General features: G+C 61.8%; 52 protein-coding genes and 1 pseudogene (1 of these 53 cut by a window edge). 35 read left to right on the forward strand and 18 right to left on the reverse strand.

Annotation, left to right across the window (positions count from 1 at the left end; genetic code table 11):
- Window positions 1-181: 181 nt before the first annotated feature.
- Together AAEZ05_RS09175 and aptA are read right to left on the reverse strand one after the other, a co-directional pair.
- Window positions 182-1,675: a CoA-acylating methylmalonate-semialdehyde dehydrogenase gene (locus AAEZ05_RS09175; RefSeq protein ID WP_122841669.1), complete on the reverse strand. Its 1,494-nt coding sequence runs from the start codon at window positions 1,673-1,675 to the stop codon at window positions 182-184.
- 209 nt (window positions 1,676-1,884) lie between these two features.
- On the reverse strand, window positions 1,885-3,234 hold the full coding sequence (gene aptA, locus AAEZ05_RS09180) for an omega-aminotransferase AptA (protein WP_045058196.1): 1,350 nt from the start codon (window positions 3,232-3,234) through the stop codon (window positions 1,885-1,887).
- Window positions 3,235-3,373: 139 nt separating this feature from the next.
- Here aptA and AAEZ05_RS09185 point away from each other — a divergent pair, with 139 nt between their 5' ends.
- From AAEZ05_RS09185 to AAEZ05_RS09230, 10 genes and pseudogenes are all read left to right on the forward strand, one after another.
- On the forward strand, window positions 3,374-4,294 hold the full coding sequence (locus tag AAEZ05_RS09185; RefSeq protein WP_045058195.1) for a LysR family transcriptional regulator: 921 nt from the start codon (window positions 3,374-3,376) through the stop codon (window positions 4,292-4,294).
- A gap of 120 nt (window positions 4,295-4,414) precedes the next feature.
- Window positions 4,415-5,809 carry a uracil-xanthine permease family protein gene (locus tag AAEZ05_RS09190; protein ID WP_350646984.1) on the forward strand — a complete coding sequence of 465 codons (1,395 nt, stop codon included), beginning with the start codon at window positions 4,415-4,417 and terminating at the stop codon, window positions 5,807-5,809.
- An 87-nt stretch (window positions 5,810-5,896) separates the two neighbouring features.
- Window positions 5,897-6,547 carry a TetR/AcrR family transcriptional regulator gene (locus tag AAEZ05_RS09195; RefSeq protein ID WP_045058193.1) on the forward strand — a complete coding sequence of 217 codons (651 nt, stop codon included), beginning with the start codon at window positions 5,897-5,899 and terminating at the stop codon, window positions 6,545-6,547.
- Window positions 6,548-6,568: 21 nt separating this feature from the next.
- The gene (locus tag AAEZ05_RS09200; RefSeq protein WP_350646986.1) at window positions 6,569-7,150 is read left to right on the forward strand and encodes an IMPACT family protein; all 582 of its coding nucleotides are present in this window, start codon (window positions 6,569-6,571) and stop codon (window positions 7,148-7,150) included.
- Window positions 7,151-7,816: 666 nt separating this feature from the next.
- Window positions 7,817-9,382 carry an ABC transporter ATP-binding protein gene (locus tag AAEZ05_RS09205; protein ID WP_350646988.1) on the forward strand — a complete coding sequence of 522 codons (1,566 nt, stop codon included), beginning with the start codon at window positions 7,817-7,819 and terminating at the stop codon, window positions 9,380-9,382.
- A gap of 11 nt (window positions 9,383-9,393) precedes the next feature.
- Complete coding sequence (locus AAEZ05_RS09210) at window positions 9,394-10,500, forward strand: ABC transporter permease (protein WP_350646990.1); 1,107 nt, start codon at window positions 9,394-9,396, stop codon at window positions 10,498-10,500.
- Window positions 10,500-11,426: an ABC transporter permease gene (locus tag AAEZ05_RS09215; protein WP_205894206.1), complete on the forward strand. Its 927-nt coding sequence runs from the start codon at window positions 10,500-10,502 to the stop codon at window positions 11,424-11,426. The genes AAEZ05_RS09210 and AAEZ05_RS09215 overlap by 1 nt, the downstream gene beginning before the upstream one ends.
- A 241-nt stretch (window positions 11,427-11,667) precedes the next feature.
- A pseudogene (locus AAEZ05_RS09220) lies at window positions 11,668-11,799 on the forward strand (MerR family transcriptional regulator); the annotation flags it as partial.
- Between the two features lie 24 nt (window positions 11,800-11,823).
- A complete protein-coding gene (locus AAEZ05_RS09225; protein ID WP_045058187.1) occupies window positions 11,824-12,510 on the forward strand; it encodes an SDR family oxidoreductase in 687 nt (228 codons plus the stop codon).
- 290 nt (window positions 12,511-12,800) lie between these two features.
- On the forward strand, window positions 12,801-14,159 hold the full coding sequence (locus tag AAEZ05_RS09230; RefSeq protein ID WP_350646992.1) for an 8-oxoguanine deaminase: 1,359 nt from the start codon (window positions 12,801-12,803) through the stop codon (window positions 14,157-14,159).
- 127 nt (window positions 14,160-14,286) lie between these two features.
- Here the strand turns inward: AAEZ05_RS09230 and AAEZ05_RS09235 are convergent, their stop codons facing one another.
- Window positions 14,287-15,378 (reverse strand): calcium:cation antiporter, encoded by a 1,092-nt coding sequence (locus AAEZ05_RS09235; RefSeq protein ID WP_045058185.1) that lies wholly within the window; start codon window positions 15,376-15,378, stop codon window positions 14,287-14,289.
- A gap of 287 nt (window positions 15,379-15,665) precedes the next feature.
- Here AAEZ05_RS09235 and AAEZ05_RS09240 point away from each other — a divergent pair, with 287 nt between their 5' ends.
- From AAEZ05_RS09240 to AAEZ05_RS09250, 3 genes are all read left to right on the forward strand, one after another.
- The gene (locus tag AAEZ05_RS09240; RefSeq protein WP_350646993.1) at window positions 15,666-16,748 is read left to right on the forward strand and encodes a BMP family ABC transporter substrate-binding protein; all 1,083 of its coding nucleotides are present in this window, start codon (window positions 15,666-15,668) and stop codon (window positions 16,746-16,748) included.
- A 165-nt stretch (window positions 16,749-16,913) separates the two neighbouring features.
- Window positions 16,914-17,879, forward strand: a complete 966-nt coding sequence (locus tag AAEZ05_RS09245; protein WP_045058183.1) for an isopenicillin N synthase family dioxygenase — start codon at window positions 16,914-16,916, stop codon at window positions 17,877-17,879.
- Between the two features lie 82 nt (window positions 17,880-17,961).
- Window positions 17,962-18,915 (forward strand): adenosine deaminase, encoded by a 954-nt coding sequence (locus AAEZ05_RS09250; protein WP_350646994.1) that lies wholly within the window; start codon window positions 17,962-17,964, stop codon window positions 18,913-18,915.
- Window positions 18,916-19,038: 123 nt separating this feature from the next.
- On the opposite strand, the gene vimR is transcribed toward AAEZ05_RS09250, so the two are convergent.
- Window positions 19,039-19,968 (reverse strand): transcription regulator VimR, encoded by a 930-nt coding sequence (vimR, locus tag AAEZ05_RS09255; RefSeq protein ID WP_350646995.1) that lies wholly within the window; start codon window positions 19,966-19,968, stop codon window positions 19,039-19,041.
- A 115-nt stretch (window positions 19,969-20,083) separates the two neighbouring features.
- On the opposite strand from vimR, the gene AAEZ05_RS09260 reads away from it, so the two are divergent.
- Window positions 20,084-21,097, forward strand: a complete 1,014-nt coding sequence (locus tag AAEZ05_RS09260) for a zinc-binding alcohol dehydrogenase family protein (protein ID WP_350646996.1) — start codon at window positions 20,084-20,086, stop codon at window positions 21,095-21,097.
- Window positions 21,098-21,233: 136 nt separating this feature from the next.
- Window positions 21,234-21,401, forward strand: a complete 168-nt coding sequence (locus AAEZ05_RS09265) for a hypothetical protein (RefSeq protein ID WP_177328532.1) — start codon at window positions 21,234-21,236, stop codon at window positions 21,399-21,401.
- Window positions 21,402-21,408: 7 nt separating this feature from the next.
- Here the strand turns inward: AAEZ05_RS09265 and AAEZ05_RS09270 are convergent, their stop codons facing one another.
- Both AAEZ05_RS09270 and AAEZ05_RS09275 read right to left on the reverse strand, forming a co-directional pair.
- Window positions 21,409-22,605 (reverse strand): multidrug effflux MFS transporter, encoded by a 1,197-nt coding sequence (locus tag AAEZ05_RS09270; protein WP_045058179.1) that lies wholly within the window; start codon window positions 22,603-22,605, stop codon window positions 21,409-21,411.
- Window positions 22,606-22,698: 93 nt separating this feature from the next.
- Window positions 22,699-22,896: a heavy-metal-associated domain-containing protein gene (locus tag AAEZ05_RS09275; RefSeq protein ID WP_350600528.1), complete on the reverse strand. Its 198-nt coding sequence runs from the start codon at window positions 22,894-22,896 to the stop codon at window positions 22,699-22,701.
- Window positions 22,897-23,045: 149 nt separating this feature from the next.
- Between AAEZ05_RS09275 and AAEZ05_RS09280 the strand changes: the two genes are divergently transcribed.
- The 3 genes from AAEZ05_RS09280 (at window position 23,046) to cueR (ending at window position 26,349) form a co-directional block, all read left to right on the forward strand.
- Entirely contained in the window at window positions 23,046-23,429 is a 384-nt protein-coding gene (locus AAEZ05_RS09280; protein WP_045058177.1) for a hypothetical protein, read from the forward strand.
- A gap of 92 nt (window positions 23,430-23,521) precedes the next feature.
- Window positions 23,522-25,915 (forward strand): heavy metal translocating P-type ATPase, encoded by a 2,394-nt coding sequence (locus tag AAEZ05_RS09285; protein WP_350646997.1) that lies wholly within the window; start codon window positions 23,522-23,524, stop codon window positions 25,913-25,915.
- On the forward strand, window positions 25,912-26,349 hold the full coding sequence (cueR, locus tag AAEZ05_RS09290) for a Cu(I)-responsive transcriptional regulator (RefSeq protein WP_350646998.1): 438 nt from the start codon (window positions 25,912-25,914) through the stop codon (window positions 26,347-26,349). The genes AAEZ05_RS09285 and cueR overlap by 4 nt, the downstream gene beginning before the upstream one ends.
- Window positions 26,350-26,495: 146 nt before the next feature.
- On the opposite strand, the gene AAEZ05_RS09295 is transcribed toward cueR, so the two are convergent.
- A complete protein-coding gene (locus AAEZ05_RS09295) occupies window positions 26,496-27,389 on the reverse strand; it encodes a PA4780 family RIO1-like protein kinase (RefSeq protein ID WP_045058174.1) in 894 nt (297 codons plus the stop codon).
- 188 nt (window positions 27,390-27,577) lie between these two features.
- The gene (locus AAEZ05_RS09300; protein WP_045058173.1) at window positions 27,578-28,855 is read right to left on the reverse strand and encodes an acetyl-CoA C-acetyltransferase; all 1,278 of its coding nucleotides are present in this window, start codon (window positions 28,853-28,855) and stop codon (window positions 27,578-27,580) included.
- A gap of 159 nt (window positions 28,856-29,014) precedes the next feature.
- On the opposite strand from AAEZ05_RS09300, the gene AAEZ05_RS09305 reads away from it, so the two are divergent.
- From AAEZ05_RS09305 to AAEZ05_RS09325, 5 genes are all read left to right on the forward strand, one after another.
- Window positions 29,015-30,367: a 3-oxoacyl-ACP reductase gene (locus tag AAEZ05_RS09305; protein ID WP_350647000.1), complete on the forward strand. Its 1,353-nt coding sequence runs from the start codon at window positions 29,015-29,017 to the stop codon at window positions 30,365-30,367.
- Window positions 30,368-30,369: 2 nt separating this feature from the next.
- Window positions 30,370-31,224 (forward strand): MaoC family dehydratase, encoded by an 855-nt coding sequence (locus tag AAEZ05_RS09310; RefSeq protein ID WP_350647002.1) that lies wholly within the window; start codon window positions 30,370-30,372, stop codon window positions 31,222-31,224.
- A 303-nt stretch (window positions 31,225-31,527) separates the two neighbouring features.
- Window positions 31,528-33,177: a collagen-like triple helix repeat-containing protein gene (locus AAEZ05_RS09315; RefSeq protein ID WP_350647004.1), complete on the forward strand. Its 1,650-nt coding sequence runs from the start codon at window positions 31,528-31,530 to the stop codon at window positions 33,175-33,177.
- Window positions 33,178-33,316: 139 nt separating this feature from the next.
- Complete coding sequence (locus tag AAEZ05_RS09320) at window positions 33,317-34,987, forward strand: ShlB/FhaC/HecB family hemolysin secretion/activation protein (protein WP_205891959.1); 1,671 nt, start codon at window positions 33,317-33,319, stop codon at window positions 34,985-34,987.
- 529 nt (window positions 34,988-35,516) lie between these two features.
- On the forward strand, window positions 35,517-35,837 hold the full coding sequence (locus AAEZ05_RS09325) for a DUF6124 family protein (protein ID WP_350647007.1): 321 nt from the start codon (window positions 35,517-35,519) through the stop codon (window positions 35,835-35,837).
- 193 nt (window positions 35,838-36,030) lie between these two features.
- Here the strand turns inward: AAEZ05_RS09325 and AAEZ05_RS09330 are convergent, their stop codons facing one another.
- Together AAEZ05_RS09330 and AAEZ05_RS09335 are read right to left on the reverse strand one after the other, a co-directional pair.
- On the reverse strand, window positions 36,031-36,444 hold the full coding sequence (locus AAEZ05_RS09330; RefSeq protein ID WP_350647009.1) for a response regulator: 414 nt from the start codon (window positions 36,442-36,444) through the stop codon (window positions 36,031-36,033).
- A 70-nt stretch (window positions 36,445-36,514) separates the two neighbouring features.
- Entirely contained in the window at window positions 36,515-36,715 is a 201-nt protein-coding gene (locus AAEZ05_RS09335; RefSeq protein WP_350647011.1) for a Flp family type IVb pilin, read from the reverse strand.
- Window positions 36,716-37,046: 331 nt separating this feature from the next.
- On the opposite strand from AAEZ05_RS09335, the gene cpaB reads away from it, so the two are divergent.
- Genes cpaB through AAEZ05_RS09375 form a run of 8 tightly spaced genes read left to right on the forward strand, consistent with a single transcriptional unit; the run spans window position 37,047 to window position 44,481 of the window.
- Window positions 37,047-37,991, forward strand: coding sequence for a Flp pilus assembly protein CpaB (cpaB, locus tag AAEZ05_RS09340; protein WP_350647013.1), 945 nt, complete (start codon window positions 37,047-37,049; stop codon window positions 37,989-37,991).
- 35 nt (window positions 37,992-38,026) lie between these two features.
- On the forward strand, window positions 38,027-39,226 hold the full coding sequence (locus tag AAEZ05_RS09345) for a type II and III secretion system protein family protein (RefSeq protein ID WP_350647259.1): 1,200 nt from the start codon (window positions 38,027-38,029) through the stop codon (window positions 39,224-39,226).
- On the forward strand, window positions 39,223-40,413 hold the full coding sequence (locus tag AAEZ05_RS09350; protein WP_350647015.1) for a CpaE/TadZ family protein: 1,191 nt from the start codon (window positions 39,223-39,225) through the stop codon (window positions 40,411-40,413). The genes AAEZ05_RS09345 and AAEZ05_RS09350 overlap by 4 nt, the downstream gene beginning before the upstream one ends.
- Window positions 40,410-41,684 (forward strand): TadA family conjugal transfer-associated ATPase, encoded by a 1,275-nt coding sequence (locus AAEZ05_RS09355; protein WP_045060307.1) that lies wholly within the window; start codon window positions 40,410-40,412, stop codon window positions 41,682-41,684. The genes AAEZ05_RS09350 and AAEZ05_RS09355 overlap by 4 nt, the downstream gene beginning before the upstream one ends.
- A gap of 13 nt (window positions 41,685-41,697) precedes the next feature.
- Window positions 41,698-42,582 carry a type II secretion system F family protein gene (locus tag AAEZ05_RS09360; RefSeq protein WP_350647017.1) on the forward strand — a complete coding sequence of 295 codons (885 nt, stop codon included), beginning with the start codon at window positions 41,698-41,700 and terminating at the stop codon, window positions 42,580-42,582.
- Window position 42,583: 1 nt separating this feature from the next.
- The gene (locus AAEZ05_RS09365; protein ID WP_045060309.1) at window positions 42,584-43,474 is read left to right on the forward strand and encodes a type II secretion system F family protein; all 891 of its coding nucleotides are present in this window, start codon (window positions 42,584-42,586) and stop codon (window positions 43,472-43,474) included.
- A gap of 24 nt (window positions 43,475-43,498) precedes the next feature.
- Window positions 43,499-44,209 (forward strand): tetratricopeptide repeat protein, encoded by a 711-nt coding sequence (locus AAEZ05_RS09370; RefSeq protein ID WP_045060310.1) that lies wholly within the window; start codon window positions 43,499-43,501, stop codon window positions 44,207-44,209.
- 11 nt (window positions 44,210-44,220) lie between these two features.
- The gene (locus AAEZ05_RS09375; protein WP_350600536.1) at window positions 44,221-44,481 is read left to right on the forward strand and encodes a DUF3613 domain-containing protein; all 261 of its coding nucleotides are present in this window, start codon (window positions 44,221-44,223) and stop codon (window positions 44,479-44,481) included.
- A gap of 133 nt (window positions 44,482-44,614) precedes the next feature.
- Here the strand turns inward: AAEZ05_RS09375 and AAEZ05_RS09380 are convergent, their stop codons facing one another.
- The gene (locus AAEZ05_RS09380; protein WP_350600538.1) at window positions 44,615-45,406 is read right to left on the reverse strand and encodes a response regulator transcription factor; all 792 of its coding nucleotides are present in this window, start codon (window positions 45,404-45,406) and stop codon (window positions 44,615-44,617) included.
- Window positions 45,407-45,524: 118 nt separating this feature from the next.
- Window positions 45,525-45,995 (reverse strand): prepilin peptidase, encoded by a 471-nt coding sequence (locus AAEZ05_RS09385; protein WP_350600539.1) that lies wholly within the window; start codon window positions 45,993-45,995, stop codon window positions 45,525-45,527.
- 75 nt (window positions 45,996-46,070) lie between these two features.
- Between AAEZ05_RS09385 and AAEZ05_RS09390 the strand changes: the two genes are divergently transcribed.
- Window positions 46,071-46,511, forward strand: coding sequence for a TadE/TadG family type IV pilus assembly protein (locus AAEZ05_RS09390; RefSeq protein WP_350647019.1), 441 nt, complete (start codon window positions 46,071-46,073; stop codon window positions 46,509-46,511).
- A complete protein-coding gene (locus AAEZ05_RS09395; RefSeq protein WP_350647021.1) occupies window positions 46,508-49,249 on the forward strand; it encodes an ATP-binding protein in 2,742 nt (913 codons plus the stop codon). The genes AAEZ05_RS09390 and AAEZ05_RS09395 overlap by 4 nt, the downstream gene beginning before the upstream one ends.
- Here AAEZ05_RS09395 and AAEZ05_RS09400 read toward each other — a convergent pair.
- The 5 genes from AAEZ05_RS09400 to AAEZ05_RS09420 all read right to left on the reverse strand — a co-directional run bounded on the left by AAEZ05_RS09400 (window position 49,246) and on the right by AAEZ05_RS09420 (window position 53,761).
- Window positions 49,246-51,237, reverse strand: a complete 1,992-nt coding sequence (locus AAEZ05_RS09400; RefSeq protein ID WP_350600542.1) for a pilus assembly protein TadG-related protein — start codon at window positions 51,235-51,237, stop codon at window positions 49,246-49,248. The two genes, AAEZ05_RS09395 and AAEZ05_RS09400, sit on opposite strands and share 4 nt — an antisense overlap.
- A gap of 222 nt (window positions 51,238-51,459) precedes the next feature.
- The gene (locus tag AAEZ05_RS09405) at window positions 51,460-52,017 is read right to left on the reverse strand and encodes a DUF4136 domain-containing protein (protein ID WP_350600544.1); all 558 of its coding nucleotides are present in this window, start codon (window positions 52,015-52,017) and stop codon (window positions 51,460-51,462) included.
- Between the two features lie 53 nt (window positions 52,018-52,070).
- The gene (locus tag AAEZ05_RS09410; protein WP_122841627.1) at window positions 52,071-52,697 is read right to left on the reverse strand and encodes a DUF4136 domain-containing protein; all 627 of its coding nucleotides are present in this window, start codon (window positions 52,695-52,697) and stop codon (window positions 52,071-52,073) included.
- A gap of 12 nt (window positions 52,698-52,709) precedes the next feature.
- Entirely contained in the window at window positions 52,710-53,459 is a 750-nt protein-coding gene (locus tag AAEZ05_RS09415) for a methyltransferase (protein WP_045060319.1), read from the reverse strand.
- Window positions 53,459-53,761, reverse strand: coding sequence for a MazG-like family protein (locus tag AAEZ05_RS09420; protein WP_045060320.1), 303 nt, complete (start codon window positions 53,759-53,761; stop codon window positions 53,459-53,461). The genes AAEZ05_RS09415 and AAEZ05_RS09420 overlap by 1 nt, the downstream gene beginning before the upstream one ends.
- A gap of 224 nt (window positions 53,762-53,985) precedes the next feature.
- On the opposite strand from AAEZ05_RS09420, the gene AAEZ05_RS09425 reads away from it, so the two are divergent.
- Window positions 53,986-54,279 carry a hypothetical protein gene (locus tag AAEZ05_RS09425; RefSeq protein WP_045060321.1) on the forward strand — a complete coding sequence of 98 codons (294 nt, stop codon included), beginning with the start codon at window positions 53,986-53,988 and terminating at the stop codon, window positions 54,277-54,279.
- Window positions 54,280-54,307: 28 nt separating this feature from the next.
- The gene (locus tag AAEZ05_RS09430) at window positions 54,308-55,657 is read left to right on the forward strand and encodes an MATE family efflux transporter (RefSeq protein WP_350600547.1); all 1,350 of its coding nucleotides are present in this window, start codon (window positions 54,308-54,310) and stop codon (window positions 55,655-55,657) included.
- On the opposite strand, the gene AAEZ05_RS09435 is transcribed toward AAEZ05_RS09430, so the two are convergent.
- Window positions 55,651-56,350: the 3' portion of an alpha/beta hydrolase gene (locus tag AAEZ05_RS09435; RefSeq protein WP_045060323.1), read on the reverse strand. 176 nt of this gene lie beyond the right edge of the window; the window shows 700 of its 876 coding nt (coding positions 177-876); the start codon falls outside the window, past its right edge; the stop codon is at window positions 55,651-55,653. The genes AAEZ05_RS09430 and AAEZ05_RS09435 overlap by 7 nt on opposite strands.

Below are 56,350 nucleotides of genomic sequence, written 5' to 3' on the forward strand. Positions count from 1 at the left end.
GTCAAAACTGCGTAACTCATTGTTTACCAAGGAGTTTTCCGTTTCGACTGCGCCGGAAGTGGGGCGAATTATAGACATCTGAAATCTGCCGTCAAGCGCTGTTTTCACAAATCTGTCATATCAGTCAAAAAAGCCCCGAAAACACAAAGGCCGGCCCAATGGGCCGGCCTTTGTCCCCTGCTTACAAGCTAGGGAATGCGAACTGCGATGCCTCATGGCTCGCCCGTTGTGGCCAGCGCTGGGTAATCGCCTTGCGGCGAGTATAGAAGCGCACACCATCCGGACCGTAGGCATGCAGGTCGCCGAACAGCGAACGCTTCCAGCCGCCAAAGCTGTGATACGCCACGGGTACCGGCAGCGGCACGTTAACCCCAACCATGCCGACTTCGATCTCGTCGCAGAATAACCGCGCCGCTTCGCCATCACGGGTGAAGATGCAAGTACCGTTGCCATACTCGTGATCGTTGATCAGCTGCATGGCTTCTTCCAGGCTGTTGACGCGGACTACGCACAACACCGGCCCGAAGATCTCTTCTTTATAGATGCGCATCTCTGGGGTGACGTGATCGAACAGGCAACCGCCCAGGAAGAAGCCTTCTTCATGACCGGATACGCTGAGGCCACGACCATCCACCACCAGCTTCGCGCCCGCAGCAACGCCGTCATCGACATAACCGCTGACCTTGTCCCGTGCCTGACCGGTCACCAGTGGCCCCATGTCCAGGCCGCAGGAAGTGCCCGCGCCAATCTTCAGCGCCTTGATCTGCGGCACCAGCTTGTCCACCAGCGCATCGGCAACCTGGTCGCCCACGCAGACGGCCACCGAAATCGCCATGCAACGCTCGCCACAGGAACCATAGGCCGCGCCCATCAGTGCGCTGACCGCATTGTCCAGGTCGGCATCGGGCATCAATACCGCATGGTTCTTGGCGCCGCCCAGTGCCTGCACGCGCTTGCCACGCTTGGTGCCTTCGGCATAGATGTACTCGGCAATCGGCGTCGAGCCGACAAAACTCAGGGCCTTGACCTCAGGCGCCTCGATCAGCGCGTCCACTGCGGACTTGTCGCCATGCACCACGCTCATCACGCCTTTGGGCAGACCGGCTTCGAGCAACAGCTGAGCAATCAGCAGCGTGGAACTCGGATCACGCTCGGACGGCTTGAGGATGAAGCAGTTACCGCAGACGATCGCCAGCGGGTACATCCACAACGGCACCATTGCCGGGAAGTTGAACGGAGTGATACCCGCCACTACGCCCAGCGGCTGGAAGTCCGACCAGGCATCGATGTTCGGGCCGACGTTACGGCTGTACTCGCCCTTGAGGATTTCCGGAGCGGCACAGGCGAATTCCACGTTCTCGATGCCACGCTTCAGTTCGCCCGCGGCGTCTTCCAGGGTCTTGCCATGCTCTTCGCTGATCAGCTGGGAGATGCGCGCTTCGTTCTGTTCCAGCAGTTGCTTGAAGCGGAACATCACCTGGGCACGTTTGGCCGGTGGCGTATTGCGCCAGGCCGGGAACGCAGCCTTGGCCGCGTCGATGGCTTGTTGAATGGTTTCGCGGCTGGCCAATGGAACCTTGTGGATGGGCTGACCGGTAGACGGGTTGAACACGTCGGCAGTGCGACCGTTATCGGTCACCAGCTCACCATTGATCAAATGCGGGATAAGGCTCATGCGGGGCTCCAGAAAATGTGTTCGCGGGCGTCTTGGGAACGCCTGCTTATATATGTAGGAGCTAGCTTGCCAGCGATGGAGGCTAACGATGACGTGGGCTGCCTGGATGACCGCGGCGCCCTCTGGTTCATCGCGAGCAAGCTCGCTCCTACAAGTGTTCGGTCAATCAGTCCCAAGTAGTGGGCCAATCAATTCAGGTACAGAGTCGATCAATCGATTTTGTTCAGCACTTCGCCGACCGCGTCGAACAGGCGATCAAGGTCCTGCGGCTTGCTGTTGAACGTTGGGCCGAACTGCAGGGTGTCGCCGCCGAAGCGCACGTAGAACCCGGCTTTCCACAACGCCATGCCCGCTTCGAACGGACGCACGATCGCATCGCCATCACGTGGAGCGATCTGGATCGCACCGGCCAGGCCGTAGTTACGAATGTCGATGATGTTCTTGGAGCCCTTCAGGCCGTGCAGCGCGCTTTCAAAATGCGGCGCGACTTGCGCCACGCTCTGCACCAGGTTTTCCTTTTGCAGCAGGTCGAGTGCGGCCAGGCCGGCAGCGCAAGCCACCGGGTGCGCGGAATAGGTGTAGCCGTGGGGGAACTCCACCGCGTACTCAGGCGTCGCCTGGTTCATGAAGGTCTGGTAGATCTCGGAACTGGCAATGACCGCACCCATCGGGATCGCACCGTTGGTGACTTGCTTGGCGATACACATCAGGTCCGGGGTCACACCGAAGCTTTCGGCACCGAACATCGAACCGGTGCGGCCGAAACCGGTGATCACTTCGTCGAACACCAGCAGGATGTTGTGCTGGTCGCAGATCTCGCGCAGGCGCTTCAGGTAACCCTCAGGCGGCACCAGCACGCCGGCAGAACCGGCCATTGGCTCGACAAATACGGCGGCAATGTTCGAAGCGTCATGCAGTTCGATCAGCTTGAGCAGTTCATCCGCCAGGGCGATACCGCCCTCCTTTGGCATGCCACGGGAGTAGGCATTGCTGGCCAGCAGCGTGTGCGGCAGATGATCGACGTCCATCATCGCCTGACCGAACATCTTGCGGTTGCCATTCACTCCACCAAGGCTGGTGCCAGCAATGTTCACGCCGTGATAGCCGCGAGCGCGGCCGATCATCTTGGTCTTGGTGGCCTGGCCTTTCAGACGCCAGTAGGCACGAACCATCTTCACTGCAGTGTCGGCACACTCCGAACCCGAGTCGGTGAAGAACACATGGTTCAGGTTGCCCGGCGTCAGGTCGGTGATTTTCTCTGCCAGCTGGAACGACAGCGGGTGGCCGTACTGGAAGCCTGGCGAGTAGTCGAGGGTGCCCAACTGCCTGGCGACCGCTTCCTGGATTTCCTTGCGAGTGTGCCCGGCGCCACAGGTCCAGAGGCCCGACAGCGAGTCATACACCTTGCGGCCCTTGTCGTCGGTCAGCCAGCTGCCTTCGGCGGCAACGATCAGGCGCGGATCACGCTGAAAGTTGCGGTTGGCGGTGTACGGCATCCAGTGCGCGTCCAGCTTGAGCTGGCTGGCCAGCGGCGACCGGGCGTTTTCGGGCATGTTCATGTGCAAAACCTCGTAGGGCAATAAGCGGCATAGAGATCAAAAGCGTTCTTGCAGCTAAATTGCCACGGAGATAAAGTCTGTGAAATCCAACTTTTCTAATGTTCAGTCGGCCCATTACTAAACTTTGAGTCATTCGCCCATGAGCACACGCCGCCCCGATCCACTGGCGCAAGTCAGCGACTTTGATATCCGCCTGCTGCGGATCTTTCGCAGCGTGGTCGAGTGCGGCGGGTTCTCCGCTGCCGAGTCGGTGCTGGGCATCGGTCGCTCGGCGATCAGCCAGCAGATGAGCGATCTGGAGCAGCGCCTGGGCTTGCGCCTGTGCCAACGCGGTCGCGCCGGTTTTTCCCTGACCGAGGAAGGCCGCGAGGTGTACCAGTCGGCGTTGCAGCTGTTGAGTGCGCTGGAAAGTTTTCGCACCGAGGTCAATGGTCTGCACCAGCATCTGCGCGGCGAATTGACGATTGGCCTGACTGATAACCTGGTCACCCTGCCCCATATGCGCATTACCCACGCCCTCGCCCAATTGAAGGAGCGCGGGCCCGACGTGCAGATTCAGATCCGCATGATCGCGCCCAACGAAGTCGAACAAGGCGTACTCGACGGTCGCCTGCATGTCGGCGTCGTGCCCCAGGCCAGCGCATTGTCGGGGCTGGAATATCAGCCGCTCTACGACGAACGCTCGCTGCTCTACTGCGCGGTCGGTCATCCGCTGTTTTATGTCGACGACAAGCAGCTCGATGATGAGCGCCTCAACAGCCAGGACGCCATCGCCCCGACCTTCCGCCTGCCCGCCGATATTCAGGCCCACTACCAGGCACTCAATTGCACCGCCAGTGCCTCGGACCGCGAAGGCATGGCGTTCCTGATCCTTACCGGGCGCTTCATCGGGTATCTACCGGACCATTACGCCAGCCTCTGGGTGCAGCAAGGCCGCCTGCGCGCGCTAAAACCCAAGGCGCGGTTTTATGACCTGAGCCTCGCATCGGTCACCCGCAAGGGCCGTCGCCCCCATTTGGTGCTGGAGAGCTTCCTGGAGAGCCTTGCCGCGACCCGGTAAAAATCCATTGAGGCATCGTAATCAAAGGGCTGGAGAGAACCTGAAGGCAAATAACCTGAGCACTTGGACAGCTTTTTGCAGGATGACACTACCGTCACCCGCTCAAGAAGAACTTCGTCCATGCAGCCAGAATCCTCCAACCCCAGCGATCTGATCTACGGCCTCAACGACCGCCCGCAACCACTGGCCGCGATCCTCGCCGCCCTGCAACACGTGCTCGCCAGTTTCGTCGGCATCATCACCCCGCCGCTGGTCATTGGCTCGGCCCTGGGCTTGACCGCCCATTTGCCGTACCTGATCAGCATGGCGCTGATGGTGTCGGGCGTCGGGACCTTCATCCAGGCTTGCAGGCCTTTCGGCATCGGTGCCGGGATGATCTGCCTGCAAGGCACCAGTTTTGCTTTTTTGGGGGCGGTGTTGTCGGCCGGGTTTCTGGTCAAGCAACGGGGTGGCAGCCCGGAGGACATCCTCGCAATGATCTTCGGCGTGTGTTTCTTCGGCGCGGTGGTCCAGGTGGTCCTGAGCCGCTTCATCGGCCAATTGCGCCGTGTGGTCACGCCACTGGTCACCGGTATCGTGATCACGCTGATCGGCATCAGCCTGATCAAGGTTGGCATCACTGACCTGGGTGGCGGTTTCAACGCCACGGACTTCGGCGCCCCGGGCAATCTGGCCCTGGGAGTATTCGTCTTGCTGACGATCATCCTGCTCAACCGTTCGAACACGCCCTGGGTCCGACTGTCGGCAATCATCATTGGCCTGGTGCTGGGCAGCCTCGCTGCATGGTTCAGTGGCAAACTGGTGCCGCAGCCCTTGCCCGACCTGCCCCTGGTCAGCCTGCCCCTTCCTTTCAAGTTCGGCTTCAGCTTCGACTGGAGCGCCTTCCTGCCTGTCGCCCTGATCTATCTGATCAGCACCATCGAAACCGTTGGCGACCTGACGGCCAACTGCATGCTCGCGCGCCAGCCGATCAGCGGGCCGTCCTACATCAACAGGCTCAAGGGTGGTGTCCTGGGCGATGGCGTCAGCTGCCTGATTGCCGCGACGTTCAGCGCATTCCCCAACACCACGTTCGCGCAGAACAACGGCGTGATCCAGTTGACTGGCGTAGCCAGCCGCTACGTCGGGTTGTACATCGGCGCCGTGTTGTTTTGTCTGGGTCTGTTTCCGTTGATTGGTGCAGTGCTGCAGCAAATCCCCAAACCGGTACTCGGTGGCGCGACCCTGGTGATGTTCGGCAGCGTCGCGGCAGCCGGCGTGCGCATTCTCGCCCAGGCACCGCTGGACCGGCGCAGCATGTTGATCATTGCCACTTCCTTCGGCGTGGGCCTGGGCATTGCCGCGCAGCCCAACCTGTTGCACCTGATGCCAAAACTGGTACAAAACCTGTTCGACTCGGCCATCACCAGCGGCGGGCTGACCGCCATCCTGATGTGCCTGCTGCTGCCGGAAGCAAAATCCGTCGCGCAGGCTGACGCTGCCCTGCCCAAAAGCGAGCCGATCAAGCAGCTGTAAGGCTTTTATCAAGACAGGACTTGTCGGATACCCGTGGGTGCGCTATCAACGCTCTGGCTGCACCCACCTACCTGTTCGGAAGTGACTATGACCTTTGAAGTCCCTGCTCACGGCGACAAACCCGCCAGCCGCATTCGTCAGAAGAACGAAGAGGCGATCATCAAAGCCGCCGAAGACGAGTTCGCCCGTCACGGGTTCAAAGGCACGAGCATGAACACCATCGCCCTGAATGCTGGCTTGCCCAAGGCGAATCTGCATTATTACTTCACCAACAAACTGGGTTTGTACGTGGCGGTGCTGAGTAACATCATCGAGTTGTGGGACAGCACTTTCAACACCCTGACAGCCGAAGACGAGCCCGCTGAGGCGCTGACGCGGTATATTCGCGCCAAGATGGAATTCTCCCGGCGCCAGCCCCAGGCTTCGCGGATTTTCGCGATGGAAGTGATCAGTGGCGGCGAGTGCCTGACCGAGTATTTCAACCAGGATTATCGCGCCTGGTTCCAGGGACGGGCGGCGGTGTTCCAGGCGTGGATCGACGCCGGCAAGATGGACCCGGTAGATCCGGTCAACCTGATCTTCCTGCTGTGGGGCAGCACCCAGCACTACGCTGACTTCTCCACCCAGATCTGCCGCGTAACCGGCCGTAGCAAGTTGACCAGGCAGGACATGGAAGACGCCGGCAACAACCTGATCCGCATCATCCTCAAGGGCTGCGGCGTGACGCCTGCTATTTAAGACACCCCACTTAAGATCACTATGCCTTATACCCTCAGCGAGCTTTGCGAGTATCGCGAAGAGATTCGCAAAAGCCGCTTCATCACCCTGGCCGCTCCCATCAGCAGCCCGGCAGACGCCCAGGCGTTCATCGAGCAGCACAGCGACCTGAACGCCACGCACAACTGCTGGGCGTGGAAACTCGGCGATCAGTACCGCAGCACCGACGACGGCGAACCCGGCGGCACGGCCGGCCGGCCGATTCTGGCGGCAATCGATGCCCAGGATTGTGATCAGGTGGTAGTCCTGGTGATTCGCTGGTACGGCGGCATTCAACTCGGCACCGGCGGCCTCGCACGGGCTTACGGCGGTGGCGCCAACAAATGCCTGCAGGCGGCGGCAAAAATCGAACTGATCAGCCGCGTGTCCGTGAGCTGCGCGTGCGGCTTCGCCGAGCTGGCCCTGGTGAAGATTCGGGTGGCGGAATTAGGCGGGCTGGTGGTGCAGGAGACGTTTACCGGCAATGGGGTGGATTTGCAGCTGGCGGTGGGTGAGCGTCAGATCGATGCGCTGCAGTCGTTGTTGGCGGATCTGAGTCGTGGGCGGATAGTGTTGGAGCGCTAAGATCAAAAGATCGCAGCCTTCGGCAGCTCCTACGTAAAGCGCCACCTTGCAGGAGCATGCTTGCCGGACGCCTGCGGATTTGCTTGGCGCCGCAATCCAATGGGCACCCCGATCCCGTAGGAGCTGCCGAAGGCTGCGATCTTTTAGGGCATCACCCAATTTCCCGACGACCACTAATTGCCCACATCTACTGTGCACCCGCCTGTGGATAACCTGAGCACATACGGCTGTAACCCTTCTGTCATGCGGCTTTGCGGGCTTTGTTCACTTTTCGTCCAATGCTGCTGATAACACCTGCAAATTCTCATTAAAACAATCAGTTAGCCCTGTTTATGTCCTTTAGAAGAAAGCAAAGCAGCGCTTATACCCGGTGTTCGCGCTTGCGCACAAATACTGTGGAGCAATCTGTGGATAACCCGTTCACTCCTGTCGCGACCCAAGATACTGCATGGGTTGCGGCCTACTGATCGATTTTTAACCAAATGTTCCTGCGCGAAATCACAGCGTCACCAAGGGCTCTGCCCCTTGTTGGTGCCCGGATCGGCAGGCGCTGCCGACCGCGCATTGGCTTGACGGCCTGTGATTCAGGATTATTTGAATTTTCCTGACTCAATGGCCAGGAAATTGCTTTATCCACAGGCATAACTTCAATCGACCGAGCCTGTCATGTCTATCCAAGCGCCGATCCCTGATCGAACACCGCGTCTGCAACTGCGCAGAATCACCAAGCGCTACCCCGGTTGCCTGGCCAACGACGCCATCGACCTGACCATCGCACCTGGCGAGATCCATGCCTTGCTGGGTGAGAACGGTGCTGGAAAAAGCACCCTGATGAAGATCATCTACGGCGTTAGCCAGGCCGACGCCGGGGAAATGATCTGGCAGGGGCAGCCGGTGGTCATGCGCAACCCGGGGCAGGCTCGCGAGCTGGGGATCGGCATGGTGTTCCAGCACTTCTCGCTGTTCGAAACCCTCAGCGTGGCGCAGAACATTGCCCTGGCAATGGGCGCCGCCGCCGGCACGCCGAAACAGCTCGAACCGAAAATTCGTGAAGTGTCACGCCGTTATGGCATGGCCCTGGAGCCGGAACGCCTGGTTCACAGCCTGTCGATCGGCGAGCGCCAGCGGGTGGAGATCATTCGCTGCCTGATGCAGGACATCAAACTGCTGATTCTCGATGAACCGACTTCAGTGCTGACGCCCCAGGAAGCCGACGATTTGTTCATGACTTTGCGGCGACTGGCCGCCGAAGGTTGCAGCATTCTGTTTATCAGCCACAAGCTCGGCGAAGTTCGCGCCCTGTGCCACAGCGCCACGGTGTTGCGCGGCGGTCGAGTAGCCGGGCACTGCGTTCCGGCGCAATGCTCGGACCCGCAACTCGCACGGCTGATGGTCGGGGAAGCTGCCGAGCTGATGACCGATTACCCGAAAGCGCAAGGTGGCGAGGTCTTCCTGGGCGTGAGCGCCCTGTCGTGGGCCAACCCGGATCCGTTTGGCTGCTCGCTCAAAGACCTCGACCTTGCGGTGCGCTGCGGTGAAATCGTCGGTATCGCCGGGGTTGCGGGTAATGGCCAGGATGAATTGCTGGCCTTGCTCAGCGGTGAGAAACGTCTGCCCCACAGAGACCGCAACATCATCCGTTTCAGCACAAAACCCGTCGCCCATCTGCGCCCCGATGTACGGCGCAAACTCGGCCTGGCCTTTGTCCCCGCCGAGCGCCTGGGCCATGGCGCAGTGCCGGACCTGAGCCTGGCCGACAATGCCCTGCTGACCGCCTTCCAGCAGGGACTGGTGAGCAACGGCCTGATCCAGCGCAGCAAGGTCAAAGCCCTGGCTGAAGAGATCATTCGCCGCTTCGGCGTCAAGACACCTGATACCCAGACCCCGGCGCGCAGCCTGTCCGGCGGCAACCTGCAAAAATTCATCCTCGGCCGGGAAATCCTGCAGCAACCAAAGCTGTTGGTGGCTGCACACCCTACCTGGGGCGTCGACGTGGGTGCGGCGGCGGTCATCCACCGGGCGCTGATCACCTTACGCGATGCCGGCGCAGCGATCCTGGTGATCTCCGAGGATCTCGACGAATTGTTCCAGATCAGCGACCGCCTCGGCGCGCTCTGCGGTGGTCGACTGTCGCCCCTGAGGGCCACTGTCGACACTCGCCTGATCGATGTCGGCGGCTGGATGGCTGGCCAGTTCGACGCTTCCTGCTCACCCGCACCGGCGACGGTATAACGGAGTCTTTCATGCTGCTTTCTCTCGAACCCCGTGGCCGCCAATCGCGCCTGATGTTGTGGTGCTCGCCGTTACTGGCGGCAGTCCTCACGCTGGCCTGCGGCTCGTTGTTATTTATCGCACTGGGGCATGACCCGCTCCTGACCCTGCACACGCTACTGATCGCCCCCGTGAGCGATTTGTATGGGGTCTCCGAATTGCTGGTCAAGGCGCTGCCAATCCTGCTCTGCGCCCTGGGCCTGGCAGTGGCGTACCAGGCGCGAATCTGGAACATCGGCGCCGAAGGCCAACTGCTCCTCGGCGCGTTGGCCGGCAGTGCCCTGGCAGTGAACATCATTGATATGCAGAGTCGTTGGGCACTGGCGCTGATCCTGCTCACCGGTACCCTGGCCGGTGCCGCCTGGGCCGGGCTGACGGCGTGGCTGCGCACGCGCTTCAACGCCAACGAAATTCTCACCAGCATCATGCTCAATTACATCGCCCTCAACCTGTTGCTGTTCTGCGTGCACGGGCCGCTCAAGGACCCGGCAGGCTTCAATTTCCCCGAGTCGGCGATGTTTGGCGACGCCAGCCGCCTGCCGCTGTTGATGGAGGATGGCCGGGTTCACGCCGGTGTGTACTTCGCCCTGCTGGCCTTGGTGACCGTGTGGGTGCTGCTGCAAAAAAGCTTCGTCGGCTTCCAGATAAAAGTCCTTGGGCTGGACACCCGCGCGGCCGGTTTTGTCGGCTTTCGTGAGAAGCGTCTGATCTGGCTGGCACTGTTGATCAGCGGCGGCTTGGCCGGGCTGGCTGGCGTTTGCGAAGTCACCGGGCCGATCGGCCAACTGGTGCCGCAGGTCTCGCCGGGGTACGGCTACGCGGCGATCACCGTGGCTTTTCTCGGGCGCCTGAATCCGCTGGGCATTCTGTTTGCCAGCCTGCTGATGGCCCTGCTGTACATCGGCGGTGAGAGCGCACAAATGAGCATGAATCTGCCGCAGGCGATCACCCAGCTGTTCCAGGGGATGATGCTGTTTTTCCTGCTCGCCAGTGATGTGCTGATTCTCTACCGACCGCGCCTGAACCTGCGCTGGGCCCGTCGCGCCGCAGCCACCGCCGCACACGCTGGAGCCCTGTGATGGACATCGACCTGCTGAGCAATATTTTCTACGCCATGATCCGCTGCGGCACGCCGTTGCTGCTGGTGGCGCTGGGCGAGCTGATCTGCGAGAAGAGCGGCGTACTCAACCTGGGCCAGGAAGGGATGATGCTGTTTGGCGCGGTGATCGGTTTTATCGTCGCACTCAACAGCGGCAACCTGTGGCTCGGAGTGGTGCTGGCGATGCTCGCCGGGATGCTGCTGTCCTCACTGTTCGCCTTGGTCGCTCTGGTTTTCAACGCCAACCAGGTAGCCACCGGGCTGGCGCTGACGATATTCGGCGTGGGCCTGTCGACCTTTGTCGGCGCGGCGTGGGTGGGTAAACCCCTGGCCGGATTCGAGCCGGTGGCGATTCCGTATCTCAGCGAGATTCCACTGATCGGGCGCATGCTGTTCGCCCAGGACCTGCTGGTATACCTGTCCTTTGTGTTGTTTGGCCTGGTGGCGTGGGTGATTTTGAAAAGTCGCGTGGGGCTGATCATTCAGGCCGTTGGCGAAAACCCCGACGCGGCCAGCGCCATGGGGCTGCCGGTACTGGGCGTGCGCACCCTGGCAGTGTTGTTCGGCGGGGCGATGGCCGGGCTGGCCGGGGCATACCTGTCGCTGGCCTACACGCCGATGTGGGCCGAGAACATGAGCGCCGGACGCGGCTGGATTGCCCTGGCGCTGGTGGTGTTTGCCAGCTGGAGGGTGTGGCGCCTGTTGCTGGGCGCCTATCTGTTCGGTCTCGCCAGCATCCTGCACCTGGTGGCGCAGGGGTTGGGGCTGGCGATTCCGTCGAGCCTGCTGGCGATGCTGCCGTATGTCGCGACCATCGTGGTGCTGGTGCTGCTGTCCCGGGATGCAGTGCGCACTCGGTTGTATGCGCCGGTGTCGTTGGGGCAGCCTTGGCAGGCTGGGCGTTAGGGGTGACTGTCAGGCCCTCATCGCGGGCCAGCCCGCTCCCACAGGGTTTGGTGCCGACCGATAATATCGAGTTCAACTCGGCCATTGTGGGAGCGGGCTTGCCCGCGATGGGGCGCTCACAGGCAACACCTGGACAATGCCCCACGCCAATTCAAACACCAGGAACACCACCAGCAACGAGCTTCCCCCCTGCAGCAGGGCATTGAGCTGCCAGGCCGCAAACAAGAACCGCCCCGCCGTCAATCCGGACGGTGCCGTCACTCAATTGCTGCAAGACAAGCTCAAACTGATCGAGGCGCGCATGGTAGAACTTGGCGAATTGCGTCATCAGTTGCAACAACGACTCGGCCAGCGTTGTCCATTAAATCCGTGATCCTCATTCATCAAGGAAGCCACTATGTCCAAGGCAAAAACCGCACTCATCATCGGCGCCTCCCGGGGCCTCGGGCTAGGCCTGGTGAAAACCCTGCTGGCCGATGGCTGGCAGGTCACTGCCACCGTGCGCAACCCGCAGAACGCCGAAGCCTTGCAGGCCCTGGGCAATGTGCGCATCGAAAAACTCGACATGGACGATCAGCAAGCCGTGATTGCCCTGAGCCAGAAGCTCAAGGGTGAAGTGTTCGATCTGTTGTTCGTCAACGCCGGGGTCAAGGGCCCGGACGTGCAAACGCCCGGTGGCGCTACGCTGGCCGAAGTCGGGCAACTGTTCTTCACCAACGCGGTAGCACCGATCAACCTGGCGCAACGATTTGCCGCACAGATCCAGCCCGACAGCGGCGTGCTGGCGTTCATGAGTTCGGTGCTGGGCAGCGTGACCATGCCGGACGCGCCTGAGCTGGCCTTGTACAAAGCCAGTAAAGCCGCGCTCAACTCCATGACCAACAGCTTTGTCACGCAATTGGGCGAGCAGAAACTCACGGTGTTGTCGCTGCATCCGGGCTGGGTGAAAACGGACATGGGCGGTGAAGGTGCCGACATCGACGTGCAGACCAGCACCCGCGGGCTGGTGGATCAGGTCAATGCGTACGCCGGCAAGGGTGGGCATCATTTCGTTAACTACAAAGGCGAAACCATTCCCTGGTAAGCACTTCCTTTGGTCACGGGCCGGCTCTCCAGGAGCCGGCTTGCATACGATGGCATCTGCTCGGTATTACTGAAACACCGAGGCGCCTGCATCGCCAGCAAGCGGGCTCCTGCAAAGGGTACGGGCAGCCCCACGAGGAGTGAGCGCCAGCGTCCGGTCGGGCCGGGCTTGCTCACCAAGCGGTTTTGTTTGAAACTGCGCACCTCGTCCCCGCGGCGACCCTGGATCAGCAGACAGGGTAATCACTGAGCTGGCTAACCTGAACCCAACTTTCAGAGGAGCCGGCCAACATGCCTGCGACCCGTACCTGGTTAAAAAATCCCCTCGCCATTTTCACTGCCAATGAGCTCGACGCCCGTGGTGGCCTGGTGGTGCAAGACGGTGTGATCGTAGAAGTGCTCGGCGCTGGCCAGCAACCGGCCACCCCCTGCGATCAAGTCTTCGATGCCCGCGAACATGTGATCCTGCCGGGGCTGATCAACACCCACCACCACTTCTATCAGACCCTGACCCGCGCCTGGGCGCCGGTGGTCAACCAACCGCTGTTTCCGTGGCTGAAAACCCTGTATCCGGTATGGGCACGCCTCACTCCGGAAAAACTCGCTTTAGCCACCAAAGTGGCCCTCGCCGAATTACTGCTGTCCGGTTGCACCACGGCTGCGGATCACCACTACCTGTTCCCCGAAGGCCTGGAAAACGCCATCGACGTGCAAGTCGAGAGCGTGCGTGAACTGGGCATGCGCGCCATGCTCACCCGCGGTTCCATGAGCCTTGGGGAAAAAGACGGTGGCTTGCCGCCGCAACAGACCGTACAGCAAGGCGAAGTGATACTCGACGACAGCCAGCGACTGATCGCCGCTTACCACGAACGCGGCGACGGCGCGCAAATTCAGATCGCCCTGGCGCCCTGCTCGCCGTTTTCGGTGACGCCGCAGATCATGTCCGCCAGCGCCGAACTGGCGAACAAACTCGACGTGCGTCTGCACACCCACCTGGCCGAGACCCTGGACGAAGAAGACTTCTGCCTGCAACGCTTCGGCCTGCGTACCGTCGACTATCTGGACAGTGTCGGCTGGCTCGGCCCGCGCACCTGGCTGGCCCATGGCATTCACTTCAACCCGGATGAAATCGCCCGCCTGGGCGCGGCAGGCACCGGGATCTGTCATTGCCCGAGCTCAAACATGCGCCTGGCCTCGGGCATTTGCCCGACGCTGGATCTGACCGCTGCCGGCGCATTGCTCGGCCTGGGTGTGGACGGCTCGGCCTCCAATGATGCGTCGAACATGATGCTGGAAACCCGCCAGGCCCTTTACATTCAGCGCCTGCGCTACGGTGCCGAGAAGATCACTCCGGAACTGGTGCTGGGCTGGGCCACGAAGGGTTCGGCGAGTTTGCTGGGACGTACCGACATCGGCGAACTGGCGGTGGGCAGGCAGGCCGACCTGGCGCTGTTCAAGCTGGATGAACTGCGGTTCTCCGGCAGCCATGATCCGGTGTCGGCCCTGCTGCTGTGCGGCGCGGATCGCGCGGATCGGGTGATGATCGGCGGCAAATGGCGGGTGATTGACGGGCAGGTGGAAGGGCTGGACCTGAAGGGCTTGATAGCGGATCACAGCCAGGCGGCCCGGCAGTTGATTGCCGGCGTCTGACGCCACACCCATGAAAAACTGTGGGAGCGAGCCTGCTCGCGATGGCGGCTTGTCAGCCGACATCAAAAGGGTCTGAAATACTGCTATCGCGAGCAGGCTCACTCCCACAGTTGATTGCTGTGAGGTCTCAAAGGCCCAGCAGCGACAACATGATGAACGTCGCGAACAGCACAAAGTGCGTCATCCCTTCGATGGCATTGGTCTCGCCATCGTTGAGGTTGATCGCGCTGACGATCAGCGTGAGGAAGATCATCACCGTCTGCACCGGGGTCATCGCCATCTGGAATGGCTGGCCGGTGTAGAGCGCCATGGCCTCCATCACCGGTACGGTGAGGATCACCGTCGACAACGACGCGCCCATGGCGATGTTGACCACCGACTGCATGCGATTGGCCAGTGCCGCCCGCAGTGCGGTCAGGATCTCCGGCGCGGCGGAAATCGCCGCCACCAGGATTGCCGTGATCACTGGCGGTGCTCCGGTTCCTTCAAGGCCCAGGTCCAGGGTCTTGGACATCACCTCGGCCAGCGCGCCAATCACTACCACCCCAAACACCAGCGTACCGATGGAAACGGCCAGGCTCACAGGCGCGGGTCCTGTTTCTGCCGGCTCCTTGCGACGGCGTTTTTCCGGGTAGCTGTAGCTGAAGAAGTAACTGTGCGGCCCGACCTGCATGCGCAGGAACAACGCGTACAGCACCACCATCGCGCCAATGGTGAAGCCCGAATAAATCTTCCAGTTGGCCTCGGGAATAAACTCCGGAACCACCATCGACACGCCCATGGCGGTCAGGATCATCACGCTGTAGCTGCGCGCCGAATCGTCGTTGTAGGACTGCTCGCCATGCTTGATCCCGCCCATTAACGCAGCCAGGCCGAGGATGCCGTTGATGTCGAGCATGACCGCCGAGTAGATCGTGTCACGCACCAACGTAGGCGAGGCTTCGTTGCTCATCATGATCGCCAGGATCACCACTTCCACCAGCACGGCGGCCAGCGTCAGGATCATGGTCCCGTAGGGATCGCCGACTTTTTCCGCGAGCAACTCAGCGTGATGCGCGACTCGCATGGAAGCGACGACGATGAATGCGATCAGCACCAGCCCACCGGTCAGCGCTACCGCCTGGCCACTGTTGAGCAGCCAGTGTTCCAGTGGATAAGCGACAAATGCGGCGATCAGGGCCAGCAGCAGAAACTTTTCTTGCTTGAGGAGTGTGAGCATTGCGGGCCTTTTACCGAATGAAGCGCAGTTGATGTGATGAGCTACTGACTACGGTGCGGCGCTAACGTTTCGTTACACCTTAGCGCACCAGCGGATGGCGCGGGTTCGGTCACGTGCACCGGGTTGGTCCTGGTGAATCAAAAGATCGCAGCCTTCGGCGGCTCCTGCAGAACAATCCGGACCGTGCAGGAGCTGCCGAAGGCTGCGATCTTTTGATTTTGTTGTCCTGTTGGTCAGCAATTTGCATTGCCCACTGCCAACCTCACAACAACATGGAGTTTCAATTCATGCACAACCGCCCGTTGAAGAAACTGCTTTGCGCCGTCGCCGCAGCCATCGGTTTGAGCGCCAGCCTGACCGCCACGGCCGCCGAACCGCTGAAAGTCGGTTTCGTCTACATCGGCCCGATCGGTGACCACGGCTGGACGTATCAGCATGAACAGGGACGCAAGGCACTGACCGAAAAATTCGGCGACCAGATCACCACCAACTATGTGGAAAACGTCCCCGAAGGCGCCGACGCCGAACGGGTGATCCGCAACATGGCCAAGGACAAATACGACCTGATCTTCAGCACGTCCTTCGGCTACATGAACCCGACCCTGAAGGTGGCAAAGCAATTTCCCAAAGTGACCTTCGAACATGCCACGGGCTACAAGCAGGACAAGAACCTCGGCACGTACCTGGCGCGCACTTATGAGGGGCGCTATGTCGGCGGCTTCCTCGCGGCCAAAATGACCAAGAGCAAAAAAATCGGCTACGTCGCGTCCTTCCCGATCCCGGAAGTGATCCGCGACATCAACGCCATCCAGCTGGCACTGAACAAGTACAACCCCGGCACCGAGATCAAGGTGGTGTGGGTCAACTCCTGGTTCGATCCGGGCAAGGAAGCCGACGCCGCCAATGCGCTGATCGATCAGGGCGTGGACGTGGTATTCCAGCACACCGACAGCCCGGCACCGATCCAGGCTGCCGAACGCCGCGGCGTGTATGCCGTAGGCTACGCTTCGGACATGGCACATTTCGGTCCCAAAGCCGTGCTGACCTCTATCGTCAACGACTGGGCCCCGCACTACATCCAGGCGACGCAGAGCGTGCTGGATCACTCGTGGAAGTCCCAGGATTACTGGGGTGGCCTGAAGGAAGGTACCGTTGAGCTGCCAATCAGCGACCTGGTGCCCGCGCCGGTGAAAGCCCAGGCCGAGCAGATCATCGCCGACATCAAGAGCGGTGCGTTCCACCCGTTCACCGGGCCGATCAAGGACCAGGCCGGTGCCGAGAAAATCCCGGCGGGCGTGACGGCGACCAATGCCGAACTGGCTTCGATGAATTACTACGTGGAAGGCATGAAGGCTGACATACCGAAGTAACTCGCCTGGGTTGAACCACTGTCCTTCCTGGGGGAGAGAGCCTGCTCGCGATGGCGCAACTACATTCAACATCAATGCTGAATGCCCTGGCCTCATCGCGAGCAGGCTCACTCCCACACTATCTCTCCGATGTTCCGCACACCGCGCACTCTTCAGGACAATCGCATGAACAGCCTTCCCATCATCGACATCGCCCCGCTCTACAGCGACGACCAGGTCGCCTGGGCGGCCGTGGCCAGCCAAATCGACCGCGCCTGCCGCGAATGGGGCTTTTTCTATATCAAGGGTCACCCGATCAGTTCGACGCGCATCGAAGAAGTACTCGCCCAGGCCAAGGATTTCTTCGCCCAGCCCAGCGCGACAAAACTGCAGATCGACATCACCCAGACCCGCCACCACCGCGGTTATGGCGCAATCGCCACGGAACAACTCGACCCATCGAAACCCAGCGACCTGAAAGAAACCTTCGACATGGGCCTGCACCTGCCGGCCGACCACCCCGAAGTGCTGGCCGAAAAACCGCTGCGCGGTCCCAATCGCCACCCGTCGATACCCGGCTGGGAAACCCTGATGGAGCAGCATTACATCGACATGCAAGCCCTTGCCCAGACCTTGCTGAGGGCCATGACCCTGGCGCTGGACATCGATCCCGATTTCTTTGACTCGCGCTTCAGCCAGCCCGTCAGCGTGCTGCGCATGATCCATTATCCGCCACGCCACACCGCCAGCTCGGAAGAACAACAAGGTGCCGGCGCCCATACCGATTACGGCTGCATCACCCTGCTTTACCAGGATGCCGCCGGCGGCCTGCAGGTGCGTAACGTCAAGGGCGAGTGGATCGACGCTCCACCCATTGAAGGTACCTTCGTGGTCAACCTCGGCGACATGATGGCGCGCTGGAGCAACGACCGTTATCTGTCGACGCCCCACCGGGTGATCAGCCCGCTGGGCGTGGACCGTTACTCGATGCCGTTCTTCGCCGAACCGCACCCCGACACCCGGATTGAATGCCTGCCCGGCTGCCAGGACGAGCACCATCCGGCGAAGTACCCGACCACCACCTGCGCCGAGTTTCTGCTCTCGCGATTCGCCGACACCTATGCCTATCGCCGCGAGCCCCAGGCAGGGTGATGAACCACCTGGTCAGGTTTTACCAATGGTGGCCGCGAGCATCTGTAGAATGCTCGTCATCTGCACCTGATGAGAAAAGAATATGTACGACTGGCTGAACGCCCTGCCCAAGGCAGAACTGCACCTGCACCTCGAGGGTTCGCTGGAGCCCGAGCTGCTGTTCGCCCTGGCCGAACGCAACAAGATCGCCCTGCCGTGGAGCGATGTGGAAACCCTGCGCAAGGCGTACGCCTTCAACAATCTGCAAGAGTTTCTGGACCTGTATTACCAGGGCGCTGACGTGTTGCGCACCTCCCAGGATTTCTACGACCTGACCTGGGCTTACCTCTTGCGCTGCAAGGCGCAGAACGTGATTCACACCGAACCGTTCTTCGATCCGCAAACCCACACCGATCGTGGCATTCCTTTTGAAGTGGTGCTCAATGGCATCGCCGCCGCGTTGAAAGATGGCGAGCAGCAACTGGGCATCACCAGTGGTTTGATCCTGAGTTTCCTGCGCCACCTGAGCGAAGAAGAGGCGCAGAAAACCCTGGATCAAGCCCTGCCGTTTCGCGATGCGTTTGTCGCGGTAGGCCTGGACAGCTCGGAGATGGGTCACCCGCCGAGCAAGTTTCAACGAGTGTTCGACCGGGCTCGCCACGAAGGTTTCCTGACCGTCGCCCACGCGGGTGAGGAAGGTCCGCCGGAGTACATCTGGGAAGCCATCGACCTGCTGAAAATCCAGCGCATCGACCATGGCGTGCGCGCCATCGAAGACGAGCGGCTGATGCAGCGAATCATTGACGAGCAGATTCCGCTGACCGTCTGCCCGCTGTCCAACACCAAGCTTTGCGTGTTCGATCACATGTCCCAGCACAACATCCTGGACATGCTGGAGCGCGGAGTGAAGGTCACAGTGAACTCCGATGACCCGGCGTACTTCGGCGGCTATGTGACGGAGAACTTCCATGCCCTGCACACCCATTTGGGCATGACCCAGGATCAGGCCAAGCGGCTGGCGCAGAACAGCCTGGATGCGCGGCTGGTCAAGCCGTAAACACCCTGCACCGCCATCGCGGGCAAGCCTTGCTCCCACAGGTGTCATACCTGTGAGAACAGGGTTTGTGATTGCATGAACAGCCCCCACCCAAGCTTGGGGGGGATCGCTATTTTCGAGCAATTAGTGCCTTGCTTCTAATAAACCGGGAAATTGCCCGCTCAATTGCGCGCATCGACTGGCGAGCATTTCCCGTAAAAGGTTCACAGGCTTACTCAATTGTGCGCGATGAGCGCACAACAAATTCAGAGAAGCGCGCTCGCCCGTCAGTTCCGGCATGAGGATTTTCAAGCGGCCAGCCAGGACATCTGCGGCAACATCCAGCCAGGATTTATAGGCAATGCCTGCCCCCGCCACGGCCCACAAACGCACTACGTCGGCATCGTCGCTGAAGCGATCACCGCTGACTGTCAGGCCGACTTCGCGCTTGCCGTCATGGAAACTCCAATGGTCGTGAACGCGGCTGCCAAGCATGTACAGCAGGCAATTGTGCTGGGCCAGTTGCTCGAGTTGCCGAGGCTCGCCATGGCTGGCCAGGTAGCTCGGCGCTGCACACAGCACGCGGCGGTTTTGCGGGGCAATGGGCAGCGCCACCAGGCTTGAGTCCTCCGGTTCACCGTAGCGCAAGGCGATATCCACCGGCTGGCGGAACAGGTCGGCAATGCGGTCACCCAGCAGCAGGCGCACCGTGAGCTTGGGGTGCTCGCGCTGAAAATCGTCCAGCCAGGGCAGCAACACATTGCGGCCGAAGTCCGATGGTGCCGACAGCTGCAACACTCCGCTGACCTGATCCTGCCCACTGGCCAGCAGGCGGCGCCCTTCCTCTATATTGCTCAACGCCGCCCGGGCGTATTCGAGGAAACCTTCGCCCTCGGCGGTCAGGCGCAGGCTGCGGGTCGAACGGGCCAGCAAACGCGCGCCGAGCTGGTGTTCGATGCGCTTCAACGCCGCGCTGGCCACGGCGGCTGACATGTCCATGCCCCGGGCGGCCGCCGACAGGCTCCCCAGGTCGGCAGCCCGGACGAATAATTGCAGGTCATCAAAACGCAGCATGTGCGGCCTATTATCAAAAAAATATTGAAAGAGACTGCTCTTTTAGCGGGTTTTATCTTCGGTAGAAATAGCTAATCATCTGCCCATCGAAATCATCCCGACCCTGGAGTGCTCCATGAAAGCCATTGCTTACTACGCGTCCCTGCCGATCAGCGACAAAAACGCCCTGCAAGACATCGAGCTGCCCGAACCCGTCGCCGGCCCGCGGGACCTGTTGGTCGAAGTCAAAGCGATTTCGGTCAATCCGGTGGACACCAAGGTTCGGCAAAACGTCCAGCCACAAGACGGCGAGGCGAAGGTCCTGGGTTGGGACGTGGCGGGCGTGGTCAAGGCGGTCGGCAGCGAAGTGACACTGTTCAAAGCCGCTGACAAGGTGTTCTACGCCGGCTCTATCGCCCGTGCGGGCGGCAACAGCGAAATGCACGTGGTCGATGAGCGCATCGTCGGCCACATGCCGAAAACCCTGGGCTTTGCCGAAGCTGCGGCCCTGCCACTGACCGCGATCACCGCATGGGAACTGCTGTTCGAGCGCCTGCAGGTGCGCGAAGGCCAAGCCGCCGGGGGCCAGAGCCTGTTGATCGTTGGCGCGGCCGGGGGCGTCGGTTCGATCCTCACCCAACTGGCCAGCCAGTTGACCGGGCTTCAGGTCATAGGCACTGCGTCGCGCCCGCAAACCCAAGCCTGGGTACGTGAGCTGGGCGCAGACCTGGTGATCGATCACAGCCAGCCGCTCAGCGAAGCTCTCAAGCGCGCGGGCGTGGAACAGGTGACCCACGTTGCCAGCCTGACCCAGACTGACCAGCATCTGGATCAACTGGTCGAGGCCCTGGCACCCCAGGGCAAACTGGCGCTGATCGACGACCCAAAGGCGCTGGACATCACCAAACTCAAGCGCAAGAGCCTGTCGCTGCACTGGGAGTTCATGTACACGCGCTCGTTGTTCGAAACCGCCGACATGATCGAACAACACAGACTGTTGAACCGCGTGGCCGATCTGATCGACGCCGGGACGCTGAAAACCACGGTGGGCGAACACTTCGGCACCATCAACGCGGCGAACCTGCGACGCGCCCATGAGTTGCTGGAAAGCGGCAAGGCCAAAGGCAAGATTGTCCTGGAAGGCTTCTAGAACAGCGGTGACGGTGTCGTGCGCACAGGGCCGACACCGTCAGTCAGAGAGTTGACCTTTGTCACAACTACGCCCTGGATCGGGTCTACAATCGTGGCCTCTGCAAGGCAAATCTTTTACTTATAGGAGGTCAGCAATGAAGATCCTGATAAAAGAAGTGGCCCGTTCCCAGTGGCAGGTCCGCCTGGACCAACACGCCGTGACATTCCGCAGCGAAGCCGAAGCGCGCGCCTTCACCCGAACACTGGAAGCGCGGCTGCAGGCGCCTCACCATTTTCCCGACCAGCAGCGCGCTGCTGGCTGACCTGCCCTCAAACCTGGGCCTGCACCAGCGCCCGGGTATTTTGCAAACGTCGGGTGAGCATTGCGACGCTCACCACCAGAGCCCCGCACAGGCTGATGACCATGGCCATCGGCATGGCCGTGCCGTCGTACAAAATCCCCACCAGTGACGCAGCCCCGGCGGCGACGCTGAATTGCAGGCAACCAAGCAATGCCGACGCACTGCCGGCGCGGGCGCCCTGACCGTTCATCGCGCAGGCCGACGCGTTGGGCAGGATGCACCCCAGGCTGGCGATACAGATGAACAACGGAATCAGCAGCGGCCACAGTTTCTCGGTGTGCAGCGCACTCACGGCGAGCAGCGCCAGGCCTGCCGCCAGGTAAACCCATACCGCACGTGCCAGCAGGAATGCCGGCCCACGCTTGGCCAGTAACCGGGCGTTGACCTGGGCCACCAGAATGAAACCCGCCGCATTGGTGCCGAACAACCAGCCGAAATGCTCGGCCGGCACGCCGTAGAGCTTGATGAACACAAAAGGCGAGCCGGCGATGTAGGCAAACATCCCGGCGATGGCGATACCGCCCGTCAGGGCATGGCCAAGGAATACCCGATCCGCGAACAACCGGCCGTACTGCCGCAACGAGCCAGACAATGGTTGGCGCGGCATATCGGCCGGCATGCTTTCCGGCAACCCCAGCGCCACGGCCACCGCCGCCAGCGCACTGAAGCCGGTCAACACCAGGAAGATCGACTGCCAGCCTGTGGTATTGACCAGCAATCCGCCCAGCATTGGCGCAAGGATAGGTGCCAGCCCCATCACCAGCATCAGCTGGGAAAAGACCTTGGCCGAGCCCACCGCATCGCATTTATCGCTGACGATTGCCCGCGAGATCACCATCCCTGCGCAACCGCCCAGCGCCTGGACGAAGCGCGCGCCGATCAGCCATTCGAGGTTCGGCGCAAACGCGCAGGCCAGTGAAGCGACGGTGAACAACACCACGCCAGTGAGCAATGGCACCCGCCGGCCGAAGCGATCGGCAATCGGGCCGTAGACCAATTGACCAATCGACAACCCCAGAAAATAGGCCGCCAGCGTTACTTGAACGTGTTGTTCGTCGGTGCCGAAAGCCAGCGCCATCGCGGGAAAGGCTGGCAGGTAAAAGTCGATCGCCAGCGGCGCAAACGCACTGAGGGCGCCGAGGATTAAAATGGTACGCAAGTTCATCAGGCATCCAGTTGGACAGAAGTCAGCAGCCCCACAGTCTAGCCGGGGATGGACGCCTTGAACATTCCGGTAGGTCGCTAACTAATAAAGACGTCAGGCGACCTTTGCCTCATAACCTTCTTCAGTGATGGCGGCGAGCACCTCTTCAGTCGACAGGCTGCTCTCGACGCCGACTTCCCTGGCGGCCAGATCGATGCGCACGCTGGCGGCCGGGTCTCTGGCTTGAAGCGCCTGGGTAATGGCTTTTACGCAATGGCCGCAGGACATGCCTTGAACAGTGAACACTTGCATGGGATGACTCCTGTTGATGAGATTGACACCAGTCTCGAGCTTGCCACCATGGCAAGGTCAAGTTCTGAAGTGAACGGCCGGGCTGGCAATCGCCGTCGCGCTCGGCCAAGCTGCGAGTATCAATGACTTCAACATCAGGAGATTCAGCCATGCGCTGGTCAGCTCTCAGCCTGTTTGGCTTCCTCGGCCTCTTCGCGGCCCTGCCTTCGGCCAACGCTGCCGGGGAGGACTACGGGGTGCTGATCATTTCCCGCGAGCGCCTGGAAGTGTCGACCAATTGCGAAATTGGCGTGTACCTGCAAGACCAGCTGTCCGCTCGGCTGTTCCAGGAGCAAAGCACGTCATTCAACTTGCCGCCGGGCAATGTCTCCCTGCGCCTGAAACTGCTGCCGGGCCAGGCCCCGGGGTGCAATCCGGGGATGCTCGCGCCGGGTTCGCAAACCATCACGCTCAAGGCCGGGGATGTGTTGAAGTTCCGGATTGCGATGTCGCAGGAAGGGATGTACCTCAAGCCTGCGGCGTTGAACTACTGAGCGCCACAGATCGGATCAAGGTGATATTGGCGCTTGACCTTGCCCGCATGGCAAGGTTGATCCTGTAGGCATCCACTACAGGGAGCTTGACCATGAGCGAGACCACTACGTTCGACCTGCCGATCGCCGGCATGACCTGCGCCAGCTGCGCCGGGCGGGTCGAGCGCGCCTTGAGCAAAGTCCGGGGCGCCAGCGCCGTCAGTGTCAACCTGGCTACCGAACAGGCCCGGGTGCAGGCGCCCGACGACAGCCTGCCGGCCCTGATGGACGCTGTGCAACAGGCCGGGTACAGCGTGCCACAGCAAACCCTGGAACTGAGCATCGATGGCATGACCTGCGCCTCCTGCGTCGGCCGCGTGGAACGGGCGCTGGCCAAGGTTGCAGGGGTGAAGAGCGTCAGCGTCAACCTGGCCAACGAACGCGCGCACCTCGAATTGCTGGGCCAGGTCGCTGTGCAAACCCTTATCGAAGCCGTCAGCAAGGCGGGATACTCGGCCAGCGTGCGGGAAGTCGAGCACGCTGCTGCCGACAACCAACAACAACGCCTGCATAGCGAACGCTGGAGGGTGATCCTGGCCATCGCGCTCGCCCTGCCCTTGGTCTTGCCGATGCTGCTGCAGCCGTTCGGGGTGCACTGGATGCTCCCGGCCTGGGCGCAATTCGCCCTGGCCACGCCCGTGCAGTTCATTCTGGGTGCTCGCTTTTATGTGGCCGCCTGGAAAGCCGTCCGCGCCGGCGCGGGCAATATGGACCTGCTGGTTGCCCTGGGCACCAGCGCCGGTTACGGCCTGAGTATTTACGAATGGGCCACCGCTGCCGGGCGCATGCCGCACCTGTACTTTGAGGCTTCGGCGGTGGTGATCGCCCTGGTAATGCTGGGCAAATACCTTGAAAGCCGCGCCAAGCGCCAGACCGCCAGCGCCATCCGCGCCCTCGAAGCCCTGCGACCGGAACGGGCGATTCAGGTGGTCGATGGCCGCGAACAGGACGTCGCCATCAGCGCCCTGCGCCTGGGTGACCTAGTGCTGGTCAAACCCGGCGAACGCTTTCCGGTGGACGGCGAAGTGGTCGAAGGCCAAAGCCATGCGGACGAGGCCCTGATCAGCGGCGAAAGCCTGCCCGTGCCCAAGCAACCTGGGGACAAAGTCACGGGCGGCGCGATCAATGGCGAGGGCCGGCTGTTGGTGCGCACCCAGGCACTGGGGGCCGAAACCGTGCTGGCGCGGATCATTCGCCTGGTGGAAGACGCCCAGGCGGCCAAGGCTCCCATCCAGAAACTGGTGGACAAGGTCAGCCAGGTTTTCGTCCCCACCGTGCTGCTGATCGCATTGGCAACGCTGGTGGGCTGGTGGCTTTACGGTGCGCCCGTCGAAACAGCGCTGATCAACGCCGTTGCCGTGCTGGTGATCGCCTGCCCTTGCGCCCTCGGCCTGGCCACTCCCACGGCAATCATGGCCGGTACCGGGGTCGCTGCACGCTACGGGATCCTGATTAAGGATGCCGAGGCACTTGAACGCGCCCATGAAGTCAGTGCAGTGGTATTCGACAAGACCGGCACGCTGACGTCGGGTGCGCCGCGCATCGCTCACTTGAGCGCCATCGGCGGCGATGAAAATGCATTGCTGCAAAAAGCCGGCGCCTTGCAGCGAGGCAGCGAGCACCCCTTGGCCAAAGCGGTGCTGGATGCTTGCGCCGAGCGCGGGCTGAGCGTCGCCGATGTCAGCGACAGCCAGTCCCTGACCGGGCGTGGAATTGCCGGCACGCTTGACGGACGGCGCCTGGCCCTGGGTAACCGACGCCTGCTGGAAGAGTGCGGGTTGAACGCCGGCGCACTGGCGGACTCGGCCAGCGCCTGGGAAACCGAAGGGCGCACGCTGTCATGGCTGATCGAGCAAAGCCCCGAGCCGCAGGTGTTGGGACTGTTCGCCTTCGGTGACACCCTCAAGCCGGGTGCACTGCAGGCGGTGCAACAACTCGGCGCGCGCCATATCAGCAGCCATCTGCTGACCGGTGATAATCGTGGCAGCGCCAAAGTGGTCGCCGACGCGTTGGGTATTGAGGATGTCCACGCCGAAGTGTTGCCGGCCGACAAAGCCGCCACCGTGGTCGAGCTGAAGAAAACCGCAGTCGTGGCCATGGTCGGCGACGGGATCAATGACGCCCCGGCCCTGGCCGCCGCCGACATCGGCATTGCCATGGGCGGTGGCACCGACGTGGCGATGCACGCAGCCGGTATCACCTTGATGCGCGGTGATCCACGACTGGTGCCTGCGGCATTGGAGATCAGCCGCAAGACCTACACCAAGATCCGGCAGAATCTGTTCTGGGCCTTCGTCTACAACCTGGTCGGGATTCCGCTGGCAGCCTTCGGTTTTCTCAATCCGGTGCTGGCGGGCGCGGCGATGGCATTGTCGAGCGTCAGCGTGGTCAGCAATGCGCTACTGTTGAAAACCTGGAAGCCCAAGGACCTGGAGGACAACCGATGAACATCGGCCAAGCAGCCCGCCAAAGTGGCCTGAGCGCCAAGATGATTCGTTACTACGAATCCATCGGCCTGCTCAAAGCCGCCCATCGCACTGACAGCGGTTACCGCGTGTATGGCGACGATGACCTGCACACCCTGGCCTTCATCAAGCGTTCCCGGGACCTGGGGTTTTCCCTGGAAGAGGTCGGCAAGCTGCTGACCCTCTGGCAGGATCGCCAGCGCGCCAGCGCCGATGTAAAAGCCCTGGCACGCCAGCATATCGACGAGCTCAACCAGAAGATCCACGAGCTTGGCCAGCTGCGCGACACGCTGCAGGACCTGGTGGAGCACTGCCAGGGCGACCATCGGCCCGACTGCCCGATCCTCAAGAGCCTGGAGTCGGGCTGCTGCGCTGAGCCTGCCCATCAAACAACCAGACCTCGAGCCCCCCTGTAGGAGCGAGCTTGCTCGCGAAAAACCAGAGGCCGCCGCGGGGTATCAGTTGCCCCGCGTCATCGTTGACGACCATCGCGGGCAAGCCTTGCTCCCGCAGGGTAGGGTTCACAAAAAACCCGGCCGAAGCCGGGTTTTTCATCAACCAGTCACTGCATCCAGGGCGGAGGCGGTTCTTCGGTTTTATTCGGTGGCGCGTCATCTGCCGCGCGCACCGCCTGCTTGCGCTCTTCATCCAGGCGTGCCGCCTCGATTTCGCGCATGATGCCGCCAACGTCGGCCAACTCTTCCGGCTCGTCGAACTCGCCGGTCAGGATGCTGGCCGGGTGCAAGGTGCCGGCTTCGTACAAGGCCCACATCTCCTTGGCGAACCTGGTCTGCTTCAACTCCGGAGCAAACCGCCCGAAGTATGAGGCCATGTTGCCCACATCCCGTTCCAGCATGTTGAACGCGTGGTTGTTCCCCGCCGCGTCCACTGCCTGAGGCAAGTCGATGATCACGGGGCCGGTCGGGGTCAACAGTACGTTGAACTCGGACAGGTCACCGTGCACCAGGCCGGTACACAACATCAGCACGATCTGCGAGATCAGGAACGCGTGATACTCGCGCGCCTGGTCCGGCTCCAGCACCACGTCGTTCAGACGCGGCGCAGCATCGCCGTACTCGTCGGCCACCAGTTCCATCAGCAGCACGCCTTCGAGGAAGTCGTAAGGCTTGGGCACCCGAACGCCAGCACCGGCCAGACGAAACAGAGCCGCCACTTCGGCGTTCTGCCAGGCGTCCTCGGTTTCTTTCTTGCCGAACTTCGAGCCCTTGGCCATGGCCCGGGCCTGACGGCTGTTGCGCACCTTGCGGCCTTCCTGGTATTCGGCCGCCTGACGGAAACTACGTTTATTCGCCTCCTTGTAAACCTTCGCGCAACGTAACTCGTTGCCGCAGCGCACCACATAAACAGCTGCTTCTTTACCACTCATGAGTGGGCGCAGCACCTCGTCGACCAGACCGTCCTCGATCAGGGGTTCAATGCGTTTTGGAGTCTTCATCAGCTTTTATTGTGGGTCCTTTATTACCAAACACGCGAAAGTCATTCGTTATACGGCAATCCACTCGCCGGTGGGAGGGGTTGCCGACCTATGAACGCTGCTATCTGCCTAAAGATGCACACAATGTGCCGATTATGCCCCGTCAATTTGGCCGCTTTCAGCGGACTTTTCAACGGCGCACGGGATTATCAACGCTCGATAATCGCCGTCACGCCCTGCCCGCCTGCGGCGCAGATGGAGATCAGGCCACGGCCCTTGCCTGCCGCGTCCAGCAGCTTCGCCAGGTTGGCGACGATGCGTCCGCCGGTCGCGGCGAATGGATGACCTGCCGCCAGGGAGCTGCCTTTGACATTAAGCCGGCTGCGGTCGATGGCACCCAATGGCGCGTCAAGGCCCAGGCGCGTCTTGCAGTACTCCGGGTCTTCCCAGGCCTTCAGGGTGCACAGCACCTGAGCGGCGAAGGCTTCGTGGATTTCGTAGTAATCGAAATCCTGCAGCGTCAGGCCGTTGCGCGCCAACAAGCGTGGCACGGCATACACCGGCGCCATCAGCAGGCCTTCGGCGCCGTTGACGAAATCCACCGCAGCCGTTTCGCCGTCGCGCCAGTAGGCGAGGATCGGCAAGCCGCGTTCCTTGGCCCACTCCTCACTGCCCAGCAGCACCAGGGACGCGCCATCGGTGAGCGGCGTGGAGTTGCCCGCCGTAAGGGTACCCTTGGCGCTTTTCTCGAAAGCCGGTTTCAGCCCCGCGAGTTTTTCCAGGGTCAGGTCGGGGCGCAGATTGTTGTCGCGGGTGAGCCCGAGGAACGGCGTCATCAGGTCGTTATGCCAGCCCTCGGTGTACGACGCGGCCAGATTACGATGACTCGCCAGGGCCAGTTGGTCCTGGGCTTCGCGAGGAATGTTCCAGGTCTGCGCCATCAATTCGCAGTGCTGGCCCATGGACAGGCCGGTGCGCGGCTCGCCATTGCGCGGGAACTCGGGAATCAGGTGCTGGGGGCGCAGTTGCAGGAACGTTTTCAGTTTGTCGGCCGTGGTCTTGCCGCGATTGGCCTGCAGCAGAATTCGACGCAACCCTTCACTGACACTGATCGGCGCATCCGAAGTGGTGTCGACGCCACCGGCAATGGCGCAGTCGATCTGGCCCAGGGCAATCTTGTTGGCCACCAGCAACGCCGCTTCCAGCCCGGTGCCGCAGGCTTGCTGAATGTCGTAGGCCGGAGTGTGGGGCGACAGGCGCGAGCCGAGCACACACTCACGGGTCAGGTTCATGTCTCGCGACAGCTTGAGTACCGCCCCTGCAACCACCTCACCGATGCGCTGGCCATGCAGGTTGTAGCGTTCGATCAGCCCTTCGAGCGCAGCGGTGAGCATGGCCTGGTTACTGGCGGTGGCGTAGGGTCCGTTGGAGCGAGCAAAGGGAATACGGTTACCACCGATGATCGCGACGCGGCGCAGTTGAGTCATGAAAAGCTCCTGATGAAATATTCCAATTCAAACGGCACACCCTGCAGGAGCCAGCTTGCTGGGTCCTGCAGGGTCAAGCGTAGGCCTTATCTCGTGGATCGAACGACTGATCGCCATTCATGGTCCACACTTTGAACCCCAGCTACCGGAGTGCGTTCCATGTCTGACCGCTATATCGACTTCGCCAATTCATCCATCGGCCATCGCCTGGTCGGTGCCATGGGCCTGCCGTCGCCGGTTCGCCTGGAGCGCTGGCAAGCTGGCAGGCTGCGTCCGGTCGAGGGCGCGCTGCTGATTGGCGGCGGCCCGCTGGCGGAGAAAGTCAGTGCTTTCGCCAACCGTCTCACCGACGCGATCTACGGTTACGGCACCGAGCCTTCAGTGGCTACCCCGTGGATTCCGGGGCACGGTCCGAAACTCAAGGCCGTGGTGTTCGATGCCAGCGACCTGGTGCACACCGATCAACTCAAACACTTGCGCGAGTTTTTCCAGCCACTGATGAAAAACCTCCATCACAGCGCGCACCTGGTGATCCTCGGTCGCTCGCCACAAGGCTTGAACGACCCCTTTGCCGCCAGCGCCCAGCGGGCCCTGGAGGGGTTCAGCCGGTCCCTGGCCAAGGAACTGCGCAGCGGCGGCACCCTGCAATTAATCTATGTCGGTGAAGGTGCCGAGGATCAGCTGGAAGGTCCGCTGCGGTTTTTCCTCTCGCCAAAAAGCGCGTTCGTCTCCGGCCAGGTCATCCGCCTGACCGCCTGCGACACCCCGGTGACCGACTGGACCCGCCCGCTGGCCGGGCGCAAGGCGCTGGTCACCGGCGCGGCGCGGGGCATCGGCGCCTCCATCGCCGAAACCCTGGCCCGTGACGGCGCTGAGGTGGTGCTGCTGGACGTGCCTCAGGCCAAGTCCGACCTCGAAGCCCTCGCCGCACGCCTCGGCGGGCGCAGCGTCACCCTCGACATTTGCGCCGAGGACGCCGCCGCACAACTGATCGACCACCTGCCCGATGGCATCGACATCGTGGTGCACAACGCGGGCATCACCCGGGATAAAACCCTGGCCAACATGACGCCGGAGTTCTGGGATGCCGTGCTGGCGGTCAACCTCAATGCACCGCAAGTGCTGACCAAGGCCCTGCTGGACCAGGGCACCCTGCGCGACAATGCCCGGGTGATCCTGCTGGCCTCCATCAGCGGCATCGCCGGCAACCGCGGGCAGACCAATTACGCCGCCAGCAAGGCCGGGCTGATCGGCCTGGCAGAAGCCTGGGCGCCGTTGCTCAAGGAGCGCGGCATCAGCATCAACGCCGTGGCCCCCGGGTTCATCGAAACCCAGATGACCGCACACATCCCCTTCGCCCTGCGCGAAGCCGGCCGCCGCATGAGTTCCCTGGGCCAGGGTGGTTTGCCGCAAGACGTCGCCGAAGCCGTCGCCTGGCTGGCCCAGCCCGGCACGGGCGCCTTCACCGGACAGGCCTTGCGGGTCTGCGGACAAAGCGTTTTGGGGGCCTAGACATGACGACCGACTGGCACACCCTCGATCGCGAGCCGAGCCTGGCCGACCTGTACGTCAAGGCCGCCACTCGCCGCAAAATCACGGGCACTACCCTGCCTGATTCCGGGCTGCGTACCGGGGTCGATGTCGATTCCGGGCGCCTTGTGGCCTACCGCAAAGTCTGCGGCTTTGCCGACAATGCCTTGCTTCCACCCACCTATCCCCACGTACTCGCGTTTGCCTTGCAGATGCAACTGCTGACGGCCAGGGAGTTTCCTTTTCCGTTGCTCGGTCTCATCCATTTGAGTAATCGCATTCGCGTCCTGCGCCCGATGGGCGGCGTGGGCCGGGTGCGGGTCAGCGTGCGGGTGCAGAACCTGCAGCCCCACGCCAAAGGTGCAACCTTCGACCTGATAACGACCCTGGACGATCAACTCGGCGCGCTATGGGAGGCCGAAAGCCGGATGCTGTGTCGCGGCGTCAAGCTGCAGGGCGAAGCGGCGGAGGAAGTGCTCGCGCCGATGTTGCCGATGACCCAGGTTGCGCAGTGGCAAGCCCAGGCGGACATTGGCCGGCAGTACGCCAAGGTCTCCGGGGACTACAACCCGATCCACCTGAGTGCCGTGAGCGCCAAGCTGTTCGGCTTCCCCACTGCGATCGCCCATGGGTTGTGGAACAAGGCCAGGACCCTGGCGGCGCTCGCCGATCATTTGCCCACGGCCAATGTGGACATTGCCGTGCAATTCCTGAAGCCGGTGCGATTGCCCAGTGAGGTGACGTTGATGGCCAGTGCGGCAGGATCGAGCGGGGACTTTCAACTGCTGGGGGCGGGTGACCTGGAGCATATGGTGGGGCATTGGGCGCCGATTGCTTGAGCGCCTTGGAGCTCGCCATAGTCGGAACGCCGGCCGGGGCAAGCTTTGCTCTCGCACAGTGATTCAAATTGTATATATATCCAAAGTTTATGAATCATTCAAAGCCATACTAAGCCGTTGATTCTGCAGATAACTTTTCACCTGTCAGCCCCCCTTACACAAGGCGTTAATACCAACTGGAGAATGGTATTGGCGCCCTCTTGCGACTGTTATGTCTACAACGGACGAAGGCATTGCTGGCAACAGAAACCAGCAAGCCATCGAAGACAGCGAACGTTGTAACAGGTGCAAGGAATACCTCTCATGAAAACCCAAGTTTGGTGCAAATCAGCAATCGCCATGGCGCTCGCCCTGTCCCTCGGCCTGACCGGCTGCAGCAGTGGCGGCGGCGGTCATCACAGCAGCTCCGACAGCTCATCCCCCGACAGCACTGCCGACGCGGGAACGGGCGGTTCCGGAGACTCGGGCGGAACAGGCGCAGGTGGCACCGGTGGCGCAGGTGACGGCACCGCAGGCACTGGCGGAACGGGTGGAACTGGCGGCACCGGTGGCGACAATACTGCGGGCACGGGTGGCACGGGTGGCACAGGCGGTAACGGTGGCACTGGCGGCGGCACCATTGACCCGACCAACCCGACCAACCCCACAGATCCGACCGACCCCACCAATCCAACCAACCCGGGCGTCACTCCGCTGGTGACCACCACCCTGGTCCAGGACGTCGGCAAAACCGCCAGTGGCGTAGGCGATGGCGTCGGCCAGGTCGGCGACAGCCTGGGCACCGTGCCCGTGGTCGGCGGTGTGGTGCAAAGTGCAGTCAACACCACCGGCAATGTCGTCAGCACCCTGGGTAATGGCGTCGCCAACGGCATCGGCAAGCTGGACACCGATCCCAATGGGCTGGGCGTCACGGCGGCATCGGTGGGCGGCGTGGTGCAGGATGTCGGCAATGGCGTCTCAGACGTCAGCGGCAAACTCGCCACGGCCACCAGCAGCATTCCTGTGGTGGGCGGGGTCGTCACCAAAGTCGCCCCCGTGCTGGACGGCGTTGGCGAAAAAGTCACCATGCTCGGCGATACCCTGAGCACTGCCACCACTACCGGCCCCTTGGGGACAGTGACCAAGGAAGTCGGCAGCAAACTCGTGCCGGTGATTGCCATGGTCGAGACCACCACTGACAAGATTGGCGACGCCACCGGGCTCGGTGACCCACTCAAGGGCCTCGTGAACAAAGTCGGCAGCACCGTGAATGGCGTTGGCGACAAAGTTACCCTGGCCGGTAAGGGCAATGCCCTGACCAACACCGTCGGCGGCGCACTGAGCAACACCGGCACGGCGGTCGGCAAAGCTGGCGGGCTGGTGTCCAATGGCAGTGGTTCAGGCGCGGGTGGCGGCCTGGGTGGAGGTCTGGGTGGCGCCTTGGGCGGCACAGGTCTGCTGCAGACCGTCGGCGGCGCGGTGGTCAATGTCGGCAGCGGGCTTAACGCTGGCAGCACCAGTGGCGTGGTCAGTGCAGGCGGTGTAACGGCCGGGGCAGCGGGCAATCTGGTTGCGTCGGTTAACACCGTACTGGGCGGCTCCGGCGTCGCCAATACGGCAGCTACCGCGCCCTTGGCGAACCTTGGCACCGCGGTGGGCGCTGGCCTGAATCCGGTCACTACCGCCGTCACGGGCCTGACCCAGAACGTCGGCGCAGCGACAGGCCTTGGGGCACCCGTCAACGGCCTGACCAATCAGGTGGGTGGTGCGGTCAGTAATCTGGGTACAGCGATCGCCACCAGCACGCCAAACCCGGTCGTGGCGGCGGTCGGTAACACAGTCACCACGGTGGGCAGCACCGTCGGTGCCGTAGGCGGCCTGGTGAACGGAGCGCCTGGCGAGGGCGGCGCCACCGGGGGGCTGGGTGGCTTGCTGGGCGGCCTCACCGGCAAGCTGAGTGGCAAGAACCGTTAGTTTTTGCACCTGGCCGATTCGACGGCCTTATCTACAGCGCCTACGCTTGGTTGAAGGCGGAAGATTCGAAAGAGTCTTCCGCTTTTTCTTTTGAACATGATGATCCAGGCGAAGTTGTAACTTGAACATGGAGTGTCCTATGCGCCTTTTGGCTTCCTTGCTAGCTCTGACCGTCAGTACCTGCGCCCTCGCCGACACCCTTCCCAGCTTCCTCAACAGCAACGAAACCACGCGCAACCTGCCGGTACCCAACCTGCCCGCCGATGCTTACCGCCCCAGCACTGCGCCGCTCTCGGTGCCGGAACCCGGCGCCACCCAGGCCCAGCCGCTGATGATGAACACCCGAATCAAGCTCAGAACCGTGCAGATCGAAGGCGGAACCGTCTACCCCCTCAGCGAACTGGCCACGCTTTACCAACCCCTGATCGGCCAGGAAACCAGCCTCGCCGACCTGATCGAAGCAACCCGCAGCATTACCCGCCGCTACCAGCAGGACGGTTACCTGCTGTCCTATGCCTTCCTGCCGCAACAGACGTTCGACAATGGCGTGGCGCGGGTGGTGTTGGTGGAAGGCTATATCAAGGATTACCAGTTGCAGGGCGACGTCGGGCGGGTCAAGGGCCTGCTCGACAAGCTGGTGGCCAAGCTGCAGGCCGAACGCCCGCTGACGCGCAAGACCTTCGAGCGCTACACCACGCTCATGAGTCGAATTCCCGGGGTGACCCTGCAGGCGCAGGTGCCGCCACCGGGCACCACCGACGGTGCGGCCTACCTGGTCGCCCAGGCGAGTCGCAAACCCTTCACCAGCACCCTGAGCGCCACAGAAAGCAGCCGCAACGGCACCCAGGCCCTGCTCGGCCTCAGCAGCAACTCCCAGACTTCCATGGGCGAGCAACTGAGCCTCAGCGGCCTGTTTCCACCAGGGGAAGATCACGAGCAGTACTACCGCCTGGACTACAACCAGTTTCTGAATGCCGAGGGCACGCAGCTGGCGCTCTCCGCCTCACGCTACCGCGCCGACCCTGGCGCCAACTTGCTGACCGATAATGGCCTGGAGCTCGAGCCACACCGGGAGAATGACCGTTACTCCATCGGCTTGAGCCACCCACTCATCGCGTCACCCAACGAACAACTCAGCGTCAGCTCAAGGGTGTACGCGGTCAATGACAAGACCCGCTACAAGGTGGTCGGCTTTCCATTGAGCGTCGACATCAACAGCGACGTGCGCGCCCTCGCTTTTGAAGGTGACTGGCGCAAGGCCGATGCCAAACAATTGCGGATCCTCAGTGGCGGGGTTTATCAGGGCATCGATGGCATGGGGGCCGATACCAACAACACCGACCTCGACCTGGACTTCTTCCGCCTGCGTCTATCCGGCGTGCAGAGCGACCGGTTTTTCGACAACTGGCAGGGGGTGCTTTCGGCCGCGCTCTACTGGAGTGAAGACACCCTGCCCGACAGCGAACGCGCGGTATTCGGCGGGCAGAATTTCGGCCGCGGCTACCCCGACGATCAGGCGTCGGGCGACAAGGGTTGGGGCATCGCGTACGAGGTCAACTACAGCTTCAACCGCGACTGGAGCTGGGTAAAAATCCTGCAGCCCTACGTCGTCCTGGATCGCTCCAAGACCTGGTTTAACAAGCTGCCGGTGCAGGGCAATAATCTGTCCTCGGGCGCCATCGGGTTGCGGTTTGGCGATGCCAAGTACTACAACATCGCCCTGGAAGCCGCCAAGCCGATGTCCGAGCAAGCACTGGATACCTTCAACCGCAAGCCGCGGTACAGCATCAGTTTCAGTTACCAGCTTTGAGTCATGGACCGGTTTGCTGGTGATGGCGACGGTTAACGATTGCCAGAAGGACGGTGGCCTATACGAACCCACTGTAGGAGCGAGCTCGCTCGCGATGAGCCCGGGAACGCCGCGGGCATGTCAGGCTGCCAGCGTTATCGTTCACGACCATCGCGAGCAAGCTCGCTCCTACAGTTGACCGGGGTGGCGCTGAGGAAATAAGTGCACGTCCTGCATACCCAGAGTGGGCTGGGGAAAATTCCTACAGGTTGTGTCGGTTGTTGTTTCGGAAGTCCAGCAGATATGATTTGTCGTCGCTGAATCTCAGCAACCGGGCGTCGCGGCCCGAATCAGCTTACTTGGTGCATAATCACCCGCCCCATCGACGATACTTCGGTATTTGTCGTGGGTCTTATGGTGGCTGTGCGTGGGATACCTTCGGGTATGCCGGGTTTCCAAGTGCCTCGGTCCGCGAACCTGCGCACAGCTGCCACCTTCGATTGCGTCGCGGCGATCGATGGCAGCTCCAAATATCACTTGGAGTTTCACAATGATCAAACACAGCCCCAATCCCCCCGAATCAAACACCCCCGCCGAATCCGAAAGCACCCTCGACTCCCCCTCCATCGCCGACATCAAATCCGCCCCACGCACGCCCTGTAGCCTGTTCAGCGTGGACCCTGGCGCCTCGACTGAAACCCTGATGACGTATCTGGTCGAGACCCTGGCCTCGGTTGATGTGATGGTCCATCACCTGGTGGATCACCTGGACGGCGAGTCGCGCAATGCGCTGCTGGGTATTTCGAACACGATCATGCTGGCGGAGATCACAGCGAACCGCGTACTGGATCAAATCGACACGCCGGCGTAGAAGCCGAACGATCCCCCGGTAGGAGCTGCCGAAGGCTCGGGCCGCGATCGGACGATCTTTTGATCTTGGCGATCTGCAGGAATCAAGATCATCTGCAGATCAAGATCAAAAGATCGTCCGATCGCGGCCCGAGCCTGCGGCAGCTCCTACGGGATCGGGTGCTGGCGGCATGAATCGGTAGGACCGGGTTTGTTCAGCCGGAGGTCACTTGGGCCAGGGGCTGCGGGAACAGGTTGTTCAGCGTTTCCAGCAATCGCACGTGATAGATCGGCTTGCGAAACAGGTCGAGCACTTGCAGGCGCAGCATGTCGCTGACGTCCTCCATGTCCGCATGCCCGGACGTGACGATCACGGGGAGATGCTGACGTGAAGTGTGCTCGCGCAACCGCTTGATCAGCGACATGCCGCTCTCCTCCGGCATTCGCAGATCGGTGATCACCAAAGCGATATCGGGATGGCGGGTTAGGTGATGCAGGGCGAGTTTGACCGACGTTGCCGTGAAGCAACAAAAGCCCTCGCCCTCCAGCAGTTCGGCAAGCTCCAGCAGCGCGTCTTCTTCGTCGTCGACCAAGAGCAACTGCGGGCGTGGGGGTGAAGATAATGTCATGTGGCGTTTCCGCTACGGCAATCCTAGGTTTAACCACATTAGCCGACGATCAGAAGTACGGCTGATTATCTTAACTGCTTGGTGTTACAGGCTTGCCTCCGATTCCTTCGTTGATTGCGTTGAAAATTTCGCTGACCCGATCTCCAATGGGGGTAATAAACACCACAACAACAACCGCTACCATCGCCGCCACAATCGCATACTCGATCGCCGAAGCGCCTTCAGTACTTTCAAAAAACACGCGAATTTTCACATACAGTTTAAGAAACATCTGACAACTCCTTGGGCCCCTGGGCACCGGTATCACGGACCGAGACATGATTGCTCCGTGCCACCAAAGCATTGTCAACAAACCGGCCCCCAGCAACTGTAAGAACGGTTTAATTACTAAGTATTAGCACTTTCTCATGCACCCAAAAAAAACCTGCCATCTCGGCCACTTCTTCAACTTTTGACAGCTATTTTCATTGTGGTTAATGGCATTTCGCTTTACCTGCGCTACCGTCAAATAGCGAAATCGTTGAATGTTCATAGCTGCTTAAGCACGAATTACCCCGTCTGGATATGGGCCAAGTCTTGCAGCAGGAAAAGGAGAGCCCGTCATGAACAGTCGCGTCACCATGGGTCTTGCAGGGATGTTGCTAGTGGGCGCAGTGGTCGCCGGCTACTGGGGTTTGATGCTCAGTCGCGCGCCTGCTGCCCAACCGGTCGAGACTCCCACCGCCGTTGCCGCCATCGAAAAAACCGTCGCCACTGCCGAAGACCAGACCCGCCAGTCGGTGGTCGTAGTGGTACGCGATGTGGCCCCATTCACGCCATTGACCGCCGCCGACCTCGCCGTGGAAAAACTGCGCAGCGCGCCGGCCGGCAGCCTGGGCAACATCGACCAGGCGCTCGGGCGTACGCCGTGGCGCACACTCACCGCCGGCACCTGGCTGAGTGAGGACAGCTTTGAAAGCGGTGGTGCCGTGGCACGCATGATTCGCAGTGACGAGCGCGCACTCGCGGTCGCCGTCGATGAAGTGATTGGTGCCGCAGGGCAATTGGCGCCGGGGGACTATGTCGACGTGCTGCTGTACTTGCGCCAGGACGAGAGCAACCCGCAACAGTCGGCACAGATCGTCATCCCGGCCATGCGTGTGCTCGGGGTCGGCGACCAGCTCGGCCTGACCAACGACGGCAAGCCTGCCACCCCGCCCCTGAACGCTGAAGAAAAGATCAAGCAGGATCAGCGCCGCATCGCCGCTCGCACCGTACTGCTGGCCGTGCCGGAACCATTGCTCAGCCGCCTGATGCTGGCGACCCAGGCAGGCACTTTACGCCTGGCGGTGCGCAGCGCCGAGGAGCAGCGCCTGGCCCGTTACTGGGCTGGCGAAAGCGACACGCCCGGCAATCTTGATGCTGCCAACAGAGGCCTGATCCAGTTCACCCAACTGGCCCTGGGCGGCGCGCCGAAAACACCCGTCAGCAGCCCTGTGCGCACGGCCGTCGCACGGCCTGGGGTGGAAGTCATTCGTGGTAACCAGATCACCCAACAAACTCCCTGATCGAGCAAGGATGCAGTTCTATGCCCAGTCGTTCCATGCCGATACTTTGCCCGCTGTTCGCTTGCCTGGTGTTGGCCGCAGCTGACACCAGCCTTGCCGCCTCCAGCAATTGCACGGCCTTGAGCCCGTTGCCCAGCGTGCTGGAAGTCGGCGAAGGCCTGCAGCAGGAGCTGCAATCTGCGGTTGCGATCACTCGCCTGGCCGTCGGCGACCCGAAGATCGCCGACGTGCGCACCACCGGCGCCAGCGGCTTCCTGCTCACCGGGATGGCACCCGGCGCGACCAGCCTGATGGTCTGGACGGCCTGCTCGACCACACCGCGCCAGACCATGGTGTTCGTCCAGGGCAAGGCCACCGCCGCGCTGACCGGCGTCGCCCTGCCTTCCGAGGAACCGCTGCTGCCCTCCCAGGTGCAGACCGACATCCGCTTCGTCGAAGTCAGCCGATCCAAATTGAAGGAAGCCTCGACCTCGGTTTTCGGTACCCGTGGCAACTTCCTGTTCGGCGCGCCCCGCACCCTGCCGACCATCGACGGCGTGGTGCAGCCGCGACTGCCGGTGAATAACGATCAGTTCAATATTTCCTGGATTGGCGGCAAGACCATGGTGATGATCAACGCCCTGGAAGGCAGCGGTTTCGCCTACACCCTGGCACGTCCCAGCCTGGTGGCGCTGAGCGGGCAAAGCGCGAGTTTCCTGGCCGGCGGCGAAATCCCCATCCCGGTGCCCAGCTCCGGCAGTGACAACGTCTCGATCGAGTACAAGGAATTCGGCATCCGCCTGACGCTGACCCCGACCATCATCGGCAGCAATCGCATCGCCCTGAAAGTTGCGCCGGAAGTCAGCGAGCTGGACTACAGCAACGGCGTCAACATCGCTGGCACCGTGGTCCCGGCGCTGACGGTACGCCGCACCGACACCAGCATTTCTTTGGCCGATGGCGAAAGTTTTGTCATCAGCGGCCTGATCAGCACCCGCAACAGCTCCCAGGTGAACAAGTTTCCGGGGCTTGGCGACATCCCGATCCTGGGTGCGTTTTTCCGCGACCAGAACATCAATCGCGAAGAACGCGAGCTGCTGATGATTGTCACCCCGCACCTGGTGCAGCCACTGGCGGCGAACGCGCAACTGCCCTCGCTGCCCGGTGAAAAGTTGCGCAACTACGATCCGAATTTCTACCGCATGTACTTCCTTGAAAACGGCAACTTCGATAAACGCAGCGGGTTATCGCAATGAGCCAGAGCCTGAGCCAGACCTTTCTCGCGATTACGCGCAACGACACTGACCTGGAGTGGCTGCAGGGCGCCCTGGCACCCTTGGGCCAGGTGGTCAGCGTCGGTGGCGGCAGCCTTGACGAACTGCTGGCACTGGTGGATGTGACGTTCGCCAGCCTGGTGTTCATCGGCCTGGACCGCGACCACGTGGTGGCCCAGAGCGCGCTGATCGAAGGGGCCCTTGAAGCCAAGCCGATGCTGGCAATCGTCGCGCTGGGCGATGGCATGGACAATCAATTGGTGCTTAACGCCATGCGCGCAGGGGCCCGGGATTTCGTCGCGTACGGCTCGCGCTCCAGTGAGGTCGCAGGCCTGGTGCGGCGCCTGAGCAAGCGCCTGCCGCCTGTCACGCCCAGTAATCACCTGGGCGGCCTGACGGTGCTGTACAGCGTGCAGAGCAATGCCGATGGCGCCTTGCTGTCCACCCATCTCGCGCAAGTGGTGCAGAAGAGCGGGCAACAAACCCTGTTGCTGGACCTCGGATTACCACGGGGTGACAGCCTGGCCTTGCTGGGCCTGGAGAGCTCGTTTCACTTCGGCGATGCCCTGCGGCACTTGCGACGCCTGGACGCCACGTTGATCGACAGCGCGTTCAGTCGCTGCGAGGGCGGCTTGCGGATCCTCGCCTATGCCAGTACCGATGAACCGCTGGAACACACCAGTGCGGCCGAGCTGTACATGCTGCTCAGCGCGCTGCGTCATCACTTCCAGCACATTGTGGTGAACCTCACCGGGCAGCAGGACAGCGAGGCGCTGCGAACCTTTGTCAGCCACTGCGACAAGTTGCTGTGGTACACCGACCAGAACGTGCTCGATTGCCGGCGCAACCTGGCGATCCTCAATTTCTGGCGCGAAAAAGGCATGAAGCTTGAACACTCCCGGCTGCTGGTGGACCGCTACCTGCGCGACGTTAGCCCAGACGCCGAGACCCTGGGTAAAAGCTTCGGCATGGAGGTCATCGCGACGCTCGCCAACAGCCCGCAGGTGCGACTCAACGCCAAGAACCAGGGCGTGTCGCTGTTCGAACTGGCCCCGCGAGAAACCCTGACCCAGGGCCTGCGCACCCTCGGCGAACGCCTGGCGAAACGCTCCGAAGGCATCATCAAGCGCAAGGCGGGATGGTTCGACCGCCTGAGGGGTGCGCAATGAACAGTGAAAAGCTGTTCGGCGCGCCAACCCGTGGCGCCGTCGGCAACACCGACCATGAAGGCCTCAAACTGGTGTTGCACCGCTACATCATCGATGCCATCGAAGAGTCCGGAAAAAACCTGCTGGAGGGTACCCGGCAGGTGCTGGCGCAGTTTGTCATCGACAAGATCGCCGAGTACATCGCCCGCCTCCACCTGGCAATCTCCCGCTATGAAATGGAGCGCCTGGCCGAAGAGATTGTCGACGAACTCACCGGCTTCGGTCCCCTCGAAGTGCTGCTGCGCGACCCGGCGGTGACCGAGATCCTGGTCAACGGCCCGCACCGGGTATTTATCGAACGCGATGGCGTGCTGCATCAGAGCGACTTGCGCTTCATCGATGCTCACCACGTCGAACGCGTGATGCAGCGCATCCTCGCGCCCCTCGGGCGAAGGCTCGACGAGTCCTCGCCAATGGTCGATGCGCGCCTGCCCGATGGCAGCCGCGTCAACGCGATCATCCCGCCAATCGCCCTCGATGGCCCGTGCCTGTCGATCCGTAAATTTCGCAAGGACATGCTCAAGAGTTCGGACTTGATGGCGATGCAAACCATCGACCAGGCGATCTTTGATTTCATCCAGGAGGCTGTCGGCAAGCGCTGTAATATCCTGATCAGCGGCGGCACCGGCACGGGCAAGACCACCTTGCTGAATATCCTCAGCCAGTTGATCAACCCTCACGAACGCCTGGTGACTATCGAAGACGTCGCCGAACTGCAACTGGGCCACCCCCACGTGGTGCGCCTGGAAACCCGCCCGCCGAATGCCGAAGGCCACGGCGAAGTGAAGGCCAGCGACCTGATCCGCAACGCCCTGCGGATGCGTCCCGACCGGATCATCCTCGGCGAGATCCGTGGCGTCGAAGTGGTCGACGTACTCACCGCCATGAACACCGGTCACGACGGCTCGATGAGCACCGTGCACGCCAACAACGCGCAGGATGCGTTGCTGCGCCTGGAGACCCTGGTGGGCCTGACCGGCCGCAGCATCGCCGAGCGTACCTTGCGGCAGATGATCTGCGCCGCGCTGGATGTGGTGATCCAGTTGACGCGCATGCCCGACGGACGCCGCTGCGTCAGCGAAGTCGTGGAAGTGGTGGGTATCCGCGACGACGTGTATGTCACCAATACCCTGTTCCGGCTCGATCGACGCACCGGTTTCGGCTTTCTGCGCGAGGCGGTCAACCCCGCCGGCGACAAGCTGCGCCGCGAGTCGTTCGGCGACCTTCAGTGACCGCGAGGCGCACATGATCGGTCCTCTGTTGCTGTGCCTGGTATGCCTGTTGCTGCTGACCTTTTCCGTGCGCCTGTTCTACCAGGGCGTGCGCAAATCCGGCAGCGAAAGGGTCCTGGAACGCCTCGGCCAGGGGCAGCCGGAACGGCTACCGGAAAAAACTCGCTGGACGGGCCTGGAGCGGGCATTCCTGCGCGCAGGCCTGGGGCTCCCCACCGACCGCCTGGGTATCTGGCTGGCGCTGTGGGTGGTGTCGATGCTGATGGGTTCTGCCGTCGCGAGCTGGGCCGGTTTCCTGCTGTTGCTGGTGGTGCCACCGTTGGCGCTACGGGTGTATGTGTCCTGGCGCTATCGCCGGCGGATCCACCGGATCGTCGAGCAGTTACCCCAGATGCTGGACCACACGGTACGCAGTCTGAAGTCCGGTCGTACCCTGGCGGACGCAGTGATGGGCTCGATCGACGCCAGCGAGGATCCATTGAAAACCGCCATGGGCAGGGTTCAACGCAACGTGCAGTTGGGCGTAAACCTGCCCGACGCCGTGAATGACTTTGCCGAACTGTATGAGCAGGACGAACTGCGCATGTTCGCCCTGGGCCTGAAGGTCAATCACCGTTATGGCGGCAACGCCAGCGAGCTGCTGGAGAACCTGATCAAACTGATTCGCGAGCGCGACCAGGGGGCTCGCCAGTTGCGTGCACTTACGGGTGAAACCCGCATGACCGCCTGGGTCCTGGGTTCGCTGCCGTTGATCCTGGTGAGCTATTTCATGATGAGCAATCCCGGCTACATGCTGGGGATGTGGAACGACGAAGGTGGACGGCAGATGCTGATCATCGCCGTGTGCCTGCAAGTCACCGGTTGCCTGGCGCTGTGGCGCATGTTGCGGAGCGTGTGAGATGGCCATAGCAATGCTTGTCAGCTCGTTGCTGCTGCTGGGCGCTGTGATGTTGATGTTCGCCAGCCTGTTCGAGCGCCACCGCCGCGAACGCCAGGTCAGCCAGCGCCTGCAGGGGCAGATGGTGCGGGACAACCGCCTGGGCACCTGGCTGCGCGCCGTGGGCGACAGCAAGGTGGGACAACGCAGCGTCAGTCTCGACAACGAAACCCAGGTGCTGCTCAACCGCGTGGGATGGCGCCGCGCCCGCCAGCGCTCGATGTTTGCCGCGCTGCAAATAGGCACGCCGTTCGTGGTGATGGGCCTGGTGATAGGGCTGCAAACGCTGTTCTATCCACAGGCCAGCAACCACTGGATCGCGCCATTCTTTGCCTTGGCCATTGGCTACCTGCTGCCCAAGCGCCTGCTGGCCTACGCGGCCAAGCGCCGGCAAAAACAGATCGCTGTGGAAATCTCCACGCTCATTCCCTTGCTGCGCATTCTGTTCGAGTCGGGGATGGCCGTTGAGCAGGCCCTGCGCGTTTTGAGCGTCGAAGCCCAGCGGCTGTTGCCGCAGACCACCCAGGAGCTGAGTCTTATTCTGGCCCGGGTCGACTCCGGCCTGGAGCTGGGACAGGAGCTGAACAAGGCGGCCAACGTGCTGGCTATCGACGAGTTCACCGACACCTGCGTGATCCTGCAGCAACTGATCCAGCAGGGCGGCGGTGCGATGAAGTCTCTGCTGGCGCTCAAGCAGCTGCTCGACGACCGGCGCCTGACCAACCTGCAGGAATACATCTCGAAGATGTCGGCGAAGATGTCGGTGGTGATGATGCTGTTTCTGTTTCCAGCGCTGTTGATCGTGTTGGCCGGGCCGGGGTTTACCGCGATTGGCCGAGCGTTCTCGTCCTGATTTGGGCTCTTGAAGAGGTTACTTATGAAAGCACTGATAGCCGTGATGAGTCTGCTGATGCTGAGCGGATGTGCCACCAACGGCCAAGCGCCCTGGTCCAACCTGACGACCTCCGCCAGTTGCGCCAAACCCAGCGCCGATCAGGAGCTGGCGCTGAACCTGGCCGATGACATGGCCAAGGACGGCAAGCTGCACGCCAGCCTCGCCAACCTGCAGAGCCTGCCGGACAACCTGGCGGATGTACGCCTGCGCAAGGCCCGGGTGTATCGCCTGCTGGGACGCAGCGATGCCGAACCCTTGTACCGTAGCCTGCTGGGCAGCTGCCGCGCCGCCGAAGCCGAACACGGTCTCGGCCAACTCGCCGCAGGTCGGGGTGACAACGGCCAGGCCCAGGCGCATCTGCAACGGGCCGCACGGCTGGCGCCGACTGACGAAAGAATCCGCAATGACCTGGGCGTGGTCTACATGAACCAGCTGCGCCTGGACGACGCACGCTTCGAGTTCCTGACCGCCATCGAGCTCAAGCAGAGCGATCAACTGGCGGCGGTGAACCTGGTGGCATTGTTGATCTATCAGGACAACTGGCAACAGGCTGGTGAACTCGTCAGCCGTGCCGGCTTGAGCCCGGAACAATTCGGCGACGCCAAGGCCCGCGCCGAATCACTCAAGGCACCCGCCCCGCCACGGCCGTCCACCAGCGGCCAGGTGGCGGTTGTCACTGACGCGCTGAAGTAGAGGAGAACACCATGAAACTGACCATCCTGTGCTGCCTGCCCCTGCTGAGCCTGCCAGCCCTGGCCCTCGACGCCGGCCCCTCTTCACCACAACAGCAGGAAACCGAAGGCTGGCTGGTTTTGCAGAGCCGAAACCAGGTGGCGTCCAACATCCCGCAAACGGCCACGGCGGCCGAGCGGGAACGGGCCATGACGCGGTTCCTGAAAAGTTTTGAGTACCCGATACCGGAGTTTTATGAGCAGGATACGGGCGGGTCGCTGGAGGGGAATTGAGAGGCCTTCGGATACCTTATGCACATCCGCGTAGGCGCTGCCGAAGGCTCGGGCCGCGTTCGGACGATCTTTTGTCTTTTTAAAGATCAAAAGATCGCAGCCTTCGGCAGCTCCTACGGTGGATTTTTGCCACTCAGTGGGCTGTGACTCTTTGGCGCAAACCTGAGTTATTGGGCGACAACGCCAGTGCCAATTGCGTGCGATTGTGCATGTGGGTCAGACGCAAAACCTGCGACACATACAGCTTCACGGTGTTTTCGGTAATCCCCAACTCACAGGCAATCTGATAGTTGGTCTGCCCCTTGCCCACCAGCCGTGCCACGTCCAGTTGCCGAGGGGACAGCTGATTGAAAATCGACGGTATCTGCAGCCGGTCCGGATCAATGAAAGCATCGTCCGAGGCCTCTGCCCCGCCACGGGCTGACGGATCGCGTCGTACCTTGTCCAGGTCCTGATACAGATCATCGATGGACTCGGAAAGGTACTGCAGCTTCTGATTCAAATGCCCCAGCTGCAGACTCTTTTGCCGCTCCTGCAACGCCACTTCCTGGCGTTGCAAACCGTCCAGCAATTCATCCAGGTCGATGGGTTTCTGATAGTAGTCGGCAAAGCCTGCGCGTAATGCCTTGATCACGTCCTGCTTGTCCGCGCGCCCCGTCAACATGATGGCCTCGAACACCCGATGCTTGCCGGACAGGCGTTGCAACTCCTGAACCAGCTGAATGCCATCCATGCCGGGCATGTGCAGGTCACACAGCACCAGGCCGACATCGGCGTCATCGGAAAAACGCTCGATCGCTTCCTGACTGGAGCCACAGGGTACGCACTGATAACCACTGCTCTCGAGAAACTCGCCAAGTTCTTCCACGATCAACGGCTGATCATCAACCACAAGGACTTTTACTGCCGAGGTGAGCTTGTTCACGTGCTACTCCATGCCAACGCCAAAATCTGGCTATTCCTGTACTGACAGCCACGGGCTGTACAACTACGACTGACTTGAAAGTAGACGTAATTTTCGACTCTGTACACACGACAAGCGACTAGCGGAGCCAGGCCATGGTCAGCACGGCGCCCGCCAGTACGAACGGTGCAAATGGTTGTTTTTTTGACATTTGCGGGCCCATATAGCGCAATTGTTCCCTAAGTGATTGACTCATATATAGCCAGAGTTTTGGCGAAATCAACAACCACAAAACGCTGACCACTCCTGCGCCGATGATCGTGCCGAGAACGTGCATACCGTCCGTCGCAAGCGCCAAAGCTGTCACTAATTTCACATCACCGGCGCCCATACGACCCATCCAGTAGCCCGGCAGCGTGAAGGCCAGCGCCAGCAGGAACGCCAGGCCGCCCTGAATGGCCTCGGCGCCCAGCCAGGTGCTGCCGGTCCACAGCAACCAGACCAGTGCCAACGCGCCAGCGCCGAGGGTCAGGACATTGGCAATGTGTCGCTCTCGAGCGTCCTGCGCGGCGCACACCATCAGCCAGATGATCAGGAAAAAACTCTGCATGAGGTAAAAGCCGTCCGTTTTGGCTGAATGATTCTATGCTGATATTACGTCGTGATTGTCAGGGTAGACGCACACATGAAAACCGCCCTTCCCCGTAAACAAAAAGGTGCCGTGGCGATTGAGTTCGCGCTGGTGTTCGTGATCTTTTTCGCGGTGCTGTATGGCCTGCTCAGTTACAGCCTGCCGTTATTGCTGATGCAATCGTTCAACGAGTCGACCGCCGAAGCGGTACGGCGCAGCGTGGCCGTGGACCCGACCACCGCCAACTACAAGCAGACCGTCGAGACACTGGCGACCAGCGTCCTGACTCAACGCCTGTCATGGATCCCGCCGGCCTTGAATTTCAGTGTCGCCTCCCATGCGAAGGCGGAGTACGCCGGCGGAGTGCTGACGGTGCGCATCGACTATCCCAGCAGCAAATTGAACAGCGTGCTGCCTTCGCTGGTGCTGCCCGGGATCGGCCCGGTACCCAGCCTGCCGACCACGCTCAGCGCACAATCGAGCCTGCAGTTTTGAGTTCCGGCGATACGTTGCTCGGGCGTCTGCTGCAACGGCAACCGGCGAAAGCCCTCATCACCGGGCACGCCATGAGCGCGCCCGGAGTCGGTTTACACATCCAGCTGGATGCCGCGGCTCGAGTGATGCACCTGGCGGGACCGCTCAGGCACGCACTCGCCCGTCAGGCCGTGAGCGCCCAGCCGGTACCACTGCGCGACTACCTGATGCCCCACAGTTGCCTGTCCATCGAAGGTTCGCCTGGGGATTGGCTTGGGCACAGCCTGGACCTCGACTTTCAAGGCCTGGGCGATCAGCCCGTGCACCTGCGCGGCTGGGTGCAGCCTCAAGCCGATGGCTGGTTATTGCAGCTGCTGGACATCGGTGACCTGTTGCTCGAACGCCGTCAGGCACGCAGCCGCGAGCAGTGTCAGCTGCTCACAACCCAGATCAGCGAGCAACTGCGCCTGTGCAGTCTGCCGCGCTTGCCCCAGGTGCTGACCGACCAGCTGCAACTTCTCGCCCAACGTTTGCACATCCCTTGCATTGCCGTGGCGCTGCTCGACGAGCAGGCACAGGGCTGGCAAGTGCATCAGCATGCCAGGGCCTTCGACGCGCCGCAGTTATGGCACCTGGGGCAACGCCTGGGCACTGGCCTCGACACCTTGAACAGCGGCGCCCCCCAGCCGTTGATCAGCGGCGAACATCCGCGCCTGCAGGATATTTTCGGCCATGCCGAAGGCTTCGTCGTGCCGTACCAGGACGCCCAGGGTGTCGCGGCCTGGTTGTTGTGCGGTTTTTACCCCGTGCAACAGCGCGCGCCCGACTTGAGCCATCGCGACTGGTTACAGCTGATGGCCGCGCTGGCAGCGCCCCTGCTGGAGCGTTTGCGCGAGCAGCGCCACCATCTGCACATGGAGCGCCTGGAAGCCCTGCAAACCTTGCTGGGCACCGGCTGGTGGGAGCTTTTCGGTGATCGCCACGAGCTGCAACTGGCCCCATCGCTTGCCAGCGACCTGGGCCTGGACCGGAGGTTTTTACCGGTGCGCGACTGGCTCGAACGGGTACACCCCGCCGATCGCGAAGAACTCAATGCCCGCCTGCTCGACCTGCAGGACAACAGTGCACCCCTGCTGCTGTGCATCCGCGTGCTGCAGGCCGATGCCGCGCAATCGCCGACCTGGTATCGCCTGCAAGGCCAGGCCATCGGCGCGGGGACACAGCGGCGAATCATCGGTTTCATGCTCGACATCAGCGACATCAAAAACCAGCAGCAGCACGCGGCAACGGCGCATGCGCGGCTGGACAACCTGATCGCCAGTTCACCGGCGGTGATCTATGTTCAGCGCTACGTCGAGGGCGCGCTGCTGCCGACGTTCTTCAGTGACAGCCTGCTGCCGTTACTGGGCTTCTCCCTCGCCGACTGCAGCCCCGCGATGCTGGTCGAGCGAGTGCACCCGGATGACCGCGACCAGTACTTTGAACGCACCCGACAGTTGCTGCGCCAGGGTTCGGTGCAGGCGCGTTACCGGATGCGCGACAGTCTTGGCGATTACCACTGGCTGCTCGATGAAGCCCGCCTGCTGCGCGACGATCTCGGCCTGCCGGTGGAGGCCGTGGGCCTGTGGCTGGATGTCACTGAAGCCACCCAGGCTGCCGAGCAGGTTCGACAAAGCGAGGAACGCTATCGCCTCCTGGTGGAAGACTCCCCGGCGATGATCTGCCGTTACCTGCCCGACCTCACGCTGACCTTCGGCAATCGTCCCCTGGCGGCCTATCTGGAATGCGAGCCGCAAGCGTTACCCGGTGTGAACCTCGGCAGCTGGATGTCGCCGGAACAGCGCGAGGCGTTTGTATCGCGCCTGGGCCAACTGACCCCCGAGTTTGCGGTGAGTACCGCGGAAATCAATCTGCAACTGCCGGGACGCGAGCATGCATGGTGGGTCTGGTCGGATCGCGGGGTGTTCGATGATCAGGGGCGCCTTCTTGAAATCCAGGCCGTGGGCCGCGACAACACCGAGGTGCGGCGCGCCCAACAGCAACTCACCCAGAGCGCAAAAATGGCCACATTGGGCGAGATGGCCACGGGCCTGGCCCATGAAATCAATCAGCCGCTGAATGTGATGCGCATGGCCGTCGTCAATGTGCTCAAGCGCCTGGGCAATGGCGATGTGCAGGTCGATTACCTGACCGAAAAGCTCAAGCGCATCGACGCTCAGGTCCAGCGCGCAGCGCGGGTGGTGGACCACATGCGCGTGTTCGGTCGCCGTTCCGAGATCGAGCAGCAACCATTCAATCCGTTACATGCCATTGAAGGAACCCTGGCGTTGCTGGCCGAAGGCATGCGCGGCAAAGGGCTGGAGCTGCGAATAGGCGAGGCCGGCTTCGAGGTGCAGGTGCGCGGTCATGTCGATCAGCTGGAACAGGTGCTGATCAACCTGATGGTCAATGCCCGGGATGCCCTGCTGGCCAAGCGCGAGGATGATCACCCGTTCCAGCCGTGGATCGCGCTGGACGCCGAGCGCGATGCGCAACACGTACGCCTGTGGGTCGAGGACAATGGTGGCGGTATCGATCCGCGGCTGATGGAGCGGATCTTCGAACCCTTCTTCACCACCAAGCCAGTGGGTGTCGGCACTGGCCTTGGGTTGTCCGTGAGTTACGGCATTGTCGAGAACATGGGCGGACGGCTCAGTGTGAGCAATTCGGCACACGGCGCACGCTTCTGCATCGAGTTGCCGATATTGCCCCAGTCTTAAATCACCAGCCCGGCGCGACCCGGGGGTTTGCAACTGAGGTTGGCGCCGACGTCGACTTTGTTCAGGGTGATGCCGAGGGCGGCGAGCAGGTTGTCGAGGATGGGGTCGAGGACTTTGCTGAGCAGGCCATCAATGACCACGCCCAGCGTGTTGTTAACTGCGTCCAGCGCCCCCTTCACAGTGGTCAGTAAATCACCCAGTACATTTGGAGCCACAGGTTTGTAGGCCTGCACCTGAACACCCGCCAGGGTGGTTTTCAAGCTGTCGACAATGCCCTGCGTACCCAGGCTGTAAAACAACGGAGGTTGTTTGATCTCTGGAGGCTGGTTGTAAATGTGCGTGCTCTGGGTGCTGGCGACGGGCGAATCGACCTTGACCCCAAGGCCGCCGCCGTAAAACGGCTTGCGTGTCGACAGATCGCAGGTTTCTGGCCCCAAGCCCAGCAAGGGAATCTTGCAAGTGATGGCGCCAACGTCGATCAAGGGCAACGGCTGCACCGTTACATCTGCCGAAGACGAGAATGCGTTGGTCGTGTCGATTTTGCCGACCTTCAGTTTCACCAGGGCCGTATTGGTCTGGGTCGTCAGCGTTTTGGTGGCATCACTGGCGCATGTGTAGTCGGTCACACGGCTGTTGGCACTGCCGACTTCCAGGGCGATATCAATTCTGGAGGTGGGCAGGATGAGCAAGTTCGTACGCTGGCAGGTGCCGCCCAGAACACAGAAGACTGACTGGAGCGCTCCGCCGAGGTTGAGGTGCAACACGTTGTTCAGGGCGTCGGTCACGCCTGAGATCAATGACGTATTCAAGATGGCAGCGGGCAGACCGGCCACTCCCGTCAACAACGGCGGTAGATTCAGCGACAACACGGTGCGCACTTGCGCCGTGCGCACGAAAATACGGTCGGGCCCCATCGGGTTGGCTTTGGCCAGTGCCGGATTACCCACCGCCGACAGCTGCGGCGGCTCGATCACCTTGACCCGCACCGAGCCATTGACCAATGCAGGAATATTCAGTGGAAGGTCGACCACGATGCCGTTCTGGCTGTTGGCCAGCTGCACAAAGGCTTCCACCAGCTGGAACACTTGCAGATTGGTATTGAGCGCCGACGAAGGCGTGCCGGTCTGCAACTGCAGCAGTTGCCCTAATGCAAGCTCGGTGCTGCCGGCTACCACCTTGAGATCGGTCAGGCCACTGACTGCCACGCTAGCCGTTGTGCCGCCAGCCTGGAGCACGGTGATCGCGGTGTCCAGCAACTGGGTCAGCTTGATTTTCTTGTTGAGCAATTCGGTGTAGTTGCCGGCACTGACGTTGACGTCCAGGGCCAGTTGATTCAGGTAGCTCAGCAGATTGATGTTGGTATCGACCAGGCCTTGCCAGCCCACCGCGCTCAGATTAAGGCTGCCGCCGAGCATTTTCCCCAACAACAGGTTCAAGGCCGCCGACTTGCTGGAGTCGACCACCAGCGCTGTGCTGCCGATCGTCAACATGGCCAGGGGCGGCAGCACGGCCGGGGCACCGACTGCTGTCGCGGTGAGCCGGGTATTGAGGCTGACCGGGCCGGGACTGAACAGTGCACCGACACCGGCGGCGATGCTGGTGGGGACCACTCGGGTGGCGATCACGCGGATGGCTGCTTTTTTACTGGCATCCGGCGTAAAGCTGCGCAGCTTGTCGGCGCCGGTCTGCAAGACTCCGCAGGTGGTGGTCAGGGTAATGCCGTCTGCGACGGTCAGGCCGTTGCGGGTGGCGCTTTCCGTGGCGTACCTGGCCGCGGTGAGATTGGCCAGGCAATCGCCGTCGCGCGTCACGGCTTCAAGGGCCGCCACATCGGCGACTCGCTGCAGCTTGCGCTGCTCCAGGTAGAGCCTGCCACTGTCGAGCACCAGCAACATGAACATCATTGCCAGGCCGAGGGTAAGCGCGGCTACCAGACCGATCGCGCCACGTTGCCGGGCGGGACCGTGAAACTGCAAGCGGGGAGACATTGTGCACTCCTTTGCCGGCGTACTGCCGAGGGGTTACCTCCATGGGTATGGGAGAGTGTAGACAAGGGTTTTCAGAGCTGCACATGAGCGGTGTGCAGGAACTGTCGAGTGCAACGAGGCTGCGATCTTTTGGCTGTGTAATGTTCAAAAGCAAGATCAAAAGATCGCAGCCTCGTTGCACTCGACAGCGCCTACGGTTGATTGCGGTGCTGCATCAAGTTTTTATCTAGGCGGGTAATTTGCCAATATCCGCGCCACCGTCTCGCGTATCGCGGTGCTGCGATCAGCCGGGTTCGGCGAGCGGGCGAGCATTTGTTCGTCGCTGCCGCGCCAAACCAGCTTGCCGTCCTTGCCATCGAGCAGGTCGATCTGGACCGTCGCGACCTTGTAGGTGATGTTGCGGGTTTCGTTGTACATCGGCCCGCCCCAGTAACCATTCCATGGGCCGCCCCAACCACCGCCGTAGTTGGTGGTGACCTGCTGCTGGCGCTGCTCGACAATCAGGTAGGTCTGGACGCTCAGGTCACCCTTGATGCCAGCGGCAGCCGGGCGCAGGCCGCGCTGGTCGAGCTGTTCGGTTACCGCCTGGCGGATGCGCTGCTCGGTCAGATCGCTCTTGATTCGCGGGTCATCGGGGCGGTATTGCAGGGCCGGCTCTTTCCAGCTCCAGCTACGGTAAGCGGCGAAGTCACGACTGGCATCAAAGTCATGGTTGACCTGGTCCGAGGCACAGGCGCCGAGCAGCGCGACCACGACCAGTAAAGCGAGACGGCGGAACATGATGATTCTCCGAGTGAGGCATGAACCTGCGTAATGCGTCTTATCTACTTTAGTTAACCGGGAGGATACGCCGACATGGCTTTTTCCACAGCCTCCCTGATCGCATCGGCCCTGGCGCTCTGCTTGCCCTGGTTGCTGGTTTCGGCACTGGCGCTCCACACCGGCTGGCCGCTTTGCGCATCGAACAGGTCGACCCGCACGACCACGACCTGCTCCTGATAGGTGCGCACGATCGGCACTGTGTTGTACATGCCATAGCCGCTGCCGCAGCAGCGGTTATAACCGCCACCGCCGCCGTAATAACCGGCACCGCCATAGTAGTCATCCCGCACCTGACGCAAGCGGGTTTCCAGGCGCAGGTCAGCGCTGACGAACAGGTCGGCCGGGCGATTGTCGTGCAAGGGTCGCAAGCCGCGCTGGTCGAGGGCGTTGCTGACGGCTTCGGCCACCTGCGCCGAATCCGCCCAGGCAGTCCCCGGCGGCAATTGCCCGTTCAACCAGGCCCAACTGCGATACCGGCCGTAGTCGCGCGCAGGTGCCGGATAGGCGCTGCGGTCGAAGGTAGTGGCAGCTTGAGGTGGCGCGGGCGGCAACGGCCTGGAGGTCGCGACATAAGGGTTGCTGCCCTGGCAGGCCGCCAACCCCAGGCAGATGATCAGTAAACCCGAACGACTTTTCATTTCATGCTCCGATCAGATCGGCCGGCAGATCCAGTGCAAGTAGCGCCCAAGCCCGGCAAAGCTTGGGTGACGGCGGTGCGCGAGTTCCATTTCAAGCAGGTCCACCAGTTCCGCGCGGGCCTGGAATTCCACCGGCATGTAGTCGTGGAAAACCCGTACCCCGCTTTGGGTTTCGACCCGCCACAGGCCCTCAAGTTGCGCCGCAAGTTCACGCGGGTCCAGGGGCTGTTGTGGCGTCAGGCTCTGTTTTTCCCCCGCCATGTCGTTTTTGCGCATCTTGCGAAAGTGGCCTTTGAGCAGGTTGCGGTAGATCAGCGCATCGCGGTTGTAGAACGCCAGGGACAACCAGCCGTCCTGCCGGGTCAGTTGATGCAAGACCGGCAATATCGCGTGGGGCTCGGCCAACCATTCCAGCACTGCGTGACACAGCACCAGGTCGTAGGGTTCGGTAAGCTGGCCGAGCAGATCCTGCCAGGGTGCCTGGATAAAAGTCGCGTGTTGCCCGGCCTCGGCGAAGCGCTGGCGAGCACCTTCAAGCATCGGTTCGGCAGGTTCGGCGAGCGTGACGTCATGCCCGCGCTGGGCCAGCCATAACGACATGTGGCCCAGGCCCGCGCCGATATCCAGAACGCGCAACGGCCGGTCCGGCAGGGTTTCGGCCAGGTCGGCCTGGAGCACGGCCAGACGAATGGCGCCCTTGGCCCCACCGTAGATTTTTTCGGCGAAGCGCGTCGCCAGCTGATCGAAATGACGGTCACTCATCAGCTGAACCGCCGTTCGCTGTCCGCCAGCTTGCTGCGTACCACTTCATTCATGTCCAACCCCAACTCGCTGCACAACAGCAGCAGATAAAGCACAATGTCGCCAACTTCCTGACCGGCATGGGCGAGTTTCTCGGCCGGCAGCTGGCGCGACTGGTCTTCGGTCAGCCACTGGAAGATCTCCACCAGCTCGGACATTTCCACGCTGGCAGCCATGGCCAGGTTTTTGGGGCTGTGAAATTGTCGCCAGTCATTGCGATCGCGGATGGCGTGCAGGCGTTCGGTCAGTTCAACAAGGTTCATCGGGCTCTCCTGAAGACGTATAGCTTCAAGGGGTTGGCCCAGGACTGCAAGCGTATCGATGGAGTGTCGAACTTTGCCCCATAATCCACAGTCGATGCCCTGTGCAGGAGCTGCCGCAGGCTGCGATCTTTTGGCATAGTCATTAGCGCCAAAGATCAAGATCAAACGATCGCAGCCTGCGGCAGCTCCTACGGGGCTCATCATTCTCTCAGGACGAACTACACATGCAGGTAGAAAGCTTTTTCGAATGGCTCGGGCAGGCACTCGGCTCAGTCATCCGTTTTATCGTCGACGGCCTCAGCGGCCTGTTCAATCTGTTGAGCCATGCCGGCGCCAACTTCGTCGAGGGGCTGTCCCGGGCGCTGGGGATGGACACTTCGATCATCAGCATCATCGCGCTGGTCCTGGGCCTGATGCTCTTGTGGTCGGCCATTCGGGCGTTCATGAATGCGTCGATCATCATGGGGATCATCTGGCTGCTGCTCGGGTTGTGGCTGTTGAGCTGGATCATCCACTGACACACAATGGCTCCCCCAAGGAGCCTGCATGTCCAACCTGAGCAACGACTGGCGCGACCGCCTGACCCATCGCCGGGTCTGGGCGCTTGCCGCGCCCATGATTCTGTCCAATATCTCGGTACCGCTGGTGGCGCTGGTCGACAGCACCGTCATCGGCCACCTGCCCCATGCCCATCAACTCGGCGCCGTGGCCGTGGGCGCCAGCCTTTACACCTTCCTGGCGTGGGGCATGGGCTTCCTGCGCATGGGCACCACCGGTTTCGCCGCGCAGGCGGCCGGCCGAGGCGATGGCGCGGCGTTGCGGCAGATCCTGTTGCAGGGCTTGTTGCTGGCCCTGGGGCTGGCGATTGTCCTGGGCGCAGCAGGCGTACCCCTGAGCGGAGTCGCGCTGCACTTCATGCAGCCTTCGGCGGAGCTGGACCAACTGACCCGCGAATTCTTTCACACCCGACTATTCGGGCTGCCGGCAGCCCTGGCCAGTTATGCACTGGTTGGCTGGTTCCTCGGCACGCAGAACGCTCGGGCACCCCTGGCGATACTGCTGAGCACCAACCTGGTCAACATTGCCTTGAACCTGTGGTTCGTTCTGGGCCTGGAATGGGGGGTGACAGGGGCCGCCCGGGCCTCGGTCATTGCTGAATGGACCGGAGCAATCATCGGCCTGCTGATGACCCGCAAGGCCCTGCGCGCCTACCCCGGGCACATCGCCTGGGCGGCGCTGGCCATCTGGCAGAGCTGGCGCCCCTTGCTGGCGGTCAATCGCGACATCTTCATTCGCAGCCTGGCGCTGCAGTCGATTTTTTTCCTGATCACCGTGCAAGGTGCGCGGCTGGGCGACGCTACTGTCGCCGCCAATGCGCTGCTGCTCAACGGCCTGTTGCTGACGGCTCATGCACTGGATGGCCTGGCCCACGCTGTGGAAGCGTTGTGCGGCCATGCCATTGGCGCCCGTGACCGGCAGGCGTTGCGCCGCTCCCTGGTGGTCGCCTGCGGCTGGTCGCTGCTGGCGAGCCTGGGTTTTGCCGTGCTGTTCCTGTTTGGCGGGCATCTGTTCATCGAGATGCAGACCGATATCCAGAGTGTGCGCGACACTGCGTTCATCTACCTGCCCTACCTGGCCGCGCTGCCATTGATTGCCGTGTGGAGCTACCTGCTCGATGGCCTGTTCATCGGCGCTACGCGCGCCCGGGAAATGCGCAATGGCATGTTGTTGACGGTGGCCCTGCTGCTGCCCTTCGCCTGGGCGCTGCAAGGGTTGGGCAACCATGGTCTATGGCTGACCTTCCTGCTTTTCATGTTGCTGCGCAGCCTGACACTTGGGGCGTTTGCCTGGTATCTGCAACGCAACGACGGCTGGTTTGCCGGCAAAGCTCACTGAGCCGGCGTGGCCTTGATGAAGCCTTCGACCTCATCCAGCACCGGTGCCAGGCCGCGCATTGGCCGGGACAACGCTGCCACCAGGGTGGCATGACCGGTGCGGGAGAAATACAGGTCGCGCACCGGCACCCCGGCTTCGCGCAACTTGCGCGCCAGGCCACCGGTGTTGCGACCAGGGTCGACCAGCTCATCATCGCTGGACGCCATCAGCAACGCCGGTGGCGCGCCTCGACTGACATGGTTGATCGGTTGAGACAGGGCCGGCGAATTCGGCCAGAAGAACACCGGGCGCACGTCAGGGTTAACGATGGGCAGAAAGTCATAGGGACCGGCCAGGCCGATCCAGCCGCTGATGTCATGGGGCGACATGCCAGCAGCTCCCAGTAATTGCGGGTCCAGTGCCAGCATCGCGACGTTGTACGCGCCGGAGCTATGCCCCATCAGGTACAGCCGCTGCGGATTGCCGGAAAACTGCTGGATGTGCGAGCGGGTCCAGGCTACGGCCTTGGCGCCATCCTCGAGAAACGCCGGGTAGCGCACCTGCGGATACAGGCGATAGTCCGCCAGCACCGCCACGATTCCCCGGGATGCCAGGGCCTCACCGACAAAACTGTAATCGCTGCGCGATCCGCTGTTCCAGCTGCCGCCGTAGAAAAACACCACCACCGGGGCGTTTTCCATGGGGTGGCGCGGG

Source organism: Pseudomonas sp. HY13-MNA-CIBAN-0226, from assembly GCF_040310305.1.
GTDB lineage: Bacteria > Pseudomonadota > Gammaproteobacteria > Pseudomonadales > Pseudomonadaceae > Aquipseudomonas > Aquipseudomonas gregormendelii.

Coding starts and splice junctions, on each gene's coding strand:
- AAEZ05_RS09175 (WP_122841669.1), bottom strand. CDS start 1,675: ATGAGCCTTATCCCGCATTTGATCAATGGTGAGCTGGTGACCGATAAC.
- aptA (WP_045058196.1), bottom strand. CDS start 3,234: ATGAACATGCCCGAAAACGCCCGGTCGCCGCTGGCCAGCCAGCTCAAG.
- AAEZ05_RS09185 (WP_045058195.1), top strand. CDS start 3,374: ATGAGCACACGCCGCCCCGATCCACTGGCGCAAGTCAGCGACTTTGAT.
- AAEZ05_RS09190 (WP_350646984.1), top strand. CDS start 4,415: ATGCAGCCAGAATCCTCCAACCCCAGCGATCTGATCTACGGCCTCAAC.
- AAEZ05_RS09195 (WP_045058193.1), top strand. CDS start 5,897: ATGACCTTTGAAGTCCCTGCTCACGGCGACAAACCCGCCAGCCGCATT.
- AAEZ05_RS09200 (WP_350646986.1), top strand. CDS start 6,569: ATGCCTTATACCCTCAGCGAGCTTTGCGAGTATCGCGAAGAGATTCGC.
- AAEZ05_RS09205 (WP_350646988.1), top strand. CDS start 7,817: ATGTCTATCCAAGCGCCGATCCCTGATCGAACACCGCGTCTGCAACTG.
- AAEZ05_RS09210 (WP_350646990.1), top strand. CDS start 9,394: ATGCTGCTTTCTCTCGAACCCCGTGGCCGCCAATCGCGCCTGATGTTG.
- AAEZ05_RS09215 (WP_205894206.1), top strand. CDS start 10,500: ATGGACATCGACCTGCTGAGCAATATTTTCTACGCCATGATCCGCTGC.
- AAEZ05_RS09225 (WP_045058187.1), top strand. CDS start 11,824: ATGTCCAAGGCAAAAACCGCACTCATCATCGGCGCCTCCCGGGGCCTC.
- AAEZ05_RS09230 (WP_350646992.1), top strand. CDS start 12,801: ATGCCTGCGACCCGTACCTGGTTAAAAAATCCCCTCGCCATTTTCACT.
- AAEZ05_RS09235 (WP_045058185.1), bottom strand. CDS start 15,378: ATGCTCACACTCCTCAAGCAAGAAAAGTTTCTGCTGCTGGCCCTGATC.
- AAEZ05_RS09240 (WP_350646993.1), top strand. CDS start 15,666: ATGCACAACCGCCCGTTGAAGAAACTGCTTTGCGCCGTCGCCGCAGCC.
- AAEZ05_RS09245 (WP_045058183.1), top strand. CDS start 16,914: ATGAACAGCCTTCCCATCATCGACATCGCCCCGCTCTACAGCGACGAC.
- AAEZ05_RS09250 (WP_350646994.1), top strand. CDS start 17,962: ATGTACGACTGGCTGAACGCCCTGCCCAAGGCAGAACTGCACCTGCAC.
- vimR (WP_350646995.1), bottom strand. CDS start 19,968: ATGCTGCGTTTTGATGACCTGCAATTATTCGTCCGGGCTGCCGACCTG.
- AAEZ05_RS09260 (WP_350646996.1), top strand. CDS start 20,084: ATGAAAGCCATTGCTTACTACGCGTCCCTGCCGATCAGCGACAAAAAC.
- AAEZ05_RS09265 (WP_177328532.1), top strand. CDS start 21,234: ATGAAGATCCTGATAAAAGAAGTGGCCCGTTCCCAGTGGCAGGTCCGC.
- AAEZ05_RS09270 (WP_045058179.1), bottom strand. CDS start 22,605: ATGAACTTGCGTACCATTTTAATCCTCGGCGCCCTCAGTGCGTTTGCG.
- AAEZ05_RS09275 (WP_350600528.1), bottom strand. CDS start 22,896: ATGCAAGTGTTCACTGTTCAAGGCATGTCCTGCGGCCATTGCGTAAAA.
- AAEZ05_RS09280 (WP_045058177.1), top strand. CDS start 23,046: ATGCGCTGGTCAGCTCTCAGCCTGTTTGGCTTCCTCGGCCTCTTCGCG.
- AAEZ05_RS09285 (WP_350646997.1), top strand. CDS start 23,522: ATGAGCGAGACCACTACGTTCGACCTGCCGATCGCCGGCATGACCTGC.
- cueR (WP_350646998.1), top strand. CDS start 25,912: ATGAACATCGGCCAAGCAGCCCGCCAAAGTGGCCTGAGCGCCAAGATG.
- AAEZ05_RS09295 (WP_045058174.1), bottom strand. CDS start 27,389: ATGAAGACTCCAAAACGCATTGAACCCCTGATCGAGGACGGTCTGGTC.
- AAEZ05_RS09300 (WP_045058173.1), bottom strand. CDS start 28,855: ATGACTCAACTGCGCCGCGTCGCGATCATCGGTGGTAACCGTATTCCC.
- AAEZ05_RS09305 (WP_350647000.1), top strand. CDS start 29,015: ATGTCTGACCGCTATATCGACTTCGCCAATTCATCCATCGGCCATCGC.
- AAEZ05_RS09310 (WP_350647002.1), top strand. CDS start 30,370: ATGACGACCGACTGGCACACCCTCGATCGCGAGCCGAGCCTGGCCGAC.
- AAEZ05_RS09315 (WP_350647004.1), top strand. CDS start 31,528: ATGAAAACCCAAGTTTGGTGCAAATCAGCAATCGCCATGGCGCTCGCC.
- AAEZ05_RS09320 (WP_205891959.1), top strand. CDS start 33,317: ATGCGCCTTTTGGCTTCCTTGCTAGCTCTGACCGTCAGTACCTGCGCC.
- AAEZ05_RS09325 (WP_350647007.1), top strand. CDS start 35,517: ATGATCAAACACAGCCCCAATCCCCCCGAATCAAACACCCCCGCCGAA.
- AAEZ05_RS09330 (WP_350647009.1), bottom strand. CDS start 36,444: ATGACATTATCTTCACCCCCACGCCCGCAGTTGCTCTTGGTCGACGAC.
- AAEZ05_RS09335 (WP_350647011.1), bottom strand. CDS start 36,715: ATGTTTCTTAAACTGTATGTGAAAATTCGCGTGTTTTTTGAAAGTACT.
- cpaB (WP_350647013.1), top strand. CDS start 37,047: ATGAACAGTCGCGTCACCATGGGTCTTGCAGGGATGTTGCTAGTGGGC.
- AAEZ05_RS09345 (WP_350647259.1), top strand. CDS start 38,027: ATGCCGATACTTTGCCCGCTGTTCGCTTGCCTGGTGTTGGCCGCAGCT.
- AAEZ05_RS09350 (WP_350647015.1), top strand. CDS start 39,223: ATGAGCCAGAGCCTGAGCCAGACCTTTCTCGCGATTACGCGCAACGAC.
- AAEZ05_RS09355 (WP_045060307.1), top strand. CDS start 40,410: ATGAACAGTGAAAAGCTGTTCGGCGCGCCAACCCGTGGCGCCGTCGGC.
- AAEZ05_RS09360 (WP_350647017.1), top strand. CDS start 41,698: ATGATCGGTCCTCTGTTGCTGTGCCTGGTATGCCTGTTGCTGCTGACC.
- AAEZ05_RS09365 (WP_045060309.1), top strand. CDS start 42,584: ATGGCCATAGCAATGCTTGTCAGCTCGTTGCTGCTGCTGGGCGCTGTG.
- AAEZ05_RS09370 (WP_045060310.1), top strand. CDS start 43,499: ATGAAAGCACTGATAGCCGTGATGAGTCTGCTGATGCTGAGCGGATGT.
- AAEZ05_RS09375 (WP_350600536.1), top strand. CDS start 44,221: ATGAAACTGACCATCCTGTGCTGCCTGCCCCTGCTGAGCCTGCCAGCC.
- AAEZ05_RS09385 (WP_350600539.1), bottom strand. CDS start 45,995: ATGCAGAGTTTTTTCCTGATCATCTGGCTGATGGTGTGCGCCGCGCAG.
- AAEZ05_RS09390 (WP_350647019.1), top strand. CDS start 46,071: ATGAAAACCGCCCTTCCCCGTAAACAAAAAGGTGCCGTGGCGATTGAG.
- AAEZ05_RS09400 (WP_350600542.1), bottom strand. CDS start 51,237: ATGTCTCCCCGCTTGCAGTTTCACGGTCCCGCCCGGCAACGTGGCGCG.
- AAEZ05_RS09405 (WP_350600544.1), bottom strand. CDS start 52,017: ATGTTCCGCCGTCTCGCTTTACTGGTCGTGGTCGCGCTGCTCGGCGCC.
- AAEZ05_RS09410 (WP_122841627.1), bottom strand. CDS start 52,697: ATGAAAAGTCGTTCGGGTTTACTGATCATCTGCCTGGGGTTGGCGGCC.
- AAEZ05_RS09415 (WP_045060319.1), bottom strand. CDS start 53,459: ATGAGTGACCGTCATTTCGATCAGCTGGCGACGCGCTTCGCCGAAAAA.
- AAEZ05_RS09420 (WP_045060320.1), bottom strand. CDS start 53,761: ATGAACCTTGTTGAACTGACCGAACGCCTGCACGCCATCCGCGATCGC.
- AAEZ05_RS09425 (WP_045060321.1), top strand. CDS start 53,986: ATGCAGGTAGAAAGCTTTTTCGAATGGCTCGGGCAGGCACTCGGCTCA.
- AAEZ05_RS09430 (WP_350600547.1), top strand. CDS start 54,308: ATGTCCAACCTGAGCAACGACTGGCGCGACCGCCTGACCCATCGCCGG.